General features: G+C 64.8%; 54 protein-coding genes (2 of these 54 cut by a window edge). 21 read left to right on the top strand and 33 right to left on the bottom strand.

The features are described from left to right. Window positions 1-978, top strand: partial view of a homoserine O-acetyltransferase MetX gene (gene metX / locus ACQR3T_RS03725; RefSeq protein ID WP_428692564.1) — the 3' portion only. 168 nt of this gene lie to the left of the window's left edge; the window shows 978 of its 1,146 coding nt (coding positions 169-1,146); the start codon falls outside the window, past its left edge; it ends in the stop codon at window positions 976-978. A 42-nt stretch (window positions 979-1,020) separates the two neighbouring features. On the opposite strand, the gene ACQR3T_RS03720 is transcribed toward metX, so the two are convergent. The 3 genes from ACQR3T_RS03720 to ACQR3T_RS03710 are packed head-to-tail and all read right to left on the bottom strand — an operon-like array spanning window position 1,021 to window position 2,871. Beyond that, complete coding sequence (locus ACQR3T_RS03720; protein WP_052070152.1) at window positions 1,021-1,338, bottom strand: DUF3017 domain-containing protein; 318 nt, start codon at window positions 1,336-1,338, stop codon at window positions 1,021-1,023. Window positions 1,339-1,349: 11 nt separating this feature from the next. Then, window positions 1,350-2,207, bottom strand: a complete 858-nt coding sequence (locus ACQR3T_RS03715) for a bifunctional methylenetetrahydrofolate dehydrogenase/methenyltetrahydrofolate cyclohydrolase (protein ID WP_032376817.1) — start codon at window positions 2,205-2,207, stop codon at window positions 1,350-1,352. Between the two features lie 55 nt (window positions 2,208-2,262). Next, window positions 2,263-2,871, bottom strand: a complete 609-nt coding sequence (locus tag ACQR3T_RS03710) for a pentapeptide repeat-containing protein (protein WP_032376816.1) — start codon at window positions 2,869-2,871, stop codon at window positions 2,263-2,265. A 33-nt stretch (window positions 2,872-2,904) separates the two neighbouring features. Between ACQR3T_RS03710 and ACQR3T_RS03705 the strand changes: the two genes are divergently transcribed. The 4 genes from ACQR3T_RS03705 (at window position 2,905) to ACQR3T_RS03690 (ending at window position 5,911) form a co-directional block, all read left to right on the top strand. After that, window positions 2,905-3,369: a tRNA (cytidine(34)-2'-O)-methyltransferase gene (locus ACQR3T_RS03705; protein WP_170944539.1), complete on the top strand. Its 465-nt coding sequence runs from the start codon at window positions 2,905-2,907 to the stop codon at window positions 3,367-3,369. Between the two features lie 43 nt (window positions 3,370-3,412). After that, window positions 3,413-4,297 (top strand): SDR family oxidoreductase, encoded by an 885-nt coding sequence (locus tag ACQR3T_RS03700; RefSeq protein ID WP_428692563.1) that lies wholly within the window; start codon window positions 3,413-3,415, stop codon window positions 4,295-4,297. A 29-nt stretch (window positions 4,298-4,326) separates the two neighbouring features. Continuing rightward, window positions 4,327-4,794, top strand: coding sequence for a MerR family transcriptional regulator (locus ACQR3T_RS03695; protein ID WP_032376813.1), 468 nt, complete (start codon window positions 4,327-4,329; stop codon window positions 4,792-4,794). 562 nt (window positions 4,795-5,356) lie between these two features. Continuing rightward, on the top strand, window positions 5,357-5,911 hold the full coding sequence (locus ACQR3T_RS03690) for a DUF6764 family protein (RefSeq protein WP_428692562.1): 555 nt from the start codon (window positions 5,357-5,359) through the stop codon (window positions 5,909-5,911). A gap of 49 nt (window positions 5,912-5,960) precedes the next feature. On the opposite strand, the gene ACQR3T_RS03685 is transcribed toward ACQR3T_RS03690, so the two are convergent. Then, complete coding sequence (locus ACQR3T_RS03685; RefSeq protein ID WP_428692561.1) at window positions 5,961-6,707, bottom strand: SDR family oxidoreductase; 747 nt, start codon at window positions 6,705-6,707, stop codon at window positions 5,961-5,963. 65 nt (window positions 6,708-6,772) lie between these two features. On the opposite strand from ACQR3T_RS03685, the gene ACQR3T_RS03680 reads away from it, so the two are divergent. Together ACQR3T_RS03680 and ACQR3T_RS03675 are read left to right on the top strand one after the other, a co-directional pair. Then, complete coding sequence (locus ACQR3T_RS03680; protein ID WP_032376810.1) at window positions 6,773-7,096, top strand: winged helix-turn-helix transcriptional regulator; 324 nt, start codon at window positions 6,773-6,775, stop codon at window positions 7,094-7,096. Between the two features lie 104 nt (window positions 7,097-7,200). Further along, complete coding sequence (locus tag ACQR3T_RS03675) at window positions 7,201-8,154, top strand: HAMP domain-containing protein (protein WP_428692560.1); 954 nt, start codon at window positions 7,201-7,203, stop codon at window positions 8,152-8,154. 32 nt (window positions 8,155-8,186) lie between these two features. Here the strand turns inward: ACQR3T_RS03675 and ACQR3T_RS03670 are convergent, their stop codons facing one another. Together ACQR3T_RS03670 and ACQR3T_RS03665 are read right to left on the bottom strand one after the other, a co-directional pair. Further along, window positions 8,187-9,116 carry an SDR family oxidoreductase gene (locus tag ACQR3T_RS03670; protein ID WP_428692559.1) on the bottom strand — a complete coding sequence of 310 codons (930 nt, stop codon included), beginning with the start codon at window positions 9,114-9,116 and terminating at the stop codon, window positions 8,187-8,189. Between the two features lie 120 nt (window positions 9,117-9,236). Beyond that, on the bottom strand, window positions 9,237-10,076 hold the full coding sequence (locus ACQR3T_RS03665; protein ID WP_428692558.1) for a helix-turn-helix transcriptional regulator: 840 nt from the start codon (window positions 10,074-10,076) through the stop codon (window positions 9,237-9,239). Window positions 10,077-10,150: 74 nt separating this feature from the next. Here ACQR3T_RS03665 and ACQR3T_RS03660 point away from each other — a divergent pair, with 74 nt between their 5' ends. Beyond that, window positions 10,151-10,876 (top strand): SDR family NAD(P)-dependent oxidoreductase, encoded by a 726-nt coding sequence (locus tag ACQR3T_RS03660; protein WP_428692557.1) that lies wholly within the window; start codon window positions 10,151-10,153, stop codon window positions 10,874-10,876. A 15-nt stretch (window positions 10,877-10,891) separates the two neighbouring features. Here ACQR3T_RS03660 and ACQR3T_RS03655 read toward each other — a convergent pair whose 3' ends face one another. Together ACQR3T_RS03655 and ACQR3T_RS03650 are read right to left on the bottom strand one after the other, a co-directional pair. Beyond that, entirely contained in the window at window positions 10,892-11,392 is a 501-nt protein-coding gene (locus ACQR3T_RS03655; RefSeq protein WP_428692556.1) for a metallophosphoesterase family protein, read from the bottom strand. Between the two features lie 33 nt (window positions 11,393-11,425). Further along, window positions 11,426-14,701: an error-prone DNA polymerase gene (locus ACQR3T_RS03650; RefSeq protein ID WP_428692555.1), complete on the bottom strand. Its 3,276-nt coding sequence runs from the start codon at window positions 14,699-14,701 to the stop codon at window positions 11,426-11,428. Window positions 14,702-14,825: 124 nt separating this feature from the next. Between ACQR3T_RS03650 and ACQR3T_RS03645 the strand changes: the two genes are divergently transcribed. Together ACQR3T_RS03645 and ACQR3T_RS03640 are read left to right on the top strand one after the other, a co-directional pair. Continuing rightward, a complete protein-coding gene (locus ACQR3T_RS03645; protein ID WP_032376805.1) occupies window positions 14,826-16,955 on the top strand; it encodes an MMPL family transporter in 2,130 nt (709 codons plus the stop codon). 34 nt (window positions 16,956-16,989) lie between these two features. Beyond that, entirely contained in the window at window positions 16,990-18,990 is a 2,001-nt protein-coding gene (locus ACQR3T_RS03640; RefSeq protein WP_428692554.1) for an SDR family oxidoreductase, read from the top strand. An 8-nt stretch (window positions 18,991-18,998) separates the two neighbouring features. Here the strand turns inward: ACQR3T_RS03640 and ACQR3T_RS03635 are convergent, their stop codons facing one another. Next, window positions 18,999-19,763 (bottom strand): class I SAM-dependent methyltransferase, encoded by a 765-nt coding sequence (locus ACQR3T_RS03635; RefSeq protein ID WP_428692553.1) that lies wholly within the window; start codon window positions 19,761-19,763, stop codon window positions 18,999-19,001. Window positions 19,764-19,818: 55 nt separating this feature from the next. On the opposite strand from ACQR3T_RS03635, the gene ACQR3T_RS03630 reads away from it, so the two are divergent. Further along, window positions 19,819-20,778 carry an ArsR/SmtB family transcription factor gene (locus tag ACQR3T_RS03630; RefSeq protein WP_428692552.1) on the top strand — a complete coding sequence of 320 codons (960 nt, stop codon included), beginning with the start codon at window positions 19,819-19,821 and terminating at the stop codon, window positions 20,776-20,778. Window positions 20,779-20,792: 14 nt separating this feature from the next. On the opposite strand, the gene ACQR3T_RS03625 is transcribed toward ACQR3T_RS03630, so the two are convergent. The 4 genes from ACQR3T_RS03625 to ACQR3T_RS03610 are packed head-to-tail and all read right to left on the bottom strand — an operon-like array spanning window position 20,793 to window position 24,504. After that, window positions 20,793-21,302, bottom strand: coding sequence for a hypothetical protein (locus ACQR3T_RS03625; RefSeq protein ID WP_428692551.1), 510 nt, complete (start codon window positions 21,300-21,302; stop codon window positions 20,793-20,795). Between the two features lie 10 nt (window positions 21,303-21,312). Then, entirely contained in the window at window positions 21,313-22,077 is a 765-nt protein-coding gene (locus ACQR3T_RS03620; RefSeq protein ID WP_428692550.1) for an alpha/beta fold hydrolase, read from the bottom strand. 22 nt (window positions 22,078-22,099) lie between these two features. Next, entirely contained in the window at window positions 22,100-23,689 is a 1,590-nt protein-coding gene (locus ACQR3T_RS03615) for a DNA polymerase Y family protein (protein ID WP_428692549.1), read from the bottom strand. Continuing rightward, entirely contained in the window at window positions 23,686-24,504 is an 819-nt protein-coding gene (locus tag ACQR3T_RS03610; protein WP_428692548.1) for a hypothetical protein, read from the bottom strand. Before ACQR3T_RS03610 ends, ACQR3T_RS03615 begins: the two co-directional genes overlap by 4 nt. Before the next feature lie 204 nt (window positions 24,505-24,708). On the opposite strand from ACQR3T_RS03610, the gene ACQR3T_RS03605 reads away from it, so the two are divergent. Further along, window positions 24,709-25,932 (top strand): serine/threonine-protein kinase, encoded by a 1,224-nt coding sequence (locus ACQR3T_RS03605; RefSeq protein ID WP_428692547.1) that lies wholly within the window; start codon window positions 24,709-24,711, stop codon window positions 25,930-25,932. An 8-nt stretch (window positions 25,933-25,940) separates the two neighbouring features. Here ACQR3T_RS03605 and ACQR3T_RS03600 read toward each other — a convergent pair whose 3' ends face one another. Genes ACQR3T_RS03600 through ACQR3T_RS03575 form a run of 6 tightly spaced genes read right to left on the bottom strand, consistent with a single transcriptional unit; the run spans window position 25,941 to window position 31,612 of the window. Next, a complete protein-coding gene (locus ACQR3T_RS03600) occupies window positions 25,941-26,639 on the bottom strand; it encodes a response regulator (RefSeq protein WP_052070121.1) in 699 nt (232 codons plus the stop codon). Next, entirely contained in the window at window positions 26,618-27,751 is a 1,134-nt protein-coding gene (locus tag ACQR3T_RS03595; RefSeq protein WP_428692546.1) for a sensor histidine kinase, read from the bottom strand. The genes ACQR3T_RS03600 and ACQR3T_RS03595 overlap by 22 nt, the downstream gene beginning before the upstream one ends. A gap of 10 nt (window positions 27,752-27,761) precedes the next feature. After that, window positions 27,762-28,517, bottom strand: a complete 756-nt coding sequence (locus tag ACQR3T_RS03590; RefSeq protein ID WP_428692545.1) for a YqeB family protein — start codon at window positions 28,515-28,517, stop codon at window positions 27,762-27,764. A gap of 32 nt (window positions 28,518-28,549) precedes the next feature. Beyond that, the gene (locus tag ACQR3T_RS03585; protein WP_428692544.1) at window positions 28,550-29,557 is read right to left on the bottom strand and encodes a MerR family transcriptional regulator; all 1,008 of its coding nucleotides are present in this window, start codon (window positions 29,555-29,557) and stop codon (window positions 28,550-28,552) included. Between the two features lie 52 nt (window positions 29,558-29,609). Continuing rightward, entirely contained in the window at window positions 29,610-30,257 is a 648-nt protein-coding gene (locus tag ACQR3T_RS03580) for a response regulator (RefSeq protein WP_428692543.1), read from the bottom strand. Then, on the bottom strand, window positions 30,254-31,612 hold the full coding sequence (locus tag ACQR3T_RS03575; protein WP_037176638.1) for a sensor histidine kinase: 1,359 nt from the start codon (window positions 31,610-31,612) through the stop codon (window positions 30,254-30,256). Before ACQR3T_RS03575 ends, ACQR3T_RS03580 begins: the two co-directional genes overlap by 4 nt. 146 nt (window positions 31,613-31,758) lie before the next feature. On the opposite strand from ACQR3T_RS03575, the gene ACQR3T_RS03570 reads away from it, so the two are divergent. After that, the gene (locus ACQR3T_RS03570) at window positions 31,759-33,114 is read left to right on the top strand and encodes a PspC domain-containing protein (RefSeq protein ID WP_428692542.1); all 1,356 of its coding nucleotides are present in this window, start codon (window positions 31,759-31,761) and stop codon (window positions 33,112-33,114) included. Beyond that, the gene (locus tag ACQR3T_RS03565; RefSeq protein ID WP_032376745.1) at window positions 33,111-33,371 is read left to right on the top strand and encodes a hypothetical protein; all 261 of its coding nucleotides are present in this window, start codon (window positions 33,111-33,113) and stop codon (window positions 33,369-33,371) included. The genes ACQR3T_RS03570 and ACQR3T_RS03565 overlap by 4 nt, the downstream gene beginning before the upstream one ends. A gap of 5 nt (window positions 33,372-33,376) precedes the next feature. Here ACQR3T_RS03565 and guaA read toward each other — a convergent pair whose 3' ends face one another. The 4 genes from guaA to guaB all read right to left on the bottom strand — a co-directional run bounded on the left by guaA (window position 33,377) and on the right by guaB (window position 39,680). After that, window positions 33,377-34,966, bottom strand: a complete 1,590-nt coding sequence (gene guaA, locus ACQR3T_RS03560; protein ID WP_032376744.1) for a glutamine-hydrolyzing GMP synthase — start codon at window positions 34,964-34,966, stop codon at window positions 33,377-33,379. 30 nt (window positions 34,967-34,996) lie between these two features. Then, window positions 34,997-36,751, bottom strand: coding sequence for an FAD-dependent oxidoreductase (locus ACQR3T_RS03555; protein WP_032376743.1), 1,755 nt, complete (start codon window positions 36,749-36,751; stop codon window positions 34,997-34,999). A 209-nt stretch (window positions 36,752-36,960) separates the two neighbouring features. After that, complete coding sequence (locus tag ACQR3T_RS03550; protein ID WP_032376742.1) at window positions 36,961-38,100, bottom strand: GuaB3 family IMP dehydrogenase-related protein; 1,140 nt, start codon at window positions 38,098-38,100, stop codon at window positions 36,961-36,963. Between the two features lie 56 nt (window positions 38,101-38,156). After that, a complete protein-coding gene (gene guaB / locus ACQR3T_RS03545; RefSeq protein ID WP_032376741.1) occupies window positions 38,157-39,680 on the bottom strand; it encodes an IMP dehydrogenase in 1,524 nt (507 codons plus the stop codon). A 320-nt stretch (window positions 39,681-40,000) separates the two neighbouring features. On the opposite strand from guaB, the gene ACQR3T_RS03540 reads away from it, so the two are divergent. After that, window positions 40,001-40,405, top strand: a complete 405-nt coding sequence (locus ACQR3T_RS03540) for a DUF5319 domain-containing protein (protein ID WP_032378069.1) — start codon at window positions 40,001-40,003, stop codon at window positions 40,403-40,405. A 97-nt stretch (window positions 40,406-40,502) separates the two neighbouring features. Here ACQR3T_RS03540 and ACQR3T_RS03535 read toward each other — a convergent pair whose 3' ends face one another. The 3 genes from ACQR3T_RS03535 to ACQR3T_RS03525 form a co-directional block, all read right to left on the bottom strand. Beyond that, window positions 40,503-41,516, bottom strand: coding sequence for an anti-sigma-D factor RsdA (locus ACQR3T_RS03535; protein ID WP_428692541.1), 1,014 nt, complete (start codon window positions 41,514-41,516; stop codon window positions 40,503-40,505). Next, entirely contained in the window at window positions 41,509-42,087 is a 579-nt protein-coding gene (locus ACQR3T_RS03530) for a sigma-70 family RNA polymerase sigma factor (protein WP_032376740.1), read from the bottom strand. Before ACQR3T_RS03530 ends, ACQR3T_RS03535 begins: the two co-directional genes overlap by 8 nt. Before the next feature lie 135 nt (window positions 42,088-42,222). Beyond that, window positions 42,223-43,050 (bottom strand): hypothetical protein, encoded by an 828-nt coding sequence (locus ACQR3T_RS03525; protein WP_428692540.1) that lies wholly within the window; start codon window positions 43,048-43,050, stop codon window positions 42,223-42,225. 669 nt (window positions 43,051-43,719) lie between these two features. Between ACQR3T_RS03525 and ACQR3T_RS03520 the strand changes: the two genes are divergently transcribed. Next, on the top strand, window positions 43,720-44,013 hold the full coding sequence (locus ACQR3T_RS03520) for a WhiB family transcriptional regulator (protein ID WP_027496361.1): 294 nt from the start codon (window positions 43,720-43,722) through the stop codon (window positions 44,011-44,013). Between the two features lie 79 nt (window positions 44,014-44,092). Here ACQR3T_RS03520 and groL read toward each other — a convergent pair whose 3' ends face one another. Together groL and groES are read right to left on the bottom strand one after the other, a co-directional pair. Then, the gene (gene groL, locus ACQR3T_RS03515) at window positions 44,093-45,706 is read right to left on the bottom strand and encodes a chaperonin GroEL (RefSeq protein ID WP_032376738.1); all 1,614 of its coding nucleotides are present in this window, start codon (window positions 45,704-45,706) and stop codon (window positions 44,093-44,095) included. A gap of 97 nt (window positions 45,707-45,803) precedes the next feature. Continuing rightward, complete coding sequence (gene groES / locus ACQR3T_RS03510; RefSeq protein ID WP_008718149.1) at window positions 45,804-46,103, bottom strand: co-chaperone GroES; 300 nt, start codon at window positions 46,101-46,103, stop codon at window positions 45,804-45,806. A gap of 529 nt (window positions 46,104-46,632) precedes the next feature. Between groES and ACQR3T_RS03505 the strand changes: the two genes are divergently transcribed. Beyond that, window positions 46,633-48,351, top strand: coding sequence for an Hsp70 family protein (locus tag ACQR3T_RS03505; RefSeq protein WP_428692539.1), 1,719 nt, complete (start codon window positions 46,633-46,635; stop codon window positions 48,349-48,351). On the opposite strand, the gene tsaD is transcribed toward ACQR3T_RS03505, so the two are convergent. The 4 genes from tsaD to ACQR3T_RS03485 all read right to left on the bottom strand — a co-directional run bounded on the left by tsaD (window position 48,336) and on the right by ACQR3T_RS03485 (window position 51,900). Further along, complete coding sequence (tsaD, locus tag ACQR3T_RS03500) at window positions 48,336-49,370, bottom strand: tRNA (adenosine(37)-N6)-threonylcarbamoyltransferase complex transferase subunit TsaD (protein ID WP_032376736.1); 1,035 nt, start codon at window positions 49,368-49,370, stop codon at window positions 48,336-48,338. The genes ACQR3T_RS03505 and tsaD overlap by 16 nt on opposite strands. Further along, entirely contained in the window at window positions 49,367-49,858 is a 492-nt protein-coding gene (gene rimI, locus ACQR3T_RS03495) for a ribosomal protein S18-alanine N-acetyltransferase (RefSeq protein ID WP_032376735.1), read from the bottom strand. Before rimI ends, tsaD begins: the two co-directional genes overlap by 4 nt. After that, window positions 49,855-50,523: a tRNA (adenosine(37)-N6)-threonylcarbamoyltransferase complex dimerization subunit type 1 TsaB gene (gene tsaB / locus ACQR3T_RS03490; RefSeq protein WP_032376734.1), complete on the bottom strand. Its 669-nt coding sequence runs from the start codon at window positions 50,521-50,523 to the stop codon at window positions 49,855-49,857. The genes rimI and tsaB overlap by 4 nt, the downstream gene beginning before the upstream one ends. Before the next feature lie 93 nt (window positions 50,524-50,616). Next, window positions 50,617-51,900: a DUF7373 family lipoprotein gene (locus ACQR3T_RS03485; RefSeq protein ID WP_155293029.1), complete on the bottom strand. Its 1,284-nt coding sequence runs from the start codon at window positions 51,898-51,900 to the stop codon at window positions 50,617-50,619. A 219-nt stretch (window positions 51,901-52,119) separates the two neighbouring features. Here ACQR3T_RS03485 and ACQR3T_RS03480 point away from each other — a divergent pair, with 219 nt between their 5' ends. Continuing rightward, window positions 52,120-52,671, top strand: coding sequence for a hypothetical protein (locus ACQR3T_RS03480; RefSeq protein WP_032376732.1), 552 nt, complete (start codon window positions 52,120-52,122; stop codon window positions 52,669-52,671). 97 nt (window positions 52,672-52,768) lie between these two features. Here the strand turns inward: ACQR3T_RS03480 and ACQR3T_RS03475 are convergent, their stop codons facing one another. After that, window positions 52,769-54,001: a DUF7373 family lipoprotein gene (locus ACQR3T_RS03475; RefSeq protein ID WP_155293028.1), complete on the bottom strand. Its 1,233-nt coding sequence runs from the start codon at window positions 53,999-54,001 to the stop codon at window positions 52,769-52,771. 194 nt (window positions 54,002-54,195) lie between these two features. Between ACQR3T_RS03475 and ACQR3T_RS03470 the strand changes: the two genes are divergently transcribed. The 3 genes in view from ACQR3T_RS03470 to ACQR3T_RS03460 are tightly spaced (each overlapping or abutting the next) and all read left to right on the top strand, a layout consistent with a single transcriptional unit that may run on beyond the window. Further along, window positions 54,196-56,076 (top strand): dynamin family protein, encoded by a 1,881-nt coding sequence (locus tag ACQR3T_RS03470; protein ID WP_428692538.1) that lies wholly within the window; start codon window positions 54,196-54,198, stop codon window positions 56,074-56,076. Then, complete coding sequence (locus ACQR3T_RS03465; protein WP_428692537.1) at window positions 56,073-56,537, top strand: hypothetical protein; 465 nt, start codon at window positions 56,073-56,075, stop codon at window positions 56,535-56,537. Before ACQR3T_RS03470 ends, ACQR3T_RS03465 begins: the two co-directional genes overlap by 4 nt. Then, window positions 56,538-57,671, top strand: partial view of a dynamin family protein gene (locus tag ACQR3T_RS03460; RefSeq protein WP_428692536.1) — the 5' portion only. Its footprint extends 312 nt past the window's final position; 1,134 of the gene's 1,446 nt are visible here — the first part of the coding sequence; it begins with the start codon at window positions 56,538-56,540; the stop codon falls past the right edge of the window. It begins immediately after the preceding gene.

Here is a 57,671-nt window from a genome sequence, read left to right as displayed (position 1 = left end):
AATGTCGTGCTCGTCGAACATGCCCTGACGGGCGATTCGCATGTGTCCGGCCCGCCGGATGCAGATCATGCACTGCCCGGTTGGTGGAACGGAATGGTCGGACCCGGGTGCCCTATCGACACCGACGAGTGGTGCGTAGTGGCGACCAACGTGCTCGGCGGGTGCGGCGGCACCACCGGACCGAGCAGCATCTCGCCCGACGGCACACCGTACGGTTCGACGTTCCCCGAGATCTCCATCCGCGACCAGGTCGCGGCCGAGGCAGCCGTCGCCGACGCCCTGGGCATCGACCGCTTCGCCGCTGTCGTCGGCGGTTCGATGGGCGGCATGCGCACCCTCGAATGGATCGTCAGTCGCCCCGATCGAGTGGCAGCGGCACTGGTTCTGGCAGTCGGAGCCCGGGCAACAGCCGACCAGATCGGCACGCAGACAACGCAGATCGCCGCGATCAAGGCGGATCCGGGTTGGCTCGGTGGCAACTATCACGCCACCGGAACATCTCCGACGGCCGGACTGGGTATCGCACGACGCATTGCGCATCTGACGTATCGCACCGAGAGCGAACTCGACATTCGGTTCGGCAACTCTGCGCAGAACGACGAGGATCCGTGGGCCGGCGGTCGCTACTCGGTACAGAGCTACCTCGAGCACCAGGCCGCAAAGCTGGTCAATCGATTCGACGCGGCGACCTATGTCCTACTCACCGAGGCAATGAACCGTCACGATGTGGGTCGTGGCCGCGGCGGTGTAGCCGAAGCTCTTGCGTCGGTACCGGTTCCGACCATCGTCGGCGGCGTCGATTCGGATCGTCTGTATCCACTGCGCTTGCAGAAGGAGATCGCACGCGAACTCCCCCAGTGCCGCGGACTCGAAGTGATCCAATCTCGCGACGGTCACGACGGCTTCCTGACCGAAGCCGACTCGGTGGCGAAACTGCTCGCCGAGACGATGGAACTCGCTCGCCTCGGACGCCGCTGACACCGACGGGCCCTGGGCTCCCCCCAGGGCCCGCTCCTGGTATCAGTCGGTGCCCAGTGGGTCGATCGACAGCGACAAGAACACGATCGCTCCGCCTACGCAGCCCAACGCGAGCACGTCGAATCCACGACTGCGCACGCTCAGGGTTCCGACCCGAGATTCGGGCAGGCACAATCGCAGCACCGCGGCCAGTAGCGCCGCACATCCGAAGATGAACGCGCCGCGCCGCCAGCGATCCGCCAGCACCAGAACCAGCGCGGCAAGCACGACGACCGACACCGCGACGATCGGTAGGTTACGCGCTACCGCTGCACGAAATCCCTGGTCGGATTCGGTTCGCGAATCGTCGGCGGCGTTCATCCTCGGATCGCTCAGCTCTCGGCTGCGGTGCGCTCGGCACGCTCGACGACGTTGGTGAGCAAGAAGGCCCGCGTCAGAGGTCCGACACCACCGGGGTTGGGCGAGAGGAAACCTGCTACCTCGGCAACACCGTCGGCGACGTCCCCGCGCAATCCGTCCTCGGTGCGGGTCACACCGACATCGAGGACGGCAGCACCGGGCTTGACCATGTCCGCGGTGATCAATCCCGGAACTCCGGCGGCGGCAACGATGATGTCGGCGCGGGAGACCTCGGCGGCAAGATCGCGAGTTCCGGTGTGGCACAACGTCACCGTGGCGTTCTCCGACCGTCTCGTGAGCAACAGGCCGATAGGCCGACCGACCGTGACGCCGCGGCCGATGACCACCGCGTGCGCGCCGTCGAGGGCCACGTCGTAGCGACGCAGCAGGTGCACGATGCCACGCGGCGTGCACGGCAGCGCAGCGTCCTTACCGAGCACCAGACGGCCGAGGTTGATCGGGTGCAGACCGTCGGCGTCCTTGTCCGGATCGATCCGCTCCAGAGCAGCATTCTCGTCGAGATGCTTCGGCAGCGGCAGCTGCACGATGTATCCGGTGCACTCGGGGTTGGCGTTGAGTTCGTCGATCACTGCCTCGAGATCGGCCTGGGTGATGTCGGCGGGCAGATCACGACGAATCGAGGTGATCCCGACCTTGGCGCAGTCGTTGTGCTTGCCCCGGACGTACGCCGCAGAACCCGGGTCGTCTCCCACCAAGACGGTGGCCAGCCCTGGGGTTATGCCCCTCTCACGGAGCGCTGCCACGCGGGCGGTGAGATCGACGAATATCTCGTCACGGGTCGCTTTGCCATCGAGAATCGTTGCAGTCACCCGGCCATTGTTCCAGGCTCGAGGTCGACCGCGCCGCGCCGGTCCGAAGACCGCGTCAACCCTCCACGACGAGACCGTGCGCTCCCGCGTATGCCACGGCCTGCATCAGCTCGATCTTGGCACCACGCACACTCGCGCTCACCCACAGGGACGGATCGGCAACGGCTCCACGCAGGTCGGCCTCGTCGAACTTGGCGTCGACAGTGCGGGCTCCCGCGAAATCGACCGAGCGCACTGTTGCTTTCCGAAAATCCGCAGACACCAGGTTCGCCTCCCGCATCCGGCACCCCGTGAGGTCGAGACCGCGCAGGTCGACGTTCCCCAACGCCGCGAGAGTGAAATCGACCTCGTCGTAGGTCGCGGGCCGCATCCGACTGTCCACGAAGACCGAACCCATCATGGTCGAGTGACGAAATGTGCTGTGCTGCAAATTCGTCCGAGTGAAGGTGCACGATCGAAATGCAGAATTCGTGTGGATCGATTCGGTCAGGTCGGTGCCGGTGAAATCGCATTCGGTGAACACGACCGAGTCGGTTCGCACTCCACTCATGTCGGCATCACGAAAGGTGCACCGGACGAATTGCCTGCCGTTCCATTCCTGCCCGTCCAATCGAGTGTCGGAAAAATCTTCACCGATGATCTGCTCGTCGTCCACCTGCCCCATACTTCCCCGGTTCGTGGTGGCAGAGTGAACCGGGTGTTTCGACTGATGTTCTTCGAGCCCCGAATCCCCCAGAACACCGGCAATGCAATTCGCCTGGTCGCCGGCACCGGATGCGAGCTGCACCTGGTGGGTCCGCTCGGCTTCGACATGTCCGAGCCGAAGCTCAAACGGGCCGGCTTGGACTACCACGATCTGGCGTCCGTCACCGTGCACCGAGACCTGCCGTCGGCCTGGTCGGCTCTGGCACCGACGCGAGTGTTCGCCTACACCGCCCACGCCACACGTTCCTACGCCGACGTTGCGTACGAGCCCGGCGATGTTCTCCTCTTCGGACCGGAACCCACCGGACTCCCCGACGAGGTCCTCGACGACCCGCACGTGAGCGACCGCCTTCGCATACCGATGATTCCCGGCCGTCGATCACTCAACCTCGCCAACGCAGCGGCGGTGACGATGTACGAGGCATGGCGGCAACACGGGTACGAGGGCAGCGTCTGACGGGTTTGCGTTCGAGTGCGCTCGAACCCCTAGCGTGCGTTTCATGACATCTGCAGCACAACGGACCGATTCACCACGTACCTGGCTCGTCACCGGAGCATCGTCCGGGTTGGGACGGGCGCTGACCGTAGCGGCCCTGGAAGCGGGCGACACCGTCGTCGCAGCCATGCGACGCCCCGAACGAATCGGCGACCTGATGGCCGAGTACCCGAAGTCGCTACTGCCCATAGCTTTCGACGTACGAGACACCGAGTCCGCGCCGACAGTCGTCGAGAGGGCGATCGATCGATTCGGACGGGTCGACGTACTCGTCAACAACGGCGGCGTCGGGCAGATCGGTGCTGCCGAGGAAATCGACGACGCACGACTGCGCGACATGCTCGAACAACATGTCGTCGGACCCGCCGCCCTGACCAGGGCCGTACTGCCGGGAATGCGTGCACGTCGCGCAGGAACGATCGTGCAGATGAGCAGCCAGGGCGGCCGCATCTCATTCCCTGGAGCCGGTTCCTACTCGGCAGGAAAATTTGCACTGGAGGGTTGGTCGGAGGCACTGGCCGGCGAGGTCGCACCGTTCGGGATTCGAGTTCTGATCGTCGAGCCGAGTCGCTTTCGGACCGGTTTCAACAGTGCCGACGTACTCGAACGCGCTGCGTCCACAGACGCGTACGCCGACGCTCTCGGTGCGATGAGAACCGACATGCTCGCCGCGGACGGACGACAGGAAGGTGATCCTCACCGCGCGGCGCGAATCATCCGTGACCTGGTCGAGGCCGACTCTGCTCCTCTTCGCATTCCGCTGGGACGCGAGGCCGTCCGACGGCTGCGCGAGTCCTACCGGCGGGAGCTCGCCTCGCTCGAGACCCATGCCGAGGCGAGTGCCGGTGCGGATTTCCCGGGTGTTCCCGAATCTGTCCGGCCGGTCTGACACCGCTCGCCGGACTATCTTCTGTACTCATGGCGACTACGGACTTGATGAACAGGGCGCTGGCAGCCGTGGCGGATTCGGACGCACCGTTGACCGTAGAACTGGTACACGAGCTGATCGAGCCCGGAGAGCTCTCCGAACCACTCGGCATCTCCGAGGTTTCCGAGTTGCTCGATATCTCTGCACACACCCTTCGGTACTACGAACGGTGCGGTCTGATCGAGGTGGCCCGCGACGGGCTCGACCATCGCAGCTACGACAACGTCGCCATTCGTAGACTCGTGTTTCTCACCCGCATGCGGCTGTCGGGAATGCCGATGCGCGACTTGCAGCACTACGTCGAGCTGGTCGACGGCGGAGAGCACACCGTTCCGGCACGACTCGACATGCTCGTCGAGCATCGAGACACCGTTCGACGCCGCATCCGCGAACTGCAGCTCTCGCTGCTGGCAACCGAATACAAGATTGCTACGTACGGCGGTACAACCGGTCCCTGAGGCCGCGAGGTCAGGTCCTCGACGGTCACCGAAATGTAGCTGTTCGGCCGGGCCATCCCCTTCCTCGGACGCGAAATCAATTGTGAGCGTCGATAAATGGGCGGGCCGATCGTCTGTGACAACGAACCGTCACACGTGCCCCGACGGCTCGACACTGTCGATCCAGTCTCGATGAGATCGGCAGTGTTCGACGCGTCTTCGCCACAGCGGCGGGCGGTAGCTGTCGGTAACGATTTCCTTGCGATCGGCGGGCATCGGCGCTTGCGCCCCCGCCCCACCGAGTACCGACTCGGACGTGACGGACAACTCCGATGCGAACATCGAAATATCAAGCGACGGAACCGAATTGGACTATTCCACCACAGGACAGGACAGTGCCCCGAACGCACGACCGGCGGCCACGACAGCTCCGGCAAGGGTACGCAAACCGGACTTCAACGACGATTCATTCGCGGATGCCAGCGGCACCGTTATACAAACCTCGTCAGCATGCTGCCGTCAAGGACTCGAGCGGGGTACGGTGTGCCGCATCGACCCGTTTCGCTCGTGAAGGAGCTTTCTGTTGTTCTTTGTTTCCCAGCCCCGCCGTTCTTCGTCCTACTCCTCCACCACGCGAACGTCGAGTCGGTTCGGTAGCCGAATTGCCCGCACCGCAGCAATATTCGCCCTCGGCTCAGGAATGACCGCCGCGGCGCTGGTGGGTGCAGGCACCGCGTCGGCCGCCCCCGTCAACTGTGTGTCTCCGCCCTCGGCCAACGACATCCAGGTCGACGGCACCGCCAGCTGCGGCGCCACCTCGGAGGGCACCGGCCGGGCCACCGCCGGTGCTGCTGACAGCGGTACCGCGGTCAGCGTCAACGACGGCCCCGGCGCAACGACCACCTACGCCAACGGATACGGCGTCGCACTCGGAGCCAGCAAGAATGCGGGTACGGCCTACGCTCTCGCGCTCGGCGGGGGCATCGCACACTCGTGGGCCGACGCCGGCCAAACCACTCTCGCCGTCGCAGGGTGGGGATCCGGTGCCACATCCGAAGGGCAGGGCGTCGATTGCGTCGGCCCGCTGTCTCTCGCCCTGAATCTTTCCAGCGGCCAGTTCTGCGTCCTCGGTAGCTGATTTCCGGGGACACGATCTCCCGTCGTCGAACGGAGCCGATTACCCGCAGCTACTGCTCGAGGTAATCGGCTCCGCCGACGTAGACGACATGCCCTGATTTTTCGATCGGATCGACGCATGCTGCCACCACAGCCGTAGCGAATTCGGCGACTGTCGGAAGCGCACCGTGTGCGGTACGAGCGGCCACCGCGTCGGGGTTGCGGCGTTCCAGCAGAGTGACGACGATCGTGCCCTCGATCATGTCCCCCGAGACGACGACCAATTCGATGCCTCGACTCTCGAAGTGGGGAATCGAGTCGCGCAGGGCGTCCTCTCCTGCACGCTTGCTGGCGGCAATGGGCTCGTACTCGACAGGGACCGGCTTTCGGCCGTGAAAATGCGCCTGATGACTGGTGAGGAACACGATGCGCGAGCCGGGCTTCATCCGATCGGTGGCCGCTCGAGCCAATGAAACCTGGGCGTCGCGGTTGATGCTCATCGCGTAGCCGGGGTCGGCACCGAGCTCGAGTCCACCGGATGCGTTGAGCACCAGCACATCGAGAGCGCCGAACTCGGTGACAACCGAGTCGAGCATCGCATCGATTGCGTCCTGATCGGTGACGTCGGCTCCGACAGCCAGAGCTCGACCCCCGCTCTCCTCGATCGTTCGCACCACGGCGTCGGCCCTGCGCTTCTTCTCTCGGTAGTTCACCGCAACCATCGCACCTCCCGCACCCAACTGCACCGCGGTTTCGGCTCCGATGCCACGGGAAGCGCCGGTGATCAACACCGACTTTCCGTCCATACGTCGGGTCATCGACATCCTCCTCTAGCTTCGATTTTCGAACTGCTTCGATTTTCGAACCACTATGATGAAGCGCGATGGAAATGGCAAACGCACCCCGCCGATCGATGATGGCCGTGCTCGATCTACTGGGGCAGCGATGGAACATGCGCATCCTGTGGGAACTGCGCGACGGGCCGCTCGGGTTCCTAGAGCTCAGGCGACGCACCGACGACATCTCATCCAGCGTTCTCGCCACCCGACTGCGCACGCTCGTCGATGCGCGAGTGCTACTGAAAGACTCGGATGGGACCTATCGCCTGACCGAACTCGGCGACGAGCTGGGGCCGGCACTGGAACCACTATGGCAATGGGCGCAACGATGGGACGAAGGCAACGCGCCCGCCGACCGGCGACCCTGAGCAACTGCGTCGAACCCCTCACCCACCGCGCTCTGCTCCATCACCCCGACACTCTGGACTGGTCTGCGGAATCATGGACTCGCGCCGACCGGCATACTCGAAAAATGAGGAATTCGCGCGCGGCCGCTCGCCCGAGGGCGCTGTCGCTGCACGGCCGGATACGAGTGTTGACGATGAGTGTGGCGGCCCTCGCCGTAGCCGTGAGTGCTCTGGCGATCTATCTCGTTGCGGAGCAAGCCTTACGTTCGCAGATCATCGACCGCGTCGGCCGCAACAGCGACGCCATCATCGCCAGCGCGACATCCGGCCTGCCTGCCGGTCTGCTCGGCTTCGGCATCGAAGACACCGAGGGCACCAAGGTAAAAGTAGCGCTGGTGACGAGCGACGGCGCGTTGGTGACGTCGACGAACGGCACCGAACCGTTCATCAACTCGGACGGCACCCTGGACGGCCCTGAAAAATCTGTCGTCGACGGTAGCGTCGATCGGTCGCTGCGTGAGGTTCGTGGCTACTACCTCTCGGCCCAACGCACCGACTCAGGCGCAACAATCATGGTGGCCGAATCGCTCAGCGAAGCGTCACCACTGCTCGCCAAGCTCACACTTGCACTCGTTATCGTCGGGGCATTCCTCGTAGCGCTGGCCGGTGTCGCCGGTGCCGCTGTTGCCCGAACCGGACTCCGACCGGTCCGACGCCTCCGTGCCGGCACCGAAAGAGTCGCCAGAACTGGAAGTTTCGAGCCGATCGACGTCAACGGAGACGACGAACTGGCCTCACTCGCCAACAGCTTCAACGAAATGTTGGCAGCGCTGTCGCGATCGCGAGAACGCCAAGGGCAGTTGATCGTCGATGCAGGTGCCGAACTGATGCAGCCGTTGACGGCACTGCGGACGAACATCGACCTACTGATGTCTCTCGACCGGCCCGACTCACCGGACATGCCCGTAGAGGAGCAGGACCGGCTGCGCGTCGAGGTGATCGCTCAGATGGATGTCATCATCGGGTTGGTGCACGATTTGGTCGACCATGCCCGGGAACCCGCGCCGACACCTCGCTGACAGTCGATCCGACGCAGTCGAAGTCGAGCGCTTCAGGACGAGAGTCGCGCACCGGTCAGCTCTTCGGACGCTTCCCACAGCCGGCGTGCGTCGTCCATGTTGCGCAGTGGCTTCCACAGCCCGACCTCGGCGGGCGGTCCGCCGATCAACCGGGCGGGACCGACGAACTGATCACCGCGCGAGGCTGTACCCGCCGCGGCGATAACGCCCGGTTGCGCGGCGCTGTCCACTGTTCCTGCGATGCCGACGCGGGCAAGAACACCGATGAGCCGTCTTCCCGCAGAATCTTTCGGACGCCCCAGACCTGGTTGGGCCGCAAGCAGATTGGTCGGTGAAATTCCGGGATGGGCCATATTGCTGGTGATTCCCCACCCACCGGCCCTGCTGCGTGCGTCGAGTTCGCGGGCGAACAAGGCCACCCCGAGCTTCGACTGACTGTATGCCTTCATGACGTCGTAGGAACGCTCCCAGTTCAGGTCGTCCCAGTTGATGGCCCCCGATCGCGCCGCGATGCTCGTCTGATGGGTGACTCGAGCACCGCCGGCACGGAGAAGCGGCAGCAGAGCGAGGGTGAGTGCGAAATGACCGAGGTGGTTGGTTCCGAACTGCAGCTCGAATCCGTCCTGAGTGACTTGGCGCTCGGGTGGCTGCATGACTCCTGCATTGTTGACGAGCACATCGATCGGCCGTCCTTCGGAGACGAGCTCGCTCGCCAACGCTGCAACCGAATTCAGTGACGACAGGTCCAACTCGCGGGTGCTGACCTGCGCACCGGATACCGCAGCCCGGATCGACTCGGCTGCGCGCTCCCCCTTGGCGGCAGAGCGCACCGGCATGACGACCTCTGCGCCGGCACGCGCGAGCCGCGTCGCGATGACCGTACCGATCCCGTCGCTGGCTCCCGTGACGACGGCGCGCTTGCCGTTCAGGTCGGGGATGGATAGATCTGCGATGCGGCCCATAATCAAGCTCCTCGGGTGTTGTGATAGTCCAGCTCGGACGTGCAGAACCCATGTTCGACTACCGTCTCGGGCTTATCCAGGACTTCCCGATCCACTGATACTCCGACACCCTGCACCGAGTCAGGACAGGACCTGTGTTCCCACCACCGCGAGCAGTTCCAATTTGGCATAGCTCTCGCTGCCGGGTACTGCCGTGTACACCAACAGCCGATGCGCTTGCTCCGGGTCGAGAAGGGTCTGACAGTTCAGTTGCAACATGCCGACCGTCGGGTGCAGGAACCGCTTGGACTCGGGTGGATGCACCCCCACTTCGCGCTTCTCCCAGAGGGTTCGGAACTCCTCGCTGACCTCGTGCAGCTCGGCGGCCAGATGCGCTGCTGTGGAGTCCGGCCCGCGAAGAGTGACGATCTCACGCAGCCCCGACGCATACACCCGAGACAGCACGGCACGCTCGTCCGGCGGGTACGACTGCTGGGTAGCGGGGTCGGTGAACCAGCGATATCCCAGACTCCGGTTCGGCCCGGTGCGCAACGATGCATCGCCGGTCACTGCCGCGCCCAGCGGCGTCTGGCGCAGAGTTTCACCGAGCTCGGACACGATCTCGGCGGGGGTGTCGTTCAGTCGGTCCAGTATCCGGAGCAACCCTGGGCTGATGTGGTCGGTCGAGATCCCGCGCACAGGAGGAGCGTGCCCGGCGAGGCGGAACACGTGATCACGCTCCCCCAGCGACAGATGCAAACCCTGCGCGATCGACGCAATCATCTGCTCCGACGGCGCCGGACCGGACCCACGTTCGAGCCGGGCGTAGTAGTCGGTCGACATATGGCACAGTTCGGCGACCTCCTCGCGTCGAAGGCCCTGCGTTCGCCTGCGCTGTCCACGTGGAAGGCCGATGTCCTCGGGCTGCAACGACTCACGCCGCTGCCGAAGAAAAGCGGCCAACTCCGGCCGATCGATCATCACAGACCTCCTTCCGTCGAACGCGGTTGGTGCTTCCGCAATTGTGCCCTCTCCGCGGTGGCTATTGTCGAACGATGAGCGCTCCCTTGACCATCGTCACCGGTGGCAGCCGCGGGATCGGTGCGGCCGTGTCCCGACGGCTGGCTGCCGACGGGCACGATGTGGTGATCGGCTACCGTTCCGATGCCGTCGCTGCCGAGAGACTCGCCACCGAGTTGTCGACATCCGGGCGAACTGTGGTCGCGGTACGCGCCGACACCACCGACGAGCAGGCGGTCTCCACCCTGTTCGCCGCGGCCGCGGAGATCGGCACCCTCACCGGATTGGTGAACAACGCGGGCTCGGCACGCGCCGTCGGGATGCTGGTGGACAACGACATCGAGACCATCAGAGCAGACATCGATGTCAACTTGATCGGGGTGATCACCTGCTGCAAATATGCGATCGTAGCGATGACCGAATCGGGTGGAGCAATCGTCAACGTGTCCTCTGCTGCCGCCACCCTCGGTAGCCCCGGAATGTACGTGCACTACGCGGCAGCCAAGGCTGCGGTCGATACACTGACCGTCGGTCTGTCCAAAGAGGTTGCCGCGCAAAATATTCGGGTCAATGCAGTGGCACCCGGAATCATCGAAACCGACTTCCACCGAGATCGACAACGGCCGCAGAAGATGGCGTCGAACATCCCCCTCGGCCGCCCAGGTGTGCCGGACGAGATTGCCGGTGCGGTGTCGTGGTTGCTCTCCGCCGATGCGCGGTACGCCACCGGAACCGTCGTACGGGTGGCCGGCGGTATGTGAACGCCTCAGCTGCCACTAGCGAGGTGCGACGCGGTGCAGTTCGACTTCGTCGAGCGCCCCGTTCTCGGCAACGGCCGTCATGTAGGTGCAGAACGGTTGCCGACGCCGATCCGTAGGAGATCCAGGGTTGAGCAGCCGTAGACCGTTGTCCGCGAAGGTGTCCCACGGTATGTGACTGTGCCCGAACACGAGGACGTCCGTCTCCGGGTATGCCGCCGCCATGCGTCGTTCACGGCCCGTCGCGGCACCGGTCTCGTGCACCACGGTGAACCGAACTCCGCCGAGCGAGACGTCGGCGCGCTCGGGCATCAGAGCCCGCAACTCGTCACCGTCGTTGTTCCCCCAGCACGCGACCAGCGAACGCGACCGCTGCGACAGTGCCTCGAACGATGCGAGGTCCACCCAATCACCGGCATGGATCACGACATCTGCGTCGTCGACGGCCGACCACACTTCGTCGGGCAGGTCGCGAGCACGCTTCGGGAGATGAGTGTCGGCAATCAGCAGCAGCTTCACCACTCGATTGTGCACGCGAGCGGTGCGGCCCGGTCAACGAAAGTCCCTCGACCTGGATGCGACTCGCAGATCCATCAGTTGCAGATGGTCTGCCACCACGGTCACCGCGCCCTCTGCGTTCTGCACTTTGCCTCGAATGAGCAACGCCGGAGCCGTGATTGCCAACTTGCGGTACTTGGCCCACAATCCGACCGAGCACACCACGTTGACCATGCCGGTTTCGTCCTCGAGGTTGATGAACGTGACGCCTCCGGCAGTGGCCGGCCGCTGGCGATGCGTCACCGCACCGCCGACGAGGACTCGGTCTCCATCGGGGATCTGCAGCAACCGATTCGCAGGAACCACCCCGAGAGATTCGAGCCGATCTCGAAAGAACTGGGTGGGGTAGGAATTCGGCGAGACCCCGGTTGCCCAGACATCGGCCGACGCCAGATCGAGGTCCGTCATACCCGGCAGCGCAGGCGCTTTCGTCGATGCGCCGATGCCGGGGAGAAGACCAGGCCGCTCCCCTGCGGCCGCGCCGGCAGCCCACAACGCCTCTCGACGTGTGATGCCGAAACACCCCAGTGCGCCGGCCGTGGCCAGTGCTTCCGCCTGCGCAACCGACAGTTCGACACGACCGGTCAGATCCAGGAACGAGGCGTACGGCCCGTGCGAGTTCCGGGCATCGACGATCTTCTGAGCCAGTGCGGTACCGATGAACTTCACATCGGCCAACCCCATGCGAATCTCGAGGCCGTCTCCCTCGAGATTCGCATGACCCAGACTGGCATTTACGTCGGCACCGTGTACCAGCACGCCGTGCCGCCTGGCATCGGCGACCAAGGACTGCGGTGAGTAGAAACCCATCGGCTGGGCGCGCAGCAAGCCTGCACAGAAGGCCGCCGGATGATGCAACTTGAACCACGACGAATAGAAGACCAACGAGGCAAAACTCTGCGAATGACTCTCGGGGAAGCCGAAATTGGCGAATGCCGACAGCTTTTCGTAGATGCGGTCGGCAGCCTCACCGGTGATGCCGTGCAGATCGCGCATCCCATCGTAGAACCGCCCGCGCAGCAGCTCCATCTTCTCCGGTGATCGCTTCGATCCCATGGCACGACGCAATTGGTCGGCGTCGGCTGCACTGAAACCGGCGACATCGATGGCCATCTGCATCAGCTGTTCCTGGAACAGCGGAACTCCGAGAGTTCGATCGAGTGCCTTCTTGAGCGACGGGTGCTCGAAGATCACCGGCTCGAGTCCGTTGCGACGCTTGATGTACGGGTGCACCGAACCACCCTGGATCGGACCAGGACGGATCAGGGCGACCTCGACCACCAGATCATAGAAGTTACGCGGCTTGAGCCTCGGCAGAGTAGCCATCTGCGCGCGGGATTCGACCTGGAACACCCCCACCGAATCGGCTCGTTGAAGCATCTCGTACACCTCGGGCTCGGACAGGTCGATCGAGGCGAGGTCGATGTCGATGCCCTTGTGCTCGGCGATCAGGTCCATCATGTAATGCAGCGCCGAGAGCATGCCCAGTCCGAGCATGTCGAACTTCACCAAACCCACTGCGGCACAATCGTCTTTGTCCCACTGCAGCACACTGCGATTCTCCATCGTCGCCCACTCCACCGGGCAGACATCTGCGATCGGCCGATCGCAGATCACCATGCCGCCGGAGTGAATGCCGAGGTGCCGCGGGAATCCCTCGATCTGCCGCGCAAGTTGGAGAACCGACTCGGGAATACCGTCACCTTCCTGATCACCGATTCCGGACCAGCGGGTGATCTGCTTGCTCCACGCGTCCTGTTGCCCCTGCGAGAAGCCGAGCGCACGGGCCATGTCTCGTACCGAGGACTTGCCGCGGTAGGTGATGACGTTGGCCACCTGAGCGGCATGGGTACGGCCGTACTTGGCGTAGACGTGCTGGATCGCCTCTTCGCGGCGATCCGATTCGATGTCGATGTCGATATCGGGTGGGCCGTCGCGTTCGGGTGCCAGGAACCGCTCGAACAGCAGCTTGTTGGCCACCGGGTCGACGTTGGTGATACCGATGGCGTAGCAGACAGCAGAGTTCGCTGCCGAACCTCTTCCCTGACAGAGGATGTCGTGTGTCTTGCAGAAATGGACGATGTCGTGGACCACCAGAAAGTAGCCGGGGAACTCGAGCCGCTCGATGATGTCGAGTTCGTATTCGAGCTGCGAATACGCCGCCGGATTCGCCGATTGCGGGCCATAGCGTCGGGCCGCGCCCTCGAACGTGAGTCGCCGCAGATAACTGATCTCGGTGTAACCGTCGGGCACCTCGAACGGCGGCAGGCGTGGCGCGATCAACGTCAGATCGAACGAGCACTCACGACCGAGCTCGACGGCACCGCGTACCGCGCCCGGATAGTGCTCGAACAATTCGGCCATCTCCGCCCCGGACCGAAGATGTGCGCCGCCCGTCGGTGCCATCCAACCGGCGGCCTCGTCCAAGCTGCTGCGCGCACGTACCGCAGCCATTGCCATGGCCAACCTCCTGCTGCGCGGACTCGCGTAGTGCGCGGCCGTGGTCGCGATCATCGGAAGGCTGTACTTGCGAGCCAGTGCCGCGAGCGCATCGTTGCGCTCGTCGTCGTCGGCAACTCCGTGCCGGGTGAGTTCGACGGTCACGCGGTCGGGACCGAAGCGGTCGACGAGAGTGCGCAGTGCGGCCTCGGCCGCCTCCGGACCACCGCGCGAGAGTGCCTGCCGAACATGACCCTTCCGGCAACCGGTGAGAATCTGCCAGTGCCCGCCTGCAGCGTCGGTGAGTTCGTCGATGTCGTACTGCGGCTTGCCTTTGACCCCACCGGCCAGGTGCGCGGCCGCGATCCGACGCGAGAGACGTCGATACCCCTCTTGACCGCGGGCGAGCACCAACAGATGAGTGCCGTCGGGGTCGGTCGCTCCGGCCCTGGATCGGTCGCTGTCGAGCGATAGTTCGGCACCGAACACGGTTCCGATGCCGAGAGCTCTGGCCGCCTCTGCGAAGCGAACGACTCCGTAGAAACCGTCGTGATCGGTGATGGCGATGGATTCGAGGCCGAGGCGTACCGCTTCTTCGACCATCTCCTCCGGCTGCGAGGCACCGTCGAGAAAGCTGAACGCCGAGTGCGCATGCAATTCTGCATACGGCGTCGTGGACAGCACGGGCTTGTCGATGGTGCGGTCGTAGACGTCCCTCTTTCGCGACCACGCCGGGCTGTCGCCGCCGTCACCCTCGGCCGCAGGCTTGGGACGTCCGGACAGGACGCGCTCCATCTCCGACCACGTTGGTGGTCCGTCGTTCCATCCCATCGAGCCCTCCCCACACCACATCGCCGTTGCATCGAACACTTGTTCTAATGAGAGCACGAGGGTCCGACACGATCAACTACAGTCGAGTCGCCACTGACCCCTTCCACAGAGCCGGAGCACCGTCGTGACCCGTTGGGCCTCGTTCGTCGTATCGCACAAACGATGGGTACTGGCAGTCGTCGTTGTCGTCGTCGCCGTCGGCGGGGTGTTGGGACTGAGCGTCTTCTCGAAACTGAGCGAGGGCGGCTACGCCGACGCCGGCAGTGAGTCGTCCGAGGTGGCGCGGCTGGTGCAGGGCATCGGTCAGCCGACACCGGATATCGTGGCGATCTACACCGCACCCGACGGCGAAACGATCGACGACATCGGGCCCCGAGTACAGGCGACGCTCGACGAGTTCACCGGTCGATACACCCTCGGCAACGTGAATTCGTACTGGACCGCAGACCCGGTCAGCAAAGAATTCCTGGTCTCGAAGGACCGAACGAAGGCGCTGGTGACGGTATCCCTCGGCGCCAACTCGGGCGTCACGTTCAATACCTTCGGCGAACTTCCGCCCCAGCTCGAAGTGCCCGGCGTCGAATCGCAGTTCGCCGGAGCGTCGGTGGTCGGAGTTTCGCTCAGTGAGACCCTCGAAAGCGACCTCGTCCGCTCGGAGCTCATCGCTGTTCCCATCACACTGCTGCTGCTGATCTTCATCTTCGGTGGCGTGATCGCCGCGGCGGTTCCGGTGTTCGTCGGCATCCTGAGTGTGCTCAGCTCCCTGGCGATCCTGCGTGTCCTCACCGAGTTCACCGAAGTCAGTTCGTTCTCGATCAACGTCGCGTCGCTGTTGGGGCTCGGCCTGGCCATCGACTACGGATTGTTCATCGTCAGCAGGTTCCGCGAGGAATTGCGAAGCGGGTCGACGTCCGTCGACGCGACCGTCCGCACCGTCGCCACTGCCGGCAAGACCGTCGTCTTCTCGGGACTGCTGTTGATCTGTGCGTTCGCCGGCATGCTCGTCTTCCCCCAGGCAGTGATCCGGTCCCTCGGATTCGGCGCCATGGCCGCGGTGGCGAGCGCCGCTGCCCTGTCACTGACCGTCGTTCCGGCACTGCTCGCAATTCTCGGCACCCGAATCAATTCCTGGACCTGGTCACGCACCGCGTCCGATCGCAGCGATGCACGCGCACACAAGTTCTGGGGTGGTGTGGTCACCCGTGTGATGAAGCATCCTGGGATCGTCGCAGCTGTCATCGTCGCTGGGTTGCTGATCATCGCCACCCCGATCCTCAAGGTCTCGCTCGGCGAGGTCGACTACACGGCGTTGCCGAAAGACAACCCTGCGCGCATGGCGTTCGAGACACTCGGTGCCGACTTCGAGTCGACCGGTGACGGTGCCACCGTCGTTCTTCGTGGCCTGGACGGCGTCAAGCCTCAGGGCGCACCCATTGCAGCTCTGACCTCGGCTGTGGAATCCACGCCCGGTATCGCCCGCGCCGAATTCATCGGCTCCAAAGACGATTTCGTGACCCTCGAGGCGGCCTACAGCGAACCGACCGGTGGACTGACCGAGGCCGAATCCCAATCCGACTCAGTGTCTGCATTGCGCTCGATCACCCCTCCGGACGGAACCGAGATCCTCGTAGGCGGCAGTCGCGCGAACATCGACGACGGAAATGCGGCCATTGCGAAGTGGCTACCGGTGATGATCTCGATCATGGTCGTTTCGACGCTGGTACTGCTGTTCCTGGCGTTCGGCTCGATCGTGTTGCCGATCAAGGCCGTACTGATGGCAGGGCTGAGCTTGGGCGCGACATTCGGTGCCCTGACGTGGGTGTTTCAGGAGGGCCACGGGGCAGGACTGATCGGCGTCACTCCAGGACCACTCGAATCGACGTTCGTGGTCCTCATCCTCGCGGTCATCTTCGGCTTGTCGACCGACTACGAAGTGTTCCTGATGTCTCGCATGGTCGAAGCTCGCGCGGCGGGAGCGAGCACCGAAGAAGCCGTTGTCTTCGGTGCTCAGCGCACCGGACGTATCGTCACCGCGGCAGCGCTGATTCTGATCGTGGTCACTGGGGCGTTCACCATCTCGGGTCTGTCGATCATGAAGTTTCTCGGCTTCGGCGTCATTCTCGCCCTGATCATCGACGCCACCATCATCCGCATGCTGCTGGTTCCGTCCTTGGTCAAGCTCATGGGTGAGGCCAATTGGTGGGCTCCGGCATGGATGAAGAAAGTGCACGACAAGGCCGGTATAGGCCACTAGCCCAGGAACTTACTTCGGAGTAAGGTCGGCTCGCATGGCGAACTACATCGTGACCGGCGGTACCGGGTTTCTCGGTAAGAACGTCCTACCCCGACTGCTGGAGCGTGACGCGAACGCCGTGATCCACGCGCTGGTGCGTCCGAACTCGGTGGCTCGCCTCGAGCGACATGCACAGCAACTCGACGGCGGCGATCGGATTCGTCCGTTGATCGGTGATCTCACCGAACCCGAGCTCGGACTATCGGACGTGCCGTCCGACATCGACCACATCCTCCATCTCGGTGCCGTCTACGATCTGACCGCAGGCGACGAGCAGGCACCGACCAATGTCGCCGGAACCGCCTCGGTCATCGGCCTGGCCGAGAAGACCGGCGCTCGACTACATCACATCTCGTCGATCGCCGTTGCCGGAGACTACCGAGGAACGTTCTCCGAGAACGATTTCGACCTCGGCCAGAGATTCCCGACGGCCTATCATCGCACCAAGTTCGAGTCCGAGAAATTGGTCCGCGACAGCACCGTGGACTGGCGGGTCTACCGGCCTGCCGCGATCATCGGGCACTCGGAGACCGGAGCCATCGACAAGATCGACGGCCCGTACTACTTCTTTCCGTTCTTCGCGCAACTGGCTAAGCTGCCCTCCGTGCTACCGATCACGGTGCCGAAGATGGGCAATACCAACCTGGTTCCGGTCGACTACGTCGCCGACGCCATCGTCGAACTCGTGCACCGAGACACCGCTCCCCACAGCGTTTTTCACTTGGTGAACCCGAGTCCACAGTCCATGGCGGAGGTGTACTCGGCATTCTCGTCGGCGGCCGGATCCCGAGCACGAGTGCTCGACGTTCCCGGAGCATTGGTTGCCCCGGTTGTCTCCCCCAAATCCGGAGCGGTACGAAAGCAGCGCAACGCCGCCCTCCGCGATCTCGGTGTCCCACCGGTCATGCTCGATCACCTGACACTGCCCACGGTGTTCGAGTCGGCAGCAACGCAGAAAGCGTTGCAGGGCAGCTCGATCACGCCGCCGCCACTGCGCACCTACGCAGATCGCGTGTGGACGTACTGGCAGAAGAACTTCGATCCCAAGCGCAACCGCCGGGACGACCCGCGGGGTGCACTGTTCGGTCGTCACATCATCATCACCGGCGGGTCCTCCGGCATCGGCCGAGCCAGTGCCGAGGCGGCAGCACGCAAGGGCGCAGTGGTCATTCTTCTCGCGCGCGGACAAGATCAACTCGACGAGGTGGTCGAGCACATTCGCGAATCGGGCGGTACCGCCTACGGTTACCCGTGCGACGTGACCGACAGCGAATCGGTGGACCACACCGTCAAAACCGTTCTGAGCGAACACGGTCACGTCGACATGCTGGTGAACAGCGCCGGTCGATCCATCCGCCGGTCACTCTATCGGTCCACCGATCGGTTGCACGATTACGAGCGCACCATGGCCGTCAACTACTTCGGGGCGATTCGATTGGTGCTGGCACTGCTACCGCATCTGCGCGAACGCCAGTTCGGACACGTCGTCAACATCTCCAGTGCCGCGGTACTGGGACACCCTCCGCGCTTCTCGGCGTACGTGGCCAGCAAGGCCGCACTCGACGGTTTCACCGATGTTGCTGCTGCAGAGACACTCTCGGACGGAATCACCTACACCACCATCCATATGCCACTGGTGGACACCCCGATGATCACCCCGACGGGCGACAAGAACGTCGGCACCGTGTTCTCACCCGAGAAGGCCGCCGCGATGGTGATCCGCGCACTGAGCGACAAGCCCAAACGCATCGACACACCGTTGGGAACACTCGGACAGTTCGGAGCCATGTTCGCCCCCAAGGGCAAAGACCGCACGATGCATCAGCACTACCGTACGTTCGCCGAATCCGCTGCCGCCAAGGGCGAGATGCCGGTACCCCTCGAGGACGGGAAGGTGCCCTACCGAGTCCGCCCGTACGATCCGAAGACTCCGAAAGCACGCATCGGCAAAGTGATCCGGCGTGTCGGGAGATTGGTTCCCGGGACCAGTTGGTGACGTGCGCGTCATGGGGCCACGGCGGTCCAGAGAGTCCAGCGATCGCGTTCGATCAACTCACCGGGGGCCAGGCGACCGCGTAGATACTCGACCAGCTCCGCGAGTTCGACGTCGGAGAGTTCGTGCAGGATGGAGCGCCCGGTTCTGCCGGCGATTTCTGTCAGGTACTGCTCGCTATTCTCGTAGCGTCGACGAGTTTCCCAGAGTGGTTGCGTGGCAACATCGGTGAATCCTGCCCCAGCGAATGCGGCCACTACGTCGTCGACGTCGTGTCGGCGGCGGCCCTCGACCTCCGTCAACCGGGGAAACACGTCGAAGAGATATCCGCGCGGGTTCGTCGGCGATCCTGCCAGTGTCGCGTCCTCGCTCGTCCGATCCTGGACGATCGCGATACCACCCGGCCGCAGCAGCCGGAACATCTCTGTTGCCAGGGCGGATGCGTCGGGCAGATGGTGGACGAGCGCGCGAGCGAACACGATATCTGCCAGGCCGTCGGGTAGGCCGGTGCGCTCGGCGGGTGCACACTCGAACGCAATGTCCGCGGGCGACGATCGGCGGGCGGACTCCAGGATCGGTTCACTCGAATCGACAGCTGTGACACGCGCTCCCAGCGTGCGCCATGCACGCGCATAGGTACCCCCGCCACATCCGAGATCGATGACGTGCACGCCGACCGGATCGACTAAATCGGTGATCGCGGCACCCCAGGAAGGGTCGGCCTCGCGGCCGGAATAGGTGTCGCTGTTGGCTGGATCTTCGAAGTCGATGGGCATGTGGATCAGTACATCGAGCACGGCTGTCGGTCGCCACCATTTAGTGTGGGACTACATGCTCGCACTTCATCTCCGAGCCGCCGACCTGGCGGATACCTCGTTGACCGTCTCGCCGCTGTTCGAGACGGTCTTGAGTCTGCGTGCCTGGACCTCGCCGAATCGGCACCGTCTGCACGAGCCGTGGCGTCGACGCGTCCGGACGGCATGGCAGCAGTGCGACACCGAGTTGCTGACGGCGTTGGTCTCTCCCGAGGGCAGGATCCCGGACTTTCTCGCTCCCCGTCCGCCCACCGAATCCCCGGCCTTCGACGACGAGATCGCCGTTGTCGGAGCGACACCGGCAGCGGAGATGCGACGCGACATCGCTGCCGCCTTCTCCACTGACATTCCTGCGGTCCTCATCGGTCCGGCCCGAGCGGTGCGCACCCGTACAGTCCAGGCGCTCTCGCAGTATTGGGCCACGTGCCTCGAACCCGACTGGTCCCGGATCCGAGCGGTACTGGACGGCGATGTGGACTACCGAGCACAACAGCTCTCGCACTTCGGGGCACGAAAGATGTTCGAGCACCTCGATTCCCGAGTTCGATGGGATGACGGTGTGCTGTGGGTCGATCGGCTCGAGGACCAGGTGTGGGTCGACGTCGACGGACGTGGACTTCCGCTGATTCCGTCGGTGTTCGTGCACGGCGCGATCACTCAGATCAGCCCGACGCGGGCTCCGTCGCTGGTGTATCCGGCCCGCGGGCGCGGCGCAGTGTGGAACATGGCACGGACAGCTCCGAACCGAGCGCTGACCAATCTCCTCGGCACCCACCGTGCCACGATTCTCACGCTGCTCGACGCGCCCACCACCACCGGGGAAATCGCTGCTGCACTTGGTGTCTCACCCAGCGCGGCGAGCCAGCATCTTCGCGTTCTGCGCGAAGCGGCGGTGGTGCGACGCGTCAGACAGGGACGATCGGTGCTGTACGTGCGCACTCCCCTCGGGGAGGAGTTGGTCGAACGACAGGGGTAGGGCTGTCGCGAGGTTCAGCGCAACAGAGCCTTTGTCCACACGCGCAGAAATCCCTGACCCAGGTACGCCAGTGAGCCGATCGCCAGTATCCACTTGACGGTGCTGACAACGGTGGTGGCGCGAACGACGGTGTCGGTGATCTGTTCTCGGTTGTCCACCAGCATCAGGCCGACGATGTTCTCGATGTAGTCACCGCCGGCGGAGACAACGGGTGCGACGGCCAATGCCGTCGTCGCCGAAGGGCTCAGCGGCGTCTTCGCCGCCAGGCTGCGAGCACCGGCCCGCAGTGCGATGGCATAGATCGCCGGATGCACGAAGTCGGGAAAGTAGTGGCTGCGGAATCTGGCGATCTCGGTCTCGTCCATGCTCGCGAGGATCTGCCGGTAGCGCCGCGCGGACCAGGCCGTCTGCACCTCGAGTACTTTCGGGGCCGCGGGTCCGAGCAACCGAGCGATGTTGGCTTGCGACACGACGAACAGTGCCGACCAGCCCAGCATTCTGCGATCGAGCGCACTCGGAGTCATGTCCGAGACCCTAGTCCGTGAGGAACGGGAGAACGGTGGCCTCGAACGCCGAGTAACCGTCGCGATGGATGCTGTGTCCGGTGCGAAACGCCTCGACGCGGCAGGTCGAGATCTCGGCGACCATCGCGTCGAGCCGAACCGGATCGACCATGCCGCCGGGACCTCCGCGAAGCACCAACGTCGGAGCAGTGATGTCGGCCAACGACTCCCACCACTGCGGATTCGGCCGACGGAACTGCTCGAGAGCAGTGGCAGTCATCGACCGATCGAACGCGAGTACCGCACGGGGATGCAGGACAACGCTGGTTGCGGCGTGCCAGAGCTCGGTGACCGACGGCATCTTGCCGGTCAGGCTCGGCGGGGCATCCCCCGGCCGAATCGGTATCGGAAGTTCCTCGAGTACCAGACGGCGCACGAGCGACGGCTGACGCTGCGCGACGAGCGAGACCGCATATCCGCCGAGGGAATGCCCGACGAGATCGACTTCGGTGAGCCCGAGGTGATCGATCAGAGCAAGGAGATCGCCACCGAACGAGTCGAACTCGTACGTGGGTGTGTGGGCGCTCTTACCGTGCCCACGCAGATCGACGGTGAGCACCCGGCGACCTCGAGCTGTCAGTGCTCGGGCAAATCGATCCCAGGTTCCACTGTCCCCGCCCATCCCGTGCACCAGCATCACCGGCACCGGAGCCGCGCTGGGGTGTTCCTGCGGGACGAACGAGCGATACGCGATATCGACGCCACCGAGGTCGACCGTCTCCGACATCATCTGCATTCACTCGAATGTAGCGGTGTCACTATTCGTAGATTCCTTCCACCCGCCACCGACCTTCGTCGAACACGAGCAGCAGGGCTCTTTCGTCGTCGAGCACCACCTGGGCCCGCGCTGTCGGACCCGTCGATGTGTTGCCGCTGTCCCACCACCGCTCGTCCACCGGCCACGGCCCGGCCAATCCCGTCAGTTCCCATTCCTTGGTTCCCCAGCGCAATCGTGCCGGTGGCGCGTCGAACACACCGCGGTCGGTGACGCCGATTCCCGTACCCGTCCGATTCATCAGCGTCACTGTCGGACGGGTCTCTATCACTGCCGCCGGAGCAGGCTCGGGTAATCGTCCCGGCCATGGATGGGATGGATCGGACATCGGCACCAGCTCGTCGCCGAGTGGGCGCAGCGTTATCCGTTCGGCCGGCCCGCGTCCACCGCTGAGAACACCGCCCAGCACCGATTCGCCACCGAGCAGACCCTGAACGCGCACCAATGCCCGACGCGCTCTGTCGTCCTCGTCGCCGACACTGCCCCACAACCCCAGTTGCAGCTCACCGGCTGCCACCACCTCGATCGGCTCGAGCCTCAGAACAGTGATCGCGGATGTCGGCTTGTTCTCGCTGCGCCCGGTGAGCCAGCCGTCCAGTTGCCACCGCACGCGATCGGCTGTTCCCTCCGGCGTCAACGGCTCCGCGCAGCGCCAGATCCGCGACAGGTTCTCACCGTTACCGGTACTGGCATGCACCAGCAGACGAGTACACGCAACGGCAGCGGCAGCAAGCTTGGTGTGCAACTGTTCGGCAAGACCGCGCCCGGCGAAGGCAGCGGCGTCGACCCGATCGATCGGTGGATCGCACCGATACTCCACATCGAGATCCGGCGGCAGCGCCCGGGCCGAGGGCGGACGCTCGGGCTCACCCCGAGCACTGCGATGCGCCAACACCGCATCGGTACCGAACCGCGACGCGACATCACCAGGAGACAGCGCAGCGAAGTCGCCGATGGTTCGTAGACCCAAGCGTCGCAACAGGTCCACCAACTCACCACGATCGGCAGCGGACATACTCGGTTCTGCCGAGAGTTCTGCCACCGGCAACGGAGCGAGAAAGCCGGCACCACCTCCGCGCGGTACCACCTGTGCATATCGCGCGGCGACGACCGCGGTGGACAGCTCGTCGGCGATACCGATCTGGCATTCCACACCGGCAGCCGATGCTTGGTCGATCAACCGTTCCGCGGCCCGATGCTCGGTACCGAAATACCGTCCGACACCGCGAGCAGCGAGAACCAACAGACCCGGCCGCAGCACTTCGACTCCCGGTGCGATGGCGGCGACGGCAGAGACCACGGGCTCGAACAGTCGCGCATCACGATCGGTATCGGCGAGAGCGACATGCACATCCGGACACCGTGCCTGGGCTTCCCGACGCCGCAGGCCACGCTTGATACCCGACGCACGTGCCGTCGCCGAGCACGCGACGACCCGATTGGCCGAGGTGACGACCACCGGATGCGTCGCAGGCAGATCGGCCTGAGCAGCTGCTGCAACAGCGGGCCAATCGGGACACCACAGTGCAAGAACACGACTGGCAAGAACACGACTGGAACGGTCGATGCTCATGTCGAGACCGCGATCGACAATGGATTCTGTTCGTGCTGTTCGGCATGCCACTCGATGCGGCCGTTCTCCGAACGCAGATCGAGTCGAACGGTGCGGGGCCGCATCGCCTTGCCGCGCGCGCACACCGACAATCGGACGCCGCGGAGCCGGCCACGTCCCAGCTCCCGACCCGTACCGAGACCGTCGTAACCGTGCACCGACGCGTCCAGTCGTAGTTCTGCCCCGTCCCAGTGTCCATCGGTCACCAGCAGCGTCGAACCCTTGCTCCGTGCCCTGGCTACCACGGCTCTGGCCCGAGTGGGTGATACGGACATGCCACCGAGACCGAGCACCACGAGGTCCACACCGTCGAGCAGGATTGCCGCCACTTCCACCGGATCGGGGCCCGGATCGGGAATCAGGGCCAGTTTGCTCAGCTGTGCGCCCATCTCCACCGCGGCGAGAACTCCGAAACGAGGCTGCCCGATGACGGCGACATGCCCACCGGCACCGGTCACTGCGGCCACCAGACCGATCAGCAGCGAGCCGGCACCGGACACCGAGGCCACCGTTCCACGCACCAGTCCACCGTGCGGCAGCACGTCGATCAGCGCAGAGGGCACCGGAAGAACGGCCCGCTGACGGACCGCACGTATCGGCTCGGCCTCGCCGAAATCGGAGCTGACGGGGTCGGGGTCCGAACTCTCGATGCGCACCGACGCCGTTTCGCCACGGGACGGCACGGCAGCCATCCGGCTACGCAGCAACGCGACACGCTCCGGCAGCGACAACCCGTCGAGCACATCCGGCGTGACATAAGCTCCCGATACAGTCATGTCACTCCCCTTCACGATGTAGAAATCGAGCCGAAACATCGGTGTTCGTCGAACGCGGGAAGTGGCGTATTCGAACACAATTTCGATCTGCACTCAGTAAAGCCGCTCGGACGGCAACTCGTCAAGGTGGTGCCGAACCCGCTGGTGGGGGCTTCCATTCTGCGGCTGCGGGCACACCCCGCCATCGTCAACTAACCTGTGGGCGTGACCGATCAGCAGCGTGTTCGACGAGGAGTCGGACCCGACTACCTCCTGGCCGGAAGATACCGCCTTGCCGGCAAACTCGGGGGCGGCGGAATGGGCGCAGTATGGCTCGCCACCGACACACTTCTGCACCGCCAGGTGGCCGTCAAGCAAGTCACGTCCACCACCGCGCTGAGCCCTGAGCAAGCCGTCGAGGTGCGCAATCGGGCCATGCGTGAGGGTCGTATCGCTGCTCGCCTGTCCAGTCCCCACGCCATCGCGATGCACGACGTCGCTCTCGTCGACGGCGAGCCGTGGCTGGTCATGGAATACCTGTCCTCACGCAGTCTCGCGCAGGCGCTCGGCACCACCGATTCGCTACCGCCGTTCGAGGTTGCTCAGATCGGGGCACAGATCGCCGACGCACTGACCGAGGCGCACGAAGCAGGAATCGTGCACCGCGACATCAAGCCGGGCAACATTCTGATCGCCGATCGCGGCAAGGATCTGGGCATCGTCAAGATCAGTGATTTCGGCATCTCCCGCGCGAAAGGGGACGTCGAGGAATCCGACGACAGCGTGATCACCGGTACCCCTGCGTATTTCGCCCCGGAGGTTGCCCGCGGACAGGATCCCACCGCGGCCAGCGACGTATTCTCCCTCGGTGCAACGCTGTACACCGCCATCGAAGGCAAACCTCCGTTCGACATCGACCACGATTCGATCGCACTGTTGCACCGAGTTGCCAAGGGGCAGATCATCTCTCCCACCCGCAGCGGAGATCTCACCGGTCCGCTGCTGCACATGCTCGAGCCCGATCCTGCTCGGCGTCCCACCATGGCGCAGGCCCGCGACGAGATCATCCTCGCTGCGATCAGCAAGCGCGGCACCATAGCTCAGCTACGCGGTGTACCGCTCACCTCTGCGGACGGCGTAGTTCCGGCATGGGCAAGACGCTCGACACCGGTGTCCGAATCTCGCCGTCCGTCCCGAGAATTCGGCAGCACCGTCGCAGGCCTACCCGCCGTGCAACCCGGTGAAAGCCCAGCGAATCCGGTTCCCTCCAGCTACTCTCCCCCACCGTTCGACCTACCCCGAAAGAAGAAGAACCCCATCGAGAACGTGCTGATGCGGATCGAAGATGCCGTGGGCGATCGGACGACGATTCCGTCGCCGGTCATCCTCGCTGCACTGATCCTCGCCGTCGTGATCGTTCTGATTCTGGTGATCGGCCTTCTGCTGTAGTCGAGCCCTCAACGCGACTCGTGCACGATGATCGCAATCTGAACCCTGTTGCTGCACTCCAGCTTCGTCAGGATCCGTGACACGTAGGTCTTCACCGTTGCCACACTCATGTACAACTCCGCGCTGATCTCCGCGTTGGACTTTCCCGATCCGACGGCAACGGCCACCTCACGTTCTCGATCGGTGAGAGAGTCGAGTACCGCTCGCGCTCGCGCCGTGGCGGAGTCGTGTGATCGAGCGTCCTGCTCGCGCCAGTGGGCAACCAAGCGTCCTACGGCCGTCGGCGACAGCATCGACTCCCCGGTTCCGACGCGATGCACCGCGTCGATGATGTCGCGCGGCGGCGTGTCCTTGAGCAAGAACCCGTTGGCTCCCGCCCGCAGAGCCCGCAGCAGATATTCGTCGGTGTCGAACGTGGTCAATACCACGATTGCCGCCGAAAAACCCTCTGCCCGAAGCATTTCGGTGGCAGCCAGACCGTCCATGACGGGCATCCGAACATCCATCAGAACCACGTCGGGAGACAGCGCGTGCACTGCCTCGATACCGCCGCGACCGTCGGACGCCTCACCGACCACTGCGATACCCGGATCCGAACTCAGAATGAGCGACAACCCAGCCCGGACCAACGCGTCGTCGTCGACGAGCAACACCTCTAGTGTCTTGCCCGCTTCGGGACCATCGGTCAGTTCGGGCACGGTAGCCATGCTTCCAGACGGTAGACCACTCCGACGCTGCTTCGGGCGATACCGTACTCGATTCGCCCTCCCGCCAGCTCGACCCGCTCGGTGAGGCCGATCATTCCCGATCGGGAGCCCGGTACTGTCGCGAATCCCCCTGTGCCGATGCCGTTTTCGAGCCACACTCGAATCTCGTTGTCGACCTGCGTAATTCCACATCGCACCGGCAACCCCGGCGCATGCTTTCTGGCATTGGTCAGGCCCTCCTGAATCACACGGTGAACGGTGCGAGAGGCAGAGGCAGGCAGCGAGAGGTTCGCAGGCATCTCGTCGAAGAACGTCACCTGTGTACCGGCTTTCTCCGAGTCCTCGATCAGCGCAGCAATATCGTCCACACCCGGTTGGGGACGCGGCACGTTCACCTCGCCCGATCGAAGTACTCCCAGTATCTCCCGCAGATCCTCCAGGGCACCGTGCGCATTGGATCTGATGGTCGACGCGAGTGCTTCGACCTCCCGCGCACCGACATCCGGCCGGACCTCGAGCGCACCCGCATGGAGACTGACCAACGAAATCCGATGCGCAAGAGCGTCGTGCATCTCCCGGGCGATCCGCTCACGTTCGAGCCCGCGAACGGTCTCGGCTCGCAGATTCGACTCCGATTCTGCTCGTTCGGCCCGCTCACGTAGCGAGTCGATCACCTCGCGACGCGACTTGACGACGATGCCCCATGCCGCCGGGATGCTCAGAAAGGCGAGACTGGTCATCGCGACGTACAGAATCGACTGCTCGGCCCATACGGTCGTCCAGATCATCGACGCCAGCACGTGCAGAACCACCACCGCGGTGGTGACCCGCCACGACTTTCGAGAAGCCACCGTGAAGACGGCCACCAGTTCGGCTCCACCCACTGCATCGGTGAGAACAGCGCACACGGCCAGCGCTACCGCGATCTCGATCGGCCACCGGCGACGCCACCACAACAGCACGGCACCGACAACGCCCACGACGATCGAGACGACCGTTCGGGTGGTGGTCATCCCCTCGGTGCCTGCGGCTACCGACAACACCAGCAACAGCGCGAACGCGATGGCGGCGACATCCCATGCGCGGTCTCGATGCTTTCGCAACAGGGTCATGATCCGACCGTCATGACCGAACCAGGGGGCGCCAGTATTGGCTGGTCTTCTTGTCGCGCACTACTACGCCGAGTCTGTCCAGCTCCGAACGCAATTCACGTGCATCGGAACCCGCCTTCTTCTTCAGTGCCATGTCCCGAGCTTTGAGCACCGCATTCACCTCCGGTGCCAGGCCTGGCGTCTCGGGCACCCACAGGTGATAGAGATCCGCGTAGGGATCACCGGGCGCAACCGAGTAACCCCGCTGCTCGAATGCTGCCTCGATGGCCTCACGCTTCTCCTCGCTCGGTACTCGCACCAACTGACGCGAGGCTGCGTCGAGCAACACCAGTTCCTTGCCGTCGACGAACACGGTACCCACCTGCGATCTGGACACAGTGGCGGTCTCGCCTTTCTCGGTGATGCGTACGTGCGCCTCCGACACCGCCACCCGCGCAGTGTCGTAGAACGCGGCGGCCACCAGTGCCAACCCGAGCAGAACCCCCACCGCGATGCAGACGTACCGCACCCACCACTGTGACCACGACGCGATCAACTCCAACGGACCCTGGAACGGTATCCAGGTGAGCGACGCTCCCCACTCCGCCACGTACGGCACCGCGAATCCCAGCAGTCCGCCCATCAGCATTGCCCCGGCGATCAGCAGAATTCGATCACCACGAGAGAACCACAGCACCGCCGGTGGCGTCTCCCCGAGCATCTTGTCGTCCATACCGTCGACGGTATCGAGTGCGGGAGCTCGCACCCAGTCATCGAAAGTCGACACTTCGCCGACTTTCGACGACAGGAAGCATTCGATCAGCCGCGAACCGGCATCACCAGCGTCGTCAGAGCGCCGTCGAGCGCGGAGCGCACCAGCATCGGGTGGTCCGGTGCAGCGATGTCGAGCATCAGGTCGGGTCCGACAGCCGAGGCGACGGCCGCCTGCAGGACGGCCGCGTCGAAGAACACCAGGCTCTCCGATCCGGTCACCTGCGCGGGAACCGGAACACCATCGACCGAGACGCCGTCCGGCCCGGCGGTCATGCGAATGGTGCCGCTGTCGAGCGGAACGAAATCGCGTCGAAGCACAACCCTCGTCACGGTCGGAGCCAAACCGTTCATGATCGCCCGCCAGTCGGGGAATTCGCCGTCGACCGGATCCACCTCGGCCCGAGCACCGTCGGAGTCGATCACCATCGCGTCGTCGGTTGCCGTCAGCACGAGGGTGCCGGTTGCGGTCGCCATCCCGAGCGAGCCGACCGCTGCGATTCGAGACCAGGGGGCTCCGGCCGAACACTGCGCCACGAGACTGCGGGTGGAGAGCCGATAGCGATCCGTCGCAGTGAGAGTAACGGTGCCGCCGTCCACCTCGATCAGGACGCCTCGCAGCACCGGGAAGTCGCCACTCGCCCCGGCTGCCGACGAGACCTGCTCCACTGCGGAAGCAAATTCCACGGCAGATACCGTTGCGGTGCAGTATTTTTCGTCGAAAAGCTGGCGGATCGACACCGCAGCCTCGGCTGCCGCGCGCGCATTCGCGGCCAGCTCCTCGACGTGTCGATCCACGATCTCGACCGCCGCGGCTCCGTCGCCGTCGAGGACGGCGGTCACCTTGTCGAGTGGCATCCCGATCTCGCGCAGTTGTCGAATGATGTTGGCCCGCTTCGACTGTGCACGGGTGTAGTAACGGTAGCCGGACTTGGCGTCGATGGATGCCGGGACGAGCAATCCACAGTCGTCGTAGAAGCGCAGGGCACTCGGGGTCAGCCCGCTCGAGCGAGCGAACACACCGATGGTCAGGAATTCTTCGTCCGAATCAGTCATGGTGAAATCCTGAGGCTTCGGGTTGGTCGAAGGTCAAGCGCGACGCCGACGGCTAGTCGATTCGACGCTTGTGCGCCCATCGTGTGAGTTCGTTTCTGTTGGACTGCTGGGTCTTTCGAAGAACATTCGATGCATGAGTCTCGACGGTCTTGACGGAAATGAACAGATCCTCGGCGATCTCGCGATAGGTGTATCCGCGCGCCAGCAACCGCAGCACCTCCAGTTCACGGGGCGTCAGCGAATCCAGTTCCGGATCCAGCGGGGGCTCCGGGGCGGCACTACGACCGGTGAACGAATCGAGGACGAACCCGGCCAGACGCGGGCTGAATACCGCGTCTCCCCCGGCGACGCGTCGAACACCGTCGGCGAGCTCCGCACCGGAGATGGTCTTGGTCACGTACCCCCTCGCCCCGGCGCGGATGACGGCAATGACGTCCTCGGCCGCATCGGACACACTCAGCGCCAGGCACACCGGCCCCTCGGCGATGCGATTCAGCACGGCCACGCCACCGCCGTCGGGCATGTGCACGTCGAGCAACACCACATCGGGTTTCGTCGAGTCGATACCCGATACCGCCTCGGCGACGCCTCCCGCTTCGCCGACCACCTCGATGTCCGCCTCCCGGCCGAGTTCGGCTCGCACGCCCGAGCGAAACACCGCGTGATCGTCGACCAGGAAAACTCGGAACGGGTCGGTCACGTCGGCTGCTCCTGCTGGTTGGTTTCGGGCGATTCAGTGGTCACAGTACTGCCGTTGCGGGGCATGAAGATGCGTACTTCGGTGCCCTTGCCGACGGTCGACCGTACCTGCACGGTGCCGCCGCGGCGTTCGACACGACCCCTGATGGACTTCGCCAGGCCCTGCCGGTCCTCGGGTACCTCGGTTTCGTCGAACCCGGTTCCGCGGTCGCGGACGAAGATACTGACCTGCTCCGCTTCGGTTTCGGCGAACAGGTCGATGTTGGTCTCACCGGAATGCTTGGCCGCGTTGACCAGTGCCTCGCGCGTGGCACCGAGAAGCGCGGTGAAACTTTCCCTGGACAGGCCGGATTCGACGTCGTCGGGCAGAAGATGTACGTCTCCGACGGTGATGGGTCTGACGGTCACACCGTGCTGATCCTCGACCTCACCGGAGATTGTCTTCAGGGCGTCGGCCAAGCTGGAGTTGTCGGTGTCGCCGCCGTCGAACAGCCATCTGCGAAGCTCCCGCTCCTGCCCGCGCGCCAACCGCATCACCTCCTGCGGCCGATCGGACTGCTTCTGGATCAAGGCGAGTGTCTGCAGCACCGAGTCGTGCAAGTGCGAGGCAATCTCCTCACGTTCGTCGTTACGTATACGCGCAGACCGCTCGGCACCGAGCGCACGCCACGTACGCAGCCAGATGGGAACCGTCAACAGGCCGACGCCGACGAGGGTGACCACCACCGCCAGCAGCGACGAACGCAGTGCGGCCAAATCGACGCGGGCAAGGACCACCACCCCCAGCCCGAGGACGATCAATGTCGCTCCGCCGACGACCCGCGCCCAGCTCAGCACGGTCGGATGCTTGGGCAGTCCCAAAGCCGTGCGCGGACCCTCGACGTCGAACTCACGCCACACCAGCGCTGCGCCGACCACCACGACGATGACTGGCACGATGACCGATGCGGCAGTACCACTGAGGAGCCAGGCGAGCCCCACCGCGAGGCCGAGACCGATGGCAGCCAACCCCAGCGCACGCTGACGTTCGGCGGCACTCGGGTGTGCCGTGTCGTCGCCGGCTGGCGTGAACATCCAGATCAGGCCGTAGGCGGCGATTCCGGCACCGGCCGAGGCCGCGAGCAGCGCGAACGCCACCCGAATCTTGAAGACGTCGACGCCGAGATGGTCGGCGAGACCCCCGGCGACGCCGCCGACGATGCGTCCACCGCCGCGTCGTAGATAAGGGTCAGGAGCAGAGCGTGCAGGAGCTGGGGGAATCGACGTGGCAGGGGTGACAGGGGCGACCGGAGCGTCGCCGGCTACGGGTGGTGTGTTGCGGGCGGCGTCAACGGGTGGATTGTCGACAGGGTGCACGCATCGATCCTGACACGGACGGGGCGAGTGTCGCATCAGGGTTCGCCCTGATGTTTCGCGCCTTCGCCGACGTCCGATCACGCTCGGGGTCGATATCAGGGGTATCCCTGATGTGTTTCTCGATCGGGAGCGCCACGATGGTTGTCATGAGCAACGTGACCGTCTCGGATCAAATTCAGCAGATGTGGCGAACCCGTCCGCACCGATTGCCGCAACGCGGACATGTGGCGGGTGTCGCGGCCGGTATCGGCTATCGCTACGACGTGGATCCTGTTCTGATTCGGGTCGCGTTCGTCGTGTCCACCCTGTTCGGCGGCACCGGCATCGTGCTGTATCTGGCGGCGTGGTTGGTACTCAGCCGAGCCGGTGACACTGCGTCGGGCGCAGAGTCACTCGTCGGCCGCGGCACCAGTTCCGACTCGACGACCAAGATGGTCGTCGTCGCAGTGGCGTTGGTGATCGCGGTGTCGACGATAGGCCCGGTAGGTGTCGGGCTCGGAGGTTCAGGGCTCATCTCGCTGTTGGCCATGCTCGGTGGCCTGTGGTTGCTGCATCAGCGTTGCCCCGAGCCACCACCGTACATGCGAACGGAAGAGTTCTCCCGAAACTACTACGCGCCCAAGCCTTTCGGCTCGTACAGTACGTCAGCGGAGCAGTGGACGGCCGCTCAGTATCGGCCGCCGCAGTTCCAGCACGAGCACTACAGCCCGTACACGACGCTGCCGACCAGTTACGTTCCGACGCCGAAAGCAGCCGATAGCTCCGATGCTGCAGACTCCGGTGCCGACCACACCGTGAATCTGAACAAGCAGACGCCGGCCGAAACGCCGACGGTTACTCCCCCGTCGTGGGACCCGCTCGGGGTGGCTCCGTTCGCCTGGGATCTCCCCGAACCGGCACCGGCGTTCCCACCGGCAGCGATCGAGCGTAAGCACCGATCACGTTGGACAGCAAGCTTTCTCGGCCTGGCACTGCTCGGAGCTGCCGTCACCGCCGCGGTCGGAGCCGCGTCCGGCGGGGACTGGGCCACAGCGGGACGCGTCGGAGCCGTCGCGTTGGCGATCATCTCGGTCGGGCTGATCCTCGGTGCCTTCCTCCGCAAGGGCTACGGACTGTTGGTGGTCGCGGCGCCCCTGGCCGGATTCGTCGTACTGGCATCGGCGGTCGGGCCGGTGGACCTGGGCAACGGTGCGTCGGGAACCCAGCAGGTCGCTCCGTCGACCGTTGCCGAGCTCGCCCCGTCCTACGACGTCGGCGCCGGTGAGCTGATCCTCGACCTTGCCGGCCTGACACTCACCGAGAACCGCACCGTGAACATCGATGTGGCACTGGGCAGTGCGACGGTCACCGTGCCCGATTCGATGAACGTGACCGTGGAATGCGAGGCGGCGATGGGTACGTGCCCCACCGAGACACGGTTCGGCCCGGCAGCGAGCACCGATGCTCCGGTCCTGACGATCGTGGGAGATGTGGCGCTCGGCGAGTTGAAGGTGAACCAGTGAAGAAGAACAACGCCGACCGTGTCGGCCACGACTACGGCGACAGCGATTCCGACACCGAGGCGCAGAACTCGAACCGCCGCGGACCGTCGGCGCTGCTGTTGCTTGCCGGACTGGCCGCCATGGTCGTCTCGGTCGCAGCAATCATCGGACAGGATGCGATCGTTGCCCTGGGCGACGTGCAATTTCGCTGGGTCTTCGTGATCGCTGCGGTCGCCGTCGGAGTCGCTCTTCTATTGGGCCCCAGTAGAAAGAGCTGACGCGCTCACTCCCACTCGATGGTGCCCGGCGGCTTGCTCGTCACGTCGAGAACGACTCGGTTGACCTCCGGAACCTCGTTGGTCACCCGAGTCGAAATCGTTTCCAGCACGTCGTACGGCAGTCGGGTCCAGTCCGCAGTCATAGCGTCCTCGCTCGACACCGGACGCAGCACGATCGGATGACCGTAGGTACGACCGTCGCCCTGCACTCCGACACTCCGGACGTCCGCCAGCAGCACCACCGGGCACTGCCAAATCTGCTGATCCAAGCCGGCAACCGTAAGTTCTTCTCGAACAATGGAATCCGCATGACGCAATGTGGCCAGCCGATCCGCAGTGATCTCTCCGACGATACGAATGGCCAGTCCGGGTCCGGGGAAAGGTTGTCTTCCGACTATGTCCTCGGGCAGTCCCAATTCACGTCCGACGGCACGAACCTCGTCCTTGAACAACGCACGCAACGGCTCGACCAGGGCGAACTGCAGATCGTCCGGCAAACCGCCCACATTGTGATGGCTCTTGATGTTGGCGGTTCCCGAACCACCACCGGACTCCACGACATCCGGGTAGAGCGTGCCCTGCACCAGGAACTCGACGGAGTCGCCGTGCTCGGCGTTCTCACCCAGCACCTCGGTGACGGCACCCTCGAAGCTACGGATGAACTCGCGGCCGATGATCTTGCGCTTCTCCTCCGGATCGGAGACGCCCTCGAGCGCACCGAGGAAGGTGTCGACCGCATCGACGGTGACGAGCTTGGCACCGGTGGCAGCCACGAAATCCTGCTGAACCTGCTCGCGCTCGCCGGCACGCAGCAAGCCGTGGTCGACGAAGACACAGGTCAACCGGTCGCCGATTGCGCGCTGCACCAGAGCTGCCGCCACCGCGGAGTCGACTCCTCCGGACAGACCGCAGATGGCCTTGCCCGTCGGACCGACCTGCTCCTGAACTGCCTCGATCAGAGCGTCGGCGATGTTGGCCGCTGTCCAGTCCGGAGCGATGCCCGCCGTCTCGTGCAAGAACCGGCTGAGTACCTGCTGCCCGTGCGGGGAGTGCAGAACCTCGGGGTGATACTGCACTCCGGCCATCCGCTTGGCCTCGTTCTCGAAGGCGGCAACCGGTGCCCCGGCGCTGGTTGCAGTGACGGTGAAGCCCTCCGGGGCCGCGGTGACCGCGTCGCCATGGCTCATCCACACCGGCTGGGTCGCAGGCAAACCGTCGTGCAGACGACCGCCGTCCACGCTGAGCTGGGTGCGACCGTACTCCCGCGTTCCGGTGTGCTCGACGGTTCCGCCGAGGGCCTGAGCCATGGCCTGGAATCCGTAGCAGATTCCGAACACGGGGATGCCGAGGTCGAGGAGCGTCGAGTCCAGTTCGGGTGCCCCGTCGGCGTAGACGCTCGACGGTCCACCGGAGAGCACCAGCGCGACCGGATCCTTTGCCGCGATCTCCTCGGCGGTTGCGGTATGCGAGATCACCTCGGAGTACACGTTGGCCTCACGCACACGGCGGGCGATCAACTGCGCGTACTGAGCACCGAAGTCGACGACGAGAACCGGGCGTGCGTGTGCGGGATCGTGTGCAGTGGAGTCGGTCACCGGGTCAGTCTAGTGGGACCGCTGTAGTGCCTACGCAACACCCGAATGCTCGACGTGCAGCGCCGCGGAGCCGGACCTGATCTCGACGATAGGCAATCTCAGTCCACCCGGAGCGTCCACCGGGACGACAGGCGAATTGGGGGCGATGGGATCGAGCCGCTGATACGGAAGCCCCTGTGCCGGGCGAAGATCCAGCTCGCCTTTGTTCGGCCACAGTGCGGCGGACCGCTCGGCCTGCGCGCTGATGGTCAGCGACGGGTTCACCCCGAGGTTTGCCGACACGGCCGCCCCGTCCACCACGCTCAGCGTCGGATATCCGTGGACGCGGTGGTACGGATCGATGACGCCGTGCGCCGAATCCGACGCGATGGCGCAGCCGCCGAGGAAGTGTGCGGTGAGAGGGATGTTGAACAGCTCTCCCCAGGTGCCTCCAGCAACGCCGCCGATCTTCTTGGCGATCCGCCGGGTGGCGTCGTTGCCTTCGGGGATCCACGTCGGATTCGGCTCCCCGTGGCCCTGCCTGCTGGAGATCTTGCGGCCGAACGGCCCACGCTTGGTGAACGTGGTGATCGAGTTGTCCAGGTTCTGCATCACCAGCGCGATGATGGTGCGCTCGCTCCAGTGCCGGACGTTGACCACACGGACGAACTGAATCGGATGCGCGATCATCGCGAACACGAACTTGAGCCACCGCGGAATCTTGCCTCCGCCGTCGGTCATCAGGGTCTGCAGCATGCCCATCGCGTTCGAGCCCTTGCCGTAGCGGCACGGCTCGATGTGAGTGTTGGGGCTGGGGTGGAACGAGGACGTGATGGCGACTCCGCGCGTCAGGTCCATGTTCGGATCGACCGCCAGCTTGGCCGCACCGACGATCGACTCGGAGTTGGTGCGAGTCAGTTCGCCGAGTGTGTCCGACAATTTGGGCAGCGCGCCCGTGTCTTTCATCTTGTGCAGCAGATTCTGGGTGCCCCAGGTGCCCGCGGCCAACACGACATTGGCCGCGCTGTAGGTCTTCTTGCCCTTGCGGAGCCGAGCACCGGTGCGCTCGGTGTCGACGTCCCAGGTGCCGTCGGATCGGGGGCGCAGGCCGGACACCGTCGTCATCGGCACGATCTCGGCTCCCGCGCGCTCGGCCAGGCCGAGGTAGTTCTTCAACAGGGTGTTCTTGGCACCGTGGCGACACCCCGTCATGCACTCACCGCATTCGATGCATCCGGTGCGCTCGGGGCCGGCACCACCGAAGTACGGGTCCGGAACGGTCTTGCCGGGTTCGTCACCGAAGAACACGCCCACCGGTGTCTGGATGAACGTGTCGGCTACACCCATGTCCTCGGCGACCGACTTCATCACCTCGTCGGCAGGGGTCATGTGTGGATTGCGCACCACGCCGAGCATGCGGGTGGCCTGGTCGTAGAACGGAGACAGCTCACTGCTCCAGTCGGTGATGTGCGCCCACTGCTTGTCCTCGAAGAACGGTGCCTGAGGCTTGTAGAGGGTGTTCGCGTAGTTCAGTGATCCACCGCCCACTCCGGCACCGGCGAGGATGAGGCAATCGCGCAACAGGTGCACGCGCTGAATTCCGTACAGGCCCAGCTTCGGTGCCCACAGGAAGCGCTTGAGATCCCAGCTGTTCTTCGCGAAGTCCTTGTCCTCGAAGCGTTGCCCGGCTTCCAGAATTCCGACGCGGTATCCCTTCTCCACCAGCCTCAGCGCAGTGACACTTCCGCCGAAGCCCGAACCGACGATCAGAACGTCGTAATCCGTGGCGCGAACAGCTGAACCCATGGTGACCTCCGCTACATCCGTTGCTGTCGAACAGTATGCACACCCCCATGTGACTACCGCCACAAACAATTCTAGCTGTTACGAGAGGTATCACCAACTCAGGGTCGGCTTACGTGTGCGGACACTCGTCGCCTGCTACGAAGTACCGCGCACGACAAAGGGCGCGCACCCCCGTCACGGGAGTGCGCGCCCATCGAATGTGCAGCCGATCAGGCCCTGACGTTCAGGCCCACCTTCTGGAATTCCTTGAGATCGGAGTATCCCGACTTCGCCATCGACCGACGCAGTCCGCCGACCAGGTTGATCGAGCCGTAAGACTCGCGCGACGGTCCGTGCAGCACCTGATCGAGGCTCGGACGCTCCCCCGCCGACATCGGCAGCAACGCACCACGCGGCATCGACGGATGCGCCGCCGCGGACGGCCAGTACCAGCCGCCACCGGGAGCTTCCGCGGCGACGGCCAACGGCGCTCCCAGAACCGCAGCGTCGGCTCCGCAGGCAATGGCCTTGGCCAACGCGCCGGAGGTGGTGATATCGCCGTCGGCGATGACGTGCACGTACCGGCCGCCGGTCTCGTCCAGGTAGTCCCGACGCGCGGCTGCCGCGTCGGCGATCGCGGTGGCCATCGGAACACCGATGCCGAGCACCTCACCGGTGGTCGTGCCGCCTTCGACGGAGCCGTAGCCGACGATGACGCCTGCCGCACCCGTGCGCATCAGGTGCAGCGCAGTGCGGTGATCGCTGACGCCACCGGCGATGACGGGGACGTCCAGTTCGGCAATGAACGTCTTGAGGTTGAGCGGTTCTTCATCGCCGTGCGCCACGTGCTCGGCGGAGATGATGGTGCCCTGGATGACCAGCAGATCGAGCCCGGCGGCGACCAGAGCGGGTGTCAACGCACGTGCGTTCTGCGGACTCACCCGCACCGCCACGGTGACCCCGGAATCGCGGACCTGGCCGACTGCAGCCGACAGCAGATCGGGCTGCAGCGGCGCGGCGTGCAACTCCTGCAGAAATGCGATGGGCGCATCGGGATCGAGATCGGTCTCGGCGATATGGATCAGCTGATCCAGCTTGGCCTGTACGTCCGCATGGCGGGCCCAGAGGCCCTCACCGTTGACGACTCCGAGTCCACCCTGACGACCCAGCTCGATCGCGAACGCGGGCGAGACCAGGGCGTCGGTGGGATGGGCGAGCACCGGGATGTCGAAGCGGTACGCGTCGAGTTGCCACGCCGTCGACACCTCCTTCGACGACCGAGTACGACGGGACGGCACGATGTCCACGTCGTCCAGCTGGTAGGTGCGGCGGGCTTCTCTGCCCATGCCGATTTCAACGAGGTCGCGCACGCGCGCACCTTTCTACTTCGAGAGCGAATCGAGTCGGCCGAGTGAGGCCGAAACGACTATCGGGTGGTGTAGTTCGGGGCCTCTGCGGTCATCGTGATGTCGTGCGGATGGCTCTCCTTGAGCCCGGCCGCGGTGATCTGCACGAACTGAGCCTTCTGCAGGTCTTCGATCGAGTTGGACCCGGTGTAGCCCATCGCAGCTCGTAGACCACCGGTGAGCTGGTGAATGACCTGATTCAACGGTCCGCGATACGGGACACGGCCTTCGATTCCCTCGGGCACCAACTTGTCTTCGGCCAGCACATCGTCCTGGAAGTAGCGGTCCTTGGAGAACGACTTCGCTCCCCCACGCCCCTGCATGGCACCGAGAGAACCCATACCGCGGTAGCTCTTGAACTGCTTGCCGCCCACCAGAATCAGCTCTCCGGGGGACTCGGCCGTTCCGGCCAGCAACGATCCGAGCATGGCGGTAGATGCACCTGCAGCGAGTGCCTTCGCAATATCGCCGGAGAACTGCATACCGCCGTCGGCGATGACCGGCACACCGTGCGGCTTGCACGCGGCAACGGCTTCGAGGATGGCGGTGATCTGCGGAGCGCCGACGCCTGCGACCACTCGAGTGGTGCAGATGGATCCCGGCCCGACGCCGACCTTGACCGCATCCGCGCCGGCCTCGACGAGAGCGAGTGCACCTGCGCGGGTGGCGACGTTTCCGCCGACGACCTGAACCCGATCGCCCACCTCGGCCTTGAGCTTGCTGACCATCTCCAACACCTGCGAATTGTGGCCGTGCGCGGTGTCGACGATGACGACGTCGACACCGGCATCGGTCAGTGCCATCGAACGAGCCCACGCGTCCTGTCCGACGCCCACCGCGGCACCAACGAGCAAGCGGCCGTCACGGTCCTTGGTGGCGTTGGGATGCTGCTCGGTCTTGACGAAGTCCTTGACCGTGATGAGGCCGGTCAGTGCGCCTTTGCCGTCCACGATCGGAAGCTTCTCGATCTTGTGACGGCGCAGCAGGCCGAGGGCGGCCTCAGCGGTGACGCCCTCCTGCGCGGTGATGAGTGGAGCCTTGGTCATCACATCGGCGACGCGGCGGTTCTGGTCCACCTCGAAGCGCATGTCGCGGTTGGTGATGATGCCGACGAGCGCGCCGGTCTCGTCGGTGACGGGCAATCCCGAGATGCGGAAGCGCGCGCACATGGCGTCGACCTCGGCCAACGAATCGGTGGGCTTGCAGGTGACCGGATCGGTGACCATGCCCGCTTCGGAGCGCTTGACGGTTTCCACCTGAGACGCCTGATCCTGCAGCGACAGGTTGCGGTGCAGCACGCCCATGCCGCCGGCGCGGGCCATAGCGATCGCCATCCGCGCTTCGGTGACGGTGTCCATGGCGGAGCTGACCAACGGCACCCGCAACCGGATCTCGCGGGTGATCTGACTGGACGTGTCGACCGAGCTGGGAATCAGATCCGAAGCGGCCGGCAGCAGCAGGACATCGTCGAACGTGAGGCCGAGCATCGCGACCTTGGTGGGATCGTCGCCGCCTGTGCGGACGTGGGCTCCGGGACTACTCATGCGAATCTGGCCCTCCCTAGAGCCTGGTTGCACTTCGGCGCGGCGTGCGGCCGGTGAGAGCTCGCAGGCGCACCGCAGTGCGGGATTGGACAACGGATGGGCGGGATTGGAGAACGGATGGAGTTTCGGCACTTGCACTCATCTGTTCAGCGCCGTGAACCATGGTATCGGCTAGGGCACAACCAGTGCGAATGCCTCCCACTACGGCCTGCCCGAGGCCCGGAAATCTCGGCCATCGGTGCCAGTGCGCAGCATCCACGTCCGGCATGTCGCTTTCGAACGGCTGGCGCAGACCCACCAGTCCTGCGTACCGTGGAGGCGTGCGCGATCAACTGCCTCCCGGTTTACCCCCGGACCCCTTCGCCGGAGACCCAGCCGACCCGTCGGCCGCCCTCGACGCCATCGAGCCTGGCCAGCCCCTGGACCCTCAGGAGCGACTGGCCGTCGAGGAAGACCTGGCGGACCTTGCTGTCTACGAAGCACTGCTCGGCCATCGCGGCATCCGCGGTCTGGTCGTGTGCTGCGAGGACTGCCAGCAGGACCACTACCACGACTGGGACATGCTCCGCGCGAACCTGTTGCAGCTCTTGGTCGACGGCACCGTACGACCGCACGAGCCGGCCTACGACCCCGTTCCCGACGCGTACGTCACCTGGGACTACTGCCGCGGTTTCGCGGATGCATCGATGAACGACGCCCTGCACGGCGACGGTTTCGACAGCTGAGTTACGGCCCGACCTCCGCAAGACGAAGAAGCCCGACACGATGATCGTGTCGGGCTTCTTCGTTGGCCGGGGACGGATGGTGCCGTCCGGTTTCCGCTCAGCTTCCGCCGGACGGAACCGACATACGATCGCGGTTCTCCGACGAACTGCCACCGGCGGTAGCCGTCGGTTGATTCGGGTCGGGAAGGACCGTCGGTGCGACGTCGGTCGTTGTCGGACTCGGACTCGTCGTGGTAGGCGGCACCACGGGCGTCGATGTTGCCGGGCTCGGTGTGACCGGAACCGCGCTGGTGTCCGGAGTGACCGCATCCACCGGAGCCTGCGGGGCGACGGGGTCGGGGCTGGGCACGGGAGCGGGCACGGCCGGCACGGGCGCAGGTGGTACCGGCGCGGGCAGGGTAAGTGCCTGCAACTCCTGAAGCAGACGCGCCAGCCACTGGTCCAGCTCGGCGCGCTGGGAATCGTCGAGCACAGCAGAGGTGCGGTTCGATGCACCGTCGAGCAGAGCCCGAGCGGCATCGGCATCACCCGACGACAGCAGGGTTTCGGCCTCCTGCAGCTTGGACGTGGTATCGATCTGCGCCACAGTCGAATCCGCTTGCTCGGAGAAGACGACGGACTTGACGCTCCACAGCGGATCGTCCGGCGTCGAGTTGTAGGAGATGACCACAAGGCCACCCATCACCACGGCGATCGCTGCGGCGGCACCGGCGATGGGACGCAGCAAACGCATCCGTCCACCACGATTCGCCGAGCTCCTCCGCGCCATGTCGGCGGCGAGCTTCTCGCGTTCCACCGAGGCCACGACCAGGTCGAGGGAGGGGCCGACGGGCATTGCCGGCGACACCACGTCTGCTCGCCAATTGGCGAGTAGAAGGGCGAGTTGATACTCGTCTGCGTCATCGGTAGCAATCGGTCCGTCACCACTGATCGCGTCGATGAACGCATCATCACGACGTACGGCGACGAGGTCCACGGGACCACCGTCTGCGCCGATGTCGGCATAGGGATCGTTCTGCTCCGGTCCAGTGGGGTTCACGTGCTCACCGATTCGCGAGATTCCGCGACGCGGGGTCTCACCGGAGCCACCGTGACCATTGTCCCTAGCCATACATTTCACCTGCTCTCACAACTTCGTTCTTCAGTTTTGCGATAGCTCGGTGCTGAGCCACGCGGATAGCGCCTGCAGTGCTGCCGACGGCGGCTGCTGTTTCCTCGGCCGACAGTCCGACGATGAGTCGGAGCACCAGAATTTCGCGGTGCTTGGCGGGCAAGGTGTCCAACAGTGCAGTCATCTGTCGACTCGACTCGGATTCGAGAGCGCGTTGCTCCGGTCCGTGTTCCATCGACACGACATCTGGTACTTCGGCGGCCGGGTCCGATTTGTTACGCGAGGCGCTGCGATGGGCGTCGGCGACCTTGTGAGCCGCGATGCCGTACACGAATGCCATGAACGGACGACCTTGGTCCTGGTAACGCGGCAAGGCGGTCATGACTGCCAAACAGACCTCCTGCGCCACATCGTCGGCCGATAGCTGACCGCGTTCAGCCGATCCGACTCGTGCCCGGCAGTACCGGACGACGAGTGGTCGGATGAACTCCAAGACCCGGGACAGAGCCAGTCGATCGCCTTGCGCTGCGGCAACGACGAAAGAGTCCAACTCCTCACCCGCTGTGTTCATCGTCGACAATTTTCCCCGCGTTACAGGTACGCACCCGCCTGGGAGCGCTTCCACGTGGTGTGGAACGTGACCAAGGATAGCGACACCACCCCGAACCAACCGAACCACGCGGTCCGTCTTCGACCGCGGTCCTGGTCAGTCGATCGACGAACCACCCCGACGATCGATCGCTGACGCGAGATCGACAGAGGTCACCATCCCTGCGTCGACTGTTCCGGTTCCTTCGCACAGCATCGTCGCGGCCCAGCGCAACGGCAGCAGGCCGTGCATCGCCGCAGCGCTGGCCACCTGGACCGCCGAATCATGCGCGCGGCCGGTCTGCCCTACGCAACTCAGCGCGGCCGCCAGGATCAGGTCCGTCTTGATGCTGTGGCGTAACGAATCGGCATCGTTGGCGAGAGCTCGCGCGGATTCGGCGTGTCGGACGGCTGTCGGGCCGTCGCCGCGCACCATCGCCAGTTCGGCAGATACCCACGCAGCTCGCAGAGCCGGACGCCACAGCTGATCGCCGTTCGGCCCCTGCCGATGCTTCTCGCTGCGCGCGAGCAGGGTCTGCGCCAATCCGAACCGCCCCGTGCCGAGCGCATCGGCGGCGAGGCCGATCAATGCATCGCTGCGGGCTTCGGCAGAGTCCCTCGATCGCGGAGGTCCTACGAGACCGACGAGAAACACCGCTCTGCCGTCGAAGCGGCGTGCCCGCTCGTGCCTACCCAGTTGACGCAGCCATGACGCTCTGGTCGACGCGTGCAGCGACTCGAGTTCCAGGCTGTCCGGTCTGTACCGCCGCAGCTCGACGTCCGCCGCGACGTATCGACCTTGCCCGGCCAACGCCACGCTGCGGTACCAGCTCTCGCGGGGACCGGTCGCCGCGGGGAGCGGAAATCGGCCGGGATCCGGACCGAAAGCGACGTCGAGGAGGTCGGAGGGCGTCACGGCTGACCGCGAGATCTGCTCTGGTGGCACGACGCAAGGGTAGGGCCTTTGTGCTGCGCCGAGAACCACTCGGTGTGGCGAGAATTCGTACTCGATCTCAGCACCGGATGCGGGCTCTTCATTCCGTGCACGAATTGCAGTTTTCAAGGAATTAACAATGTAAATAAGACCGTTCAGGAAACGGCAATCTGAACGCTGTGTAGCGAATAGGTTAAGCGCCGCACCGAAACGGTGAACCGTGCCGAGAAACCTCGGCGGTCGTTGCCCGGAGGCTCGGCCCTGAACACGCAGTTCCAGAGGCCGACACCGCACGCCGAGTGCAGTGCAGTTCCGACCGAGCCGACCAGCCTGCACCGAACGAACCCCTGGAGCCTTCACAGGACCCTGAACAGCGAGAACATGGACGAACGCCAGGAGGAATCGCCCGCACGACGCCGCAGTTTCGGCCACTGATCCCCAGCGTCGACGGGACGGATACCGAGCCGTCCTCTCCCTATCGTCTCCCGTGTTCGCGGATTCTTCAACAGGAGCGGCACGCACGTGGTGAGGTCCAAGTAAATATCGCCCGTGTTAATTCTTGGCACCATAACTATGCATTTGCCCACGACGAAGAACTATTGACTGGATTTCGTCGACCCACATAACGTTGTCGGCATTCGGATCACGAATCCGAGAAGCCACACCACCCTAGGAGTTTTCATGCCGCAGCCGAATCACCTCCCTGGGCCGAACGCCGACATTTGGGATTGGCAGATGCACGGCCTGTGCCGTGGGGTCGACTCGTCCATGTTCTTCCACCCGGACGGCGAGCGAGGCCGCGCACGGGCACAGCGCGAGATGCGCGCCAAGGAAATGTGCCGCAGCTGCCCCGTCCTCGCGCAGTGCCGCACGCACGCTCTCAACGTCAGTGAGCCGTACGGCATCTGGGGCGGAATGTCCGAAACCGAGCGAGAACTGCACGCCCGGCACAACCGTCGCCGTATCGCGGTCTAGTCGACGCGACCCTCACGCACACATGCCGAAGCCCCCAACCCGATACGGGTTGGGGGCTTCGTGGTAGTTCTACCGAACGTCAGTGAGCGTGACCGTGCCCGGCAGCAGGCTCAGCGGCCTCTTCCGGCTTCTCCACGATCGAGCTCTCGGTCGTCAGGATCATCCGAGCAACCGACGCAGCATTGACCACAGCGGAACGAGTCACCTTCACCGGATCGACGACGCCGTCTGCCAGCAGGTCACCGTACGTCAGGGTCGCGGCATTGAATCCGTGTCCCTTCGGCAGCTCGGCAACCTTGCTGACCACGACGGAACCGTCGATGCCGGCGTTGGTGGCGATCCAGAACAGCGGCGCGTTGAGCGCAGTGCGCACCACGGCGACTCCGGTCGCTTCGTCGCCGGTCAGGCCCAGATCATCGGCCAGCGACAACGCTGCCTGCGTCAGAGCGGAGCCACCGCCGGGAACGATGCCCTCTTCGACGGCCGCCTTGGCTGCTGCCACTGCGTCGTCGACGCGGAACTTGCGTTCCTTGAGCTCGGTCTCGGTGGCTGCGCCGACCTTGATGACGGCGATGCCGCCCGAGAGCTTCGCCAGACGCTCTTCGAGCTTCTCGCGATCCCACTCGGACTCGGTGTTCTCGATTTCACGACGCAACTGGCCGACGCGAGCATCGATGTCTTCCTGGGAACCCGCACCGTCGACGATGGTCGTGTCGTCCTTGGTGACCACGACACGACGAGCGCGCCCGAGGAGCTCGAGGCCGGCCTCCTTCAGGCTCAGACCGACATCGGCAGTGATGACCTGTCCGGCAGTCACGACGGCGAGGTCGTCCAGGAATGCCTTGCGACGATCACCGAAGAACGGTGCCTTCACGGCAACGGCCTTGATGGTCTTGCGGATCGAGTTCACGACGAGCGTCGAGAGAACTTCGCCCTCGGTGTCCTCGGCGAGGATGAGCAACGGCTTGCCGCTCTCGGCCACCTTCTCCAGCAGGGGAAGGAAGTCCGGAAGCGAGGTGATCTTCTCGCGGTAGAGCAAGACGTACGCGTCTTCGAGTACGGCTTCCTGCGTGTCGACGTCGGTCACGAAGTACGGCGAGAGGTAGCCCTTGTCGAACTGCACGCCCTCGGTGACCGAGAGTTCCGTGAGCAATGTCGAAGACTCTTCGACGGTGACCACGCCGTCGGCACCGACGCGGGTGAGCGCCTCACCGACCAGTTCGCCGATCTCGGGGTCACGCGAGGACACGGTGGCCACCTGAGCGATGGCCTGCTTGCCCTCGACCGGAGTAGCGGCGGCGAGCAGCGCCTCGGCAACCTTGTCGGCAGCCTTGGAGATCCCGACGCCGAGTGCGATCGGGTTCGCACCGGCGGCGATGTTCTTCAGTCCGCCGCGCACGAGAGCCTGCGCGAGAACCGTCGCTGTGGTGGTTCCGTCGCCTGCGACGTCGTTGGTCTTGGTGGCGACACTCTTGACCAGCTGCGCGCCCAAGTTCTCGAACGGATCTTCCAGGTCGATCTCACGAGCGATCGACACACCGTCGTTGGTGACGGTCGGTCCGCCGAATGCCTTGGACAGCACGACGTGGCGTCCGCGAGGTCCGAGAGTGACCTTGACTGCGTCGGCAAGCTTGTCGACGCCGCGCTCGAGTGACCGGCGCGCTTCCTCGTTGAATTGGATTTGCTTTGCCATGTTTCGGTGTTACTCCTTCGAGTAAAGAAACTCGATCGAACGCACACCGCCCCGGCACCGACACGAGATCGGCTTCCGGGGCGGGATGCGTTGTGGCCTACTTGGCGATGACTGCCAGCACGTCGCGTGCCGACAGAATCAGGTACTCCTCGCCGGCGTACTTGATCTCGGTGCCGCCGTACTTGCTGTAGATGACGGTGTCACCTTCTTTGACGTCGACCGGGATGCGGTTGCCCTTTTCGGTGACACGGCCTTCGCCAACGGCGACGACGGTGCCTTCCTGAGGCTTCTCCTTGGCTGTGTCGGGGATGACCAGACCGGAGGCGGTCGTCGTCTCGGCCTCGTTGGCCTGGACGAGGATCTTGTCCTCGAGCGGCTTGATTTTCACGCTCGCCACGTTGAGCCCTCCAAAGTTATGGGGTACGCGTCCGGGGTCGGATCCCCGGACAGCTGTGTGTAAGTACTTCTCGTGCGGTCCTGACAAACGGCTCGAACTCGTTCCCGTCGTCGCGGGTGCCGGGACTTCGCTCGATGCCAACTAGCACTCTATACACGAGAGTGCCAGCACTCAAGGGCTGGGTTCGCCAGATTCGAGTCGACGCGGGCATGGACGGTCGTCCGCTACTGACGACGCGCAGTTTCTCGGACCCCAGCAATCGGAAATCGCAGAAAATCGGGCCCCGAAACGCCGATGCCGCTACCGATTTCCGCGTTTTTCCGGCTGCGCCCTCGTCCACCGAAAGGCCTGGTGAACCACCCCGAGAAGCATCCCGATAACCGACCGCACGGAATATAACGCTCGCATAAACACCGGAAGTAACGTTACGATAACGGGGCTGTCCGAACGATAACGATCGACAGCTGTGTCGCGACATGAGGCACAAGGCAGTCGAACCGGACAGGCAAACAGGGGCGGGAGGTGCACCATGCGGGTAGGAGTGGGAGTGTCCACCGGATCCGAGGTCGTGTGCGCAGCCCTCGTCACTGTCGACTTCGACGGCAGTCGCACGGTCGAGTATCGGACGGTATCGGCCGATCGCCAGGCGAACACCGATATGGGTGAGCTCGTCACCTCGGCGATCGAGCTCATGGCATCGATGGTTCCCGGACATCGATCACCCGACGCCATCGCCGTCACCTACCGCACCGAAGAGCACGCCGCGGCAATTCGCGGAGCGTTGGCGCACACCACCCGCGACGTTCGGCTCGTGCCCGAATCCGCGGCGGCAGTTGCGCACCTGGCGACCACCGGCCTGATCGACGGCTACGACACGATCGCTCTGGTCGATCTCGGCGCGTCGGGCCTGTCGGTCACCGTCACCGACCGAACGGCTGGAACGGTATCGGCGCACGGCCGATCGGACGTCGTCAGCGGCAACGCACTCGACGCTCTCGTCAAGAATCTCGTCCAGGACATGACCCGTGACAACCTCCGCGACGACATTCGCGACGACCGCGGAATCGGATCGGCACGGTACCGATCGATCAAGGAACAGCTCTCCTGCGAGGACGAAGTACGGATCGAGCGCTACAGCGGGGTACCGCTGACCGTCGGCCGCAGTGAATTCGAGACCGCTGCATCGCCGCTCCTGCGCGAAGCAGCCCTGTTCGTCCGCAGAGTGTTCGACGAGAGCACCCACGAACCCGAGGCCATTGTGCTCATCGGCGGCGGTGCCCACATCCCGCTGCTGGCCTCGTCCATCACCGACATGTTCCATGCCCGCGTCATTCGCCTCCCCGAGCCCGACGCCGTGCTCGCCGTGGGAGCGGCCGCGGTCGCCGCATCGGTGACCGACACCGACTACCCACTGGTCTCGGCTGCACGCCGAACCGCAGGCCGGATGAGTCGCTACTCGGGAGCGATAGCTGCCGCCGTCGTCGCGGGCGGACTGGTGCTCGCCTACGGCCTACAGACGATGACCCCGGCAGACGACCCGAGTGTGTCCCCTGCCGGCAGCGCGACGAACCCCGTGGCCGGCTCCGGCGACTCGGGACGACCCGTGGCCGAAGGTTACTCGCCCGGTGACACGTCGACCTCCGCCCGCAGCTCGGGAGATCCCGTCGGGCCCGCAGCAACCACGGTGGAGTCGACGGATTCGTCGTCCGGGCTCACCACGTCCACGGCACCGACCACCACGCCGACGCTGCGACCTGCTCCGGACCTCCCGCGCATCGAATGGCCGGTCGGTCCGCCGCCGGAGTCGTCGTCACCCGGAGCAGGCACCGGCGTCACCGTCGTGCCGCCGACACCGGTCACCCCCGAGCCCACGACGCCCGCACCGACCACCACTGCACCTGTCGAGCCCACCGACCCCGATGGGGGCGAGACCCCCGGTACGACAACGCCGTCCGGCCCCACCGAGCTCAGCCCCGGATCGACACCGCAACCCTCGGCCGAGGCCGTGCCACAGAGCGGTGTGGAACCCAGCCGTGTGGAATCCAGCGGTGTGGAACCGACCGAATCGATCGCGGTTCCGACGACGGTCGTCCGCGGCTCCGATCCCACTCCCGAACTGACGCCTCCGCCCACCGTGTGGTCGCCACCGCCTGCGGTGTCCGGCCAGAGCGTCGAACCCCGCACATCACAGGAGACGGCTGCGCCGCGAATCTCCGAGCCCGTTCCCGACGTTCAGCCGGGTACCTGACTGGTCGCAACCGACAGACCGGGATCGGTCACTGCGGTGAGTGCAGACGGCGCAGCGCCGCCGGCGACGAGATGTGCACCCAGGGCTGCAATCATGACACCGTTGTCGGTGCACAGCCGCGGCTTCGGTATTCGCAGTGTCAAACCCTGCTCGGCACAACGACTTTCGATCAACGACCGGATACGCGAGTTGGCCGTGGCACCCCCGCCGAGGACGATCGTGTCGACATCGACGTCGGTTGCCGCACGAACCGCCTTCATCGTCAACACATCGGCGACGGACTCCTGAAACGATGCGGCGATGTCAGCTACCGGAACAGGATCGCCTGCGCGTTGCCTGGCCTCGACGAATCGAGCGACCGCGGTCTTGACTCCCGAGAACGAGAAGTCGTACCGGGCATCGCGGGGGCCGGTCATTCCCCGGGGAAACGCGATCGCGGACGGATCACCCTCGCGCGCAGCAGCATCGAGAGCAGGCCCGCCCGGGTAGCCCAATCCGAGTAGTCGCGCGACCTTGTCGAAGGCTTCTCCGGCGGCGTCGTCGACCGTCGTTCCGAGCTCGGCGATCGGCCGAGACAGATCGTCGACGTGCAGCAGATGAGTGTGCCCACCGGAGACCAGCAGCGCAACACACGACGGCATCGGACCGTGTTCGAGCGTGTCGACCGCGACGTGCCCACCGAGGTGGTTCACCGCATAGAAGGGCACGCCCCACGCTGCGGCGTACGCCTTGGCAGCAGCGACCCCGACCAACAGCGCCCCGGCCAATCCCGGCCCGATCGTCACCGCGACGGCGTCGGGACGATCGATGTCGGCCGCTGCCAGAGCTCGCCGCATGGTCGGCACGATGGCTTCGAGGTGTGCCCGGGACGCCACCTCGGGCACCACTCCGCCGTAACGGGCGTGCTCGTCGACGCTCGATGCCACCTCGTCCGCCAGCAGCTCGCACTGTCCGGCGTTCCACCGGACGATCCCGACTCCCGTTTCGTCGCAAGAACTTTCGATACCCATGACGATCATCGGGCTGATCCTTCGGTTCGTTCCGGCCGACGCATGGTGAAGGCGTCGGCTCCGCTCGGCTGGTAGTACTCGGCCCTGGTACCCACGATCTCGAACCCCTCGCGTCGGTACAACTCGATGGCAGGCTCGTTGTCGGTGCGGACCTCGAGAAAGACCGGTCCACCGTGCTCGTCGGCCGCTCGAAGCAATTCGCCGAGCAGTCGTCCGCCGATCCCTCTGCGGTGATGAGCAGGATCGACGCCGATCGTGTGCACCTCGGACTCACCGACCACGAACGCACCGCGGCTCGGTTGCCCCAGTAGGGCGATGCCTGCGTAGCCGACCACCTCGCTGCCCTCGCGCGCCGTGACGTAATGATTGTGGGGCGCAGCCAGTTCCGCGACGAATGCATCCTCGGACCACGGGTCGTCGCCCTCGAAGAGGACGGTCTCGAGGTACGCGCACCGAGGAGCGTCCTGCACGGTCATGGGCTCGATCGATACCGTCATTGCCGGGCCTTCGCCGCGGCGCGCTCGTCGAGTGTCTTGGCATCGGGGCGGCGCAGATACAGCGGAACGAGCGGACCCGGGACAACTCCACTCGCGATATCGGCCGCCGCGACCTGGATCAAACCGGCCGGTGACGGTGCCTGCACATCGCGAATCGGAAGGTCGAGCAGCGCGGCATGCGGACCGGAGCCCGCGACCGCGTCGACCCCGAGACGGTCGAGTTCAGCGGGTGCCAGAACGTCGGGTCCCGCTGTGCGCGCCCCCGCTTCGTACCGGGCCCAATAGATTTCGCGACGCCGCGCATCGGTCACCACCAGCAGGGACCCTGGTTCGGCAACCTCGGCCGCGATGGCGTCGAGGCCGCAGACCCCGTACACCGGCAGCCCGAGCGCGTCACCGAACGCCGCTGCCGTCGCCATTCCCACCCGCAACCCGGTGTAGGGGCCGGGCCCGACGCCGACGACGACGGCATCGAGATCGGCCGCGGTGATGTGGGCCTCCGTGAGGCACTCGAGAATATTGGGCGTCAGGACCTCCGCGTGCGACCGCGCGTCCACCCGAACTCGCGAGGCGAGGGTTTCGACCGAAACACCGGCGGCCTCCGTCAGGCGCACCACACCTGCGGTGACGGCGGGGGTCGAGGTGTCGACGGCAAGTACAAGCACGAGGGTTCAGGTTACGCGTCCGCGCGTCCAGGTACGCATTCCCGTGGTGCGCGGAACCTCGCCTCCCTGTCACGAGGTCCGCGCACACCGATGTCAGGCGACAGCGTCGAGAATCATGTATTGAGCGGTGATCCGTTGGTGTGCCGCCAGTTCGTCGTCCTTGGTGTCGACCATCGCGGTGTAGCGACCGACGTGCACTCGGCACCGGATGGTCGTCTCCGTCGTCGATTCCTTGGAAATGCACGACGATCCCGGAACACCGGGGGCGGGAGCGGATTGCTCGTAGACTCCGTCTTCGAGATCGCCGTCGTTCATGGCCTGGTAGAGCTTTTCCGCACCTTCTGCGTCCGCGCTGCGGTAGACCATCGAATCGTCGATCGCAACGCGATCGGTGCCGGTCTCGTCCAATACCGCATCGAGGTCGCCGCTGACGGTGAAGTGTTTGAGACCGCGTGCCCCGTACACACTGAGCTGGTTGACCGAGCGCTCCTCGGCCGGAAGCGTGAGAATCAGGACCTTGTCGACGTCGATGGGCAACGAATCGAACTGTCCGATCGGCGTGGCCGGGAACTGGTCGAGCAGCGTTCCCTGCTCGTCGACTGCACGGGCGATGGTTCGGGCGGCCCACTGTTCGTCGCCCGAACCCGAGTACCCGTTGACGTAGATGACGAAATCCCCACGCGCGGTCAGGGTGTTGACCGACAAGGCGTCGTTCTGGGTGTTGGACGACGCCAAGGTCTCCGGAAGGACATCGATGGCAGTCTCGGTGTCGGCCGGTCGGGGGGTCCCGGTGTACTGATCGGGTGCGCCCTCGGTGATCAACACCTCGTGTACGTCGCGGGCTGCGTCGGCTGCGGCAGCCTCGTCGGGAAATCTGAGCACCGAGATGTTCAGCACGTTGGCGCTCGTCGCGCGGCCGACGGGATCGGCTGCCGAATCGGGCGCAGTATCGGAGGATCCACCGGTGGAGAATCCGGACAGCATGCCGGCATCGGTGAGGATAGGAACGGCTTCCTGCGGCAGGATCAGGTCGGTGGCCTCGGGACCTTTCAGGACTCCGAGCGTCGAATTCTTGCCCAGGGCGGAGTCGATGGCCGAGGGCAGGGCAACATACTCCGCCAGGCGTTGCGCCTCGATCATGTAGCCCTGTGTTTCGTCCCGAACCTGTGCGTATTCCGCCCGAGGCCACGTCCTGTTCTCACCGGGATCGAGCTCACCCTCCGCTGCCGTCACCCCGCTGTCGGTATTCTCGCCGGAGGCAGTGGCCTCTGCGGCACCTGTGTCGGGAGTCGATCCATCGGTGTCCGATCCACACCCCGCCACCAGCGCCAGGGCTGCTGCTGCCGCAATCACACCGGGTCCCAATCGTCTTCTCATAGCTGTCCTTTCGCTGCGTCGGACATCAGACGCGGCGTCGCGCCACAATGTTCCCGCCGCGACGACCCCACGATTCGATCGCCGGTCACGGGAACAAACAGCGATCGGTCGACGTCCGATCGCTGCATCGTTCGGTGTTGCACAGTCTCCGCAGTCCGGACGCATCGGCTACCGAGCACAGCACGATTCTTCGATACACATGACGATTGGGAGAACACGATGACGGACTACGGACACTATTCACCTGCATCACCGAACCCGGCCGACCCGGAACCAGGCGCAGGACGCGGCAAGAAGCGTGCACTGATCGTCGGAGCGTCGATCGGTGTCGTCGCGGTCGCTGCGGTGGCGGCCGCGATCGTGATTCCCGGTCTCTCCGATCCCGAGGACACCGACACCGACGCCGCACCCGCGGCCGTGGTCGATCAGGACAGGGATGCGCAGGACATCGATGCACTCACCTCGCAGTACCTGAGCATCCTGGGCTCGAACGGCGGACCCGACGGGTTGGCTCCGGTGCGGTGCGCCCAGGCGATCGAACGGGCCGAGAAGGCACCGCAGCCCACCCCGTTCCCGGACGGAACCGACATGGTGGTCGCCGAGAAGTTGACACAGAACTTCTACGGGCCCGATCACGCCACCGCACGAGTGGTGGTCGGTGCCACCGTCGACGGTGCCCCCAGCCTGGGCGGCGGCGATGGAACCATCCTCGGCCTGGACTACCTGAGGGAGAACGGAACATGGAAGGTGTGCCGCGTCGACCCGCAGTAGCGACACGGTCACACTCTCGACCGCGACGAACGGCCCCGGATCGACAGACTGGGGCCGTTCTTCGTCGCTGCCGTTCCGAGTTACTGCAGCCCCGCGGTCAGGACCCGGTCGCAGTGTCGAGAACCAGATACTGAGCCGCCGTCATCCGATGGGCCTTCGTTTCGTCCTCGAGCGTGGACAGCTCGGCGGTATAGCGATCCTTGTGTATCAGACATGCCGTCTGCACCCCGACGGTCGTGTCCTTGGACAGGCAGCTGGAGTCGGGTACGCCGGGAGACCCGGCCGAGGGCTCGAATCCCATGTCGAGGTATTCCTGTTTCAACATGTCGTACATGACGGCGGCCCCGGACGCGTCAGCGGATCGGTAGACGTTGGTTCCGTCGGTGGCCATCCGATCGCTGTTCGACTTCTCGAACTCCTCGAGCGTTTTGGTCGAATCGGTCGAGGTGTGCGCTGCGCCACGGGCGCCGTACACCGCGCGCCGGTCGCGGTTCGCATTGTCCGCGTCCTGTTCGAGAGTCAGCACCAGTACTCCGTCCTCGTCGATCGGCAGTTCGGTGAACCGGTCCGACGGGGTAGACGAAAACCGGTCCAGAAGCGTCCCCTGGCGGTCGACGGCCGTCGCGATCGAGCGCGCGACCCAATCCTGCTGGCCTTCGGGCGCAGAGGCGTCGACCGAGATCACGTAGTCACCTCGCGCGGTGAACGAATCGCTCGACACACCGCCCAGTGCGGTGGGCTTGGAGGAGACGAGGGTATCGGGCAGAACGTCGATGGGAGTGGCCACCGCCGCCGGGCTGTACTCGGTCGGGAGGTAGGACTGCTCGAGCAACCCCTGCGCGGCACGCCGAGCGGACTCCGCGTCCGGAAACCGCATGACCATGAGATACAGCGCATTTCGGGTACCCGGATCCACCCCTGGCTCGTCAGCTCGGTAACTGGCATTGGAGGCGAATCCCAACATCATGTTCTCGCGAGCCAGCACATCGACCTGACCGTCGGTGTACGGGACTCCACGAACGGAGTTCGCTCCGGCGAACGCTCCGGTAGTGCCGCTGAAGTTGTCCAACAGGCGGGGATCGACTTCGCTGGGCAGGACGACGAATTCTGCGAGCCGTTGGCCCTCGATCACCCGCCCCTGTGTCTCGTCACTGACCGTGCCGAACGGTGCCTGAGGTGTCGTGCGAAAGTTCCCCGGGTCGATCTCCCCGGGGGCAGCGGCCTCGCTGATCGCCTGTCCCGACGCGTTCGACGGGCCGTCGCCACCGGAGGAGCAACCCGTCACCAGCGTCGCTACCGTCAGCGTTGCCAGTACCGATCGTGTCCACATCGAACGCATGGTATGCCCTTCTCGAGAGAATCGAAGTCGGCGATCCGACGCCAGGAATCGTGTCATTGTTCCCGCTGGGCAATCTCGAGTTGCCCGGGAACAAAACCGCCGGCCCGAGCGTCGAATGCGCGTCGGTCGTTTCGCCGAACGACAACCGCACACGCCCGCAAGAGAAAAGAACGGAGCGCCGATACGTGTCCGAGACCGCTACACCGTCGTTGCCGGAGCGCCGCACGGGTGCCGGCTCGGATGCTGCCACCGCGAAGACACTCGCCGGGGCCACCAAGATTTTGAGGATGTACGGATTCGAGGCCACGGCCGCGCTGGCCGAGGAGAAGTCCGCCACGGTCGATCGGAGACAGAGCGTCGTCGTGGTCGGTGAGATCAAACGCGGCAAGAGCTCGCTGGTGAATGCTCTCGTGTCGAGCCGTGTCTCGCCGGTCGGAGTCGAAGCGACCACGTCAGCGTCGCTGGTCTTCGTCCCCAGCGAACCCGACCGCGGCCCCGGGACGGCCGAACTGGTGTTTCCCGGTGGCACTCGTCGGGTGAGCATCGAGGAGCTACCCGAGTGGGTGACCGTGAACGGTTCGCACGTGCGTGATCCGGCAACTCAGTCGCTTCCCACCCGCGCGCTCGTTCCGGTCGCGAACTCACCGATGGGAGATGTTGTCGTCGTCGACACGCCGGGCTCGGGGGGCTTGGATTCGCTCGCCGCCCAGCTGTCCGTTCAGTCGGCGCAGCAGGCCAGCGTTCTGGTCGTGGTCAGCGATGCCAGCACCACGCTCACCGCACCCGAGATGGACTTCGTTCGGGACGTGGCCTCGACGGTCGACTCCGTCATCGTCGTCGTCAGCAAGACCGACAAGAACCTACGCCGCTGGCGAACGGTGGCCGACGAGAACAAGCGCCTGCTCCACAAGCACCTTCGGCGTTCGGTTCCCGTAATCGGAGTGTCCAGTGTCCGCGCGCTCGTGGCGCAGGAAATGGTCGACGATCAGGCGCGACGGCGCGGCGAAAAATCTTCGGGAATCGTCGAGCTTCGGCAGATGATCGCGGCCGGGTTGGGCGACGGCACCGAACGTGGTGTCCGAGACGGCCTGCGTACTGCGCTCGAAGGTCTACGCAAGGTCCACGCCAAGATCACCGCGGATATCGGTATCACCGAACAGGGCGCGAATGCTCTGCCCGAGTTGACCGCTCAGCGAGACCGACTGCAGGAGCTCAAGGACACCAGTGCGCAGTGGGAGCAGTGGCTCGGGCGCGACCTCACGCTGGCCCGCCAACGGGCGCTGACACATCTGGACGGTGAACTCGATCGCGTCCGAACGAAGTGGACGACACGAATCAACAAGTCCGGCATGGAAGTACTGCGGAAGAACCCACAGGTGTTCACCGCCGAGATCGAGGCCGACCTTTTAGCGGCCATGACCGGCACCGTTCGCCTGTTCCTCGACGAATTGCGCCGTGTCGCAGAACCGTTGTTCGAGTCACCCAGAATCTGGGAGCAGATCGAGCACAACATCGCCGAATCCATGTCCGGTGAATCACTCACCACGGGTGAAGTTGCGAGCAAGCGTCAAGGCCTGCTCGATCCCAGCATCTTGTCGATGGGCATGATCGGCACCTCGATGCTCGGTGCACTCATCGGGGTCGGAGCGGTGGCCGGAGTGGTCTGGATCGGCGTCAATCTCGGATACAAAGCGATGCGTACCGGCAAACAGAACCTGTTGAACTGGCTGCGAGAGACGACCGGAAGCGCCAAAGCCAGCACCGCACGCATGCTGGAGGCCGCGCTCGCACTGGGCCGGCCGGAGATTGTCGTACGCTACCGCGACTACATCCGAACCTCCATCGATACTGTGCAACAGCAGATGTCCGACGCCAAGGACGCTGCCCGTCTCGATGCCGCCGGACGAGACGCCACCCTCAAGCGCCTGTCCAACAACCTCAGAGTCGTCACTGCCACGATGTCCGAGGTCGACAATGCGCTCGTTCGGTCGGCCGGTCGTAGCTCGGAATCGGCATCCCCTGTCTCGCCCATCCCCGACGCCACCGAAAGCGAGACGAACTCGTGAACATGTCGACCGCCTCGGCGCTGATCGCCGCCGCGCTGCTACTCGGAGCTCTCGTCGGCTGGTTCGCTCACTCGAGGGCCGCCGGCCCCGACCGCCGACAGGCACCCCACGACCCTGCACTCGATCATGCACTCCCCCATCATGATTCGCCTGCTTCCGACGGATCACCGGACCGCCGACTGGTCGATGCGCTCATCGGTGTGCACGACCTGGGTGACGGGGTATCGGCAACCGATCGCATTTCCGAGGAGCTGCATCGGGTGGGTGTCGTCCGGTTGGACGCGCAGCCAGGAACACTGTTCGATTCGAGCTCGCAGAAGGCCGTGCACAGCGTCGCTGCGCCGACTCCCGATCGGGTGGGCACGATCGCCGAGGCAGTCCGGCCGGGGTGGGCCGGTCCCGGCGGCATCATTCGGTACACCGAGGTATCGGTGTACGGACCAGCGTCGGCAGGTGCCTAGGTGAACGTGCAGCAACCTTCCGCAACACCGCTGGCCGCACGCAACATCGAGATGCGCTCCGTACTGGACCGTGGGCTGCACGGACTTGCCGCGCTGGCACCGGATCTGGTGCACGAGGCCAACCGGATAGGAGCCATCCTGTGGGGTCCGCCGCGAATTGTGGTGGTGGGCCGACTCAAGGCAGGCAAGTCGACCTTGGTCAATGCGCTCATCGGTGCACCGATCGCGGAGACCGCGGCGCTCGAAGCCACCAACGTGGTCACCGTGTACGAGAACGGAATGCCCTCGCGCGCAGACGTCGTGACCCCGGACGGCCAGCGTCGGGCAGTGGAACTGAGGCAGGGATATCGGGCGGACCTGGGAATTCCTGCCGCCGATGTCGCCTACGTGCATCGGTACCTACCGTCGGAAGCGTTGTCCGACATCACGCTCATCGACACACCGGGTCTGGCAACTCTGACAGTGGAGAACGAAAAGGCCACACATCGGGCGCTCATCGACGGTTACGAGCAGACCCGCAACGCCAGTGTCGATGCCGACGCCGCGATCTTCCTCTTCGACTCGACCCCGCGCGCCGACGAGATGAAGTTCTTGCAGCAGTTGGGGTTCACGCCACTGAACACACTGGGTGTTCTGTCCCGAGCCGACGGTTTCGGAGAAGGAGCTCTCGGCCGCATCGATCCCATCGAGCATGCCAGGGCTCACTCGGTGACGTTGGCGGCCATGTTGGCCTCCTCGGTCGCGACCGTGATTCCGATTTCCGGACTGCTGGCCGAGACGTCCCATACCGGTCGTGTCACCGAATCGGATGCTCGCGCTCTACAGCGCGTGGCGCACCTGAATCCGCTGGAACTGTTCGACCTGTTGGAATCCGACGACCCCGCTCCGCTCGATCCACCGACCAGGGATCGACTACTCGACCTGATCGGTGAGTACGGCATGGTCGGTGGACGAGCCGCTGCGGCCGGGGGTGCGTATGCACTGAGCCAGTGGCTGATCGCCAGGTCGGGGGTGGACCCGCTCAGAGGCGTCCTGCACACCGCGCTCCGTGACTTCGCCACCCTGCACAGAGCGAGTCGTGTTCTCAACGAACTGGATTCACTGGCGTTCACGCACAGCTTCAGAGACCGGATC

It is taken from the genome of Rhodococcus sp. IEGM1428 (assembly GCF_050321865.1).
In the GTDB taxonomy this organism is placed as follows: domain Bacteria; phylum Actinomycetota; class Actinomycetes; order Mycobacteriales; family Mycobacteriaceae; genus Rhodococcoides.
Note: the sequence above shows the minus strand (reverse complement) of the source record. Positions and strands in the feature narration are given on the sequence as shown.

Coding starts and splice junctions, on each gene's coding strand:
- ACQR3T_RS03720 (WP_052070152.1), bottom strand. CDS start 1,338: ATGAACGCCGCCGACGATTCGCGAACCGAATCCGACCAGGGATTTCGT.
- ACQR3T_RS03710 (WP_032376816.1), bottom strand. CDS start 2,871: ATGGGGCAGGTGGACGACGAGCAGATCATCGGTGAAGATTTTTCCGAC.
- ACQR3T_RS03700 (WP_428692563.1), top strand. CDS start 3,413: ATGACATCTGCAGCACAACGGACCGATTCACCACGTACCTGGCTCGTC.
- ACQR3T_RS03695 (WP_032376813.1), top strand. CDS start 4,327: ATGGCGACTACGGACTTGATGAACAGGGCGCTGGCAGCCGTGGCGGAT.
- ACQR3T_RS03685 (WP_428692561.1), bottom strand. CDS start 6,707: ATGACCCGACGTATGGACGGAAAGTCGGTGTTGATCACCGGCGCTTCC.
- ACQR3T_RS03680 (WP_032376810.1), top strand. CDS start 6,773: ATGGAAATGGCAAACGCACCCCGCCGATCGATGATGGCCGTGCTCGAT.
- ACQR3T_RS03675 (WP_428692560.1), top strand. CDS start 7,201: ATGAGGAATTCGCGCGCGGCCGCTCGCCCGAGGGCGCTGTCGCTGCAC.
- ACQR3T_RS03670 (WP_428692559.1), bottom strand. CDS start 9,116: ATGGGCCGCATCGCAGATCTATCCATCCCCGACCTGAACGGCAAGCGC.
- ACQR3T_RS03665 (WP_428692558.1), bottom strand. CDS start 10,076: ATGATCGATCGGCCGGAGTTGGCCGCTTTTCTTCGGCAGCGGCGTGAG.
- ACQR3T_RS03660 (WP_428692557.1), top strand. CDS start 10,151: ATGAGCGCTCCCTTGACCATCGTCACCGGTGGCAGCCGCGGGATCGGT.
- ACQR3T_RS03650 (WP_428692555.1), bottom strand. CDS start 14,701: ATGGGATGGAACGACGGACCACCAACGTGGTCGGAGATGGAGCGCGTC.
- ACQR3T_RS03640 (WP_428692554.1), top strand. CDS start 16,990: ATGGCGAACTACATCGTGACCGGCGGTACCGGGTTTCTCGGTAAGAAC.
- ACQR3T_RS03635 (WP_428692553.1), bottom strand. CDS start 19,763: ATGCCCATCGACTTCGAAGATCCAGCCAACAGCGACACCTATTCCGGC.
- ACQR3T_RS03630 (WP_428692552.1), top strand. CDS start 19,819: ATGCTCGCACTTCATCTCCGAGCCGCCGACCTGGCGGATACCTCGTTG.
- ACQR3T_RS03625 (WP_428692551.1), bottom strand. CDS start 21,302: ATGACTCCGAGTGCGCTCGATCGCAGAATGCTGGGCTGGTCGGCACTG.
- ACQR3T_RS03620 (WP_428692550.1), bottom strand. CDS start 22,077: ATGCAGATGATGTCGGAGACGGTCGACCTCGGTGGCGTCGATATCGCG.
- ACQR3T_RS03615 (WP_428692549.1), bottom strand. CDS start 23,689: ATGAGCATCGACCGTTCCAGTCGTGTTCTTGCCAGTCGTGTTCTTGCA.
- ACQR3T_RS03610 (WP_428692548.1), bottom strand. CDS start 24,504: ATGACTGTATCGGGAGCTTATGTCACGCCGGATGTGCTCGACGGGTTG.
- ACQR3T_RS03600 (WP_052070121.1), bottom strand. CDS start 26,639: ATGGCTACCGTGCCCGAACTGACCGATGGTCCCGAAGCGGGCAAGACA.
- ACQR3T_RS03595 (WP_428692546.1), bottom strand. CDS start 27,751: ATGACCCTGTTGCGAAAGCATCGAGACCGCGCATGGGATGTCGCCGCC.
- ACQR3T_RS03585 (WP_428692544.1), bottom strand. CDS start 29,557: ATGACTGATTCGGACGAAGAATTCCTGACCATCGGTGTGTTCGCTCGC.
- ACQR3T_RS03570 (WP_428692542.1), top strand. CDS start 31,759: ATGAGCAACGTGACCGTCTCGGATCAAATTCAGCAGATGTGGCGAACC.
- ACQR3T_RS03555 (WP_032376743.1), bottom strand. CDS start 36,751: ATGGGTTCAGCTGTTCGCGCCACGGATTACGACGTTCTGATCGTCGGT.
- guaB (WP_032376741.1), bottom strand. CDS start 39,680: ATGAGTAGTCCCGGAGCCCACGTCCGCACAGGCGGCGACGATCCCACC.
- ACQR3T_RS03535 (WP_428692541.1), bottom strand. CDS start 41,516: ATGGCTAGGGACAATGGTCACGGTGGCTCCGGTGAGACCCCGCGTCGC.
- ACQR3T_RS03530 (WP_032376740.1), bottom strand. CDS start 42,087: ATGAACACAGCGGGTGAGGAGTTGGACTCTTTCGTCGTTGCCGCAGCG.
- ACQR3T_RS03520 (WP_027496361.1), top strand. CDS start 43,720: ATGCCGCAGCCGAATCACCTCCCTGGGCCGAACGCCGACATTTGGGAT.
- groL (WP_032376738.1), bottom strand. CDS start 45,706: ATGGCAAAGCAAATCCAATTCAACGAGGAAGCGCGCCGGTCACTCGAG.
- ACQR3T_RS03505 (WP_428692539.1), top strand. CDS start 46,633: ATGCGGGTAGGAGTGGGAGTGTCCACCGGATCCGAGGTCGTGTGCGCA.
- tsaD (WP_032376736.1), bottom strand. CDS start 49,370: ATGATCGTCATGGGTATCGAAAGTTCTTGCGACGAAACGGGAGTCGGG.
- rimI (WP_032376735.1), bottom strand. CDS start 49,858: ATGACGGTATCGATCGAGCCCATGACCGTGCAGGACGCTCCTCGGTGC.
- ACQR3T_RS03485 (WP_155293029.1), bottom strand. CDS start 51,900: ATGAGAAGACGATTGGGACCCGGTGTGATTGCGGCAGCAGCAGCCCTG.
- ACQR3T_RS03480 (WP_032376732.1), top strand. CDS start 52,120: ATGACGGACTACGGACACTATTCACCTGCATCACCGAACCCGGCCGAC.
- ACQR3T_RS03475 (WP_155293028.1), bottom strand. CDS start 54,001: ATGTGGACACGATCGGTACTGGCAACGCTGACGGTAGCGACGCTGGTG.